The organism is Streptomyces sp. NPDC002206, from assembly GCF_053593595.1.
In genome coordinates this window covers 340,730-397,715 of sequence record NZ_JBSFCW010000002.1, presented here as the reverse complement: position 1 = coordinate 397,715, position 56,986 = coordinate 340,730, and the positions used below count along the sequence as shown (strand labels likewise).

The 56,986-nt window shown below is 70.3% G+C and carries 49 protein-coding genes and 4 pseudogenes (1 of these 53 only partly in view); 19 read left to right on the top strand and 34 right to left on the bottom strand.

The genetic code is table 11. The features are described from left to right. Positions 1-516 precede the first annotated feature (516 nt). Positions 517-1,725, top strand: a complete 1,209-nt coding sequence (locus ACWCP8_RS06700) for a glycosyltransferase family 4 protein (protein ID WP_451114580.1) — start codon at positions 517-519, stop codon at positions 1,723-1,725. Here ACWCP8_RS06700 and ACWCP8_RS06695 read toward each other — a convergent pair. The 7 genes and pseudogenes from ACWCP8_RS06695 to ACWCP8_RS06665 all read right to left on the bottom strand — a co-directional run. Further along, the gene (locus ACWCP8_RS06695; RefSeq protein WP_451114578.1) at positions 1,677-2,036 is read right to left on the bottom strand and encodes a hypothetical protein; all 360 of its coding nucleotides are present in this window, start codon (positions 2,034-2,036) and stop codon (positions 1,677-1,679) included. The genes ACWCP8_RS06700 and ACWCP8_RS06695 overlap by 49 nt on opposite strands. A 76-nt stretch (positions 2,037-2,112) precedes the next feature. Beyond that, positions 2,113-2,964, bottom strand: a complete 852-nt coding sequence (locus ACWCP8_RS06690; RefSeq protein WP_352268636.1) for an RNA polymerase sigma-70 factor — start codon at positions 2,962-2,964, stop codon at positions 2,113-2,115. Continuing rightward, complete coding sequence (locus ACWCP8_RS06685; RefSeq protein WP_352268635.1) at positions 2,961-3,539, bottom strand: carboxymuconolactone decarboxylase family protein; 579 nt, start codon at positions 3,537-3,539, stop codon at positions 2,961-2,963. Before ACWCP8_RS06685 ends, ACWCP8_RS06690 begins: the two co-directional genes overlap by 4 nt. Positions 3,540-3,669: 130 nt before the next feature. Further along, positions 3,670-4,263: pseudogene (locus ACWCP8_RS06680) on the bottom strand (CBS domain-containing protein); the annotation flags it as partial. Positions 4,264-4,376: 113 nt separating this feature from the next. After that, positions 4,377-4,778, bottom strand: coding sequence for a GNAT family N-acetyltransferase (locus ACWCP8_RS06675; RefSeq protein WP_451114576.1), 402 nt, complete (start codon positions 4,776-4,778; stop codon positions 4,377-4,379). Beyond that, positions 4,775-5,923, bottom strand: a complete 1,149-nt coding sequence (locus tag ACWCP8_RS06670; RefSeq protein WP_451114574.1) for an acyltransferase family protein — start codon at positions 5,921-5,923, stop codon at positions 4,775-4,777. Before ACWCP8_RS06670 ends, ACWCP8_RS06675 begins: the two co-directional genes overlap by 4 nt. Before the next feature lie 307 nt (positions 5,924-6,230). Then, a pseudogene (locus ACWCP8_RS06665) lies at positions 6,231-6,458 on the bottom strand (TerD family protein); the annotation flags it as partial. A gap of 131 nt (positions 6,459-6,589) precedes the next feature. Between ACWCP8_RS06665 and ACWCP8_RS06660 the strand changes: the two are divergent. Beyond that, positions 6,590-7,003: a BlaI/MecI/CopY family transcriptional regulator gene (locus ACWCP8_RS06660; RefSeq protein WP_352268631.1), complete on the top strand. Its 414-nt coding sequence runs from the start codon at positions 6,590-6,592 to the stop codon at positions 7,001-7,003. 2 nt (positions 7,004-7,005) lie between these two features. Further along, positions 7,006-7,941: a M56 family metallopeptidase gene (locus ACWCP8_RS06655; protein ID WP_352268630.1), complete on the top strand. Its 936-nt coding sequence runs from the start codon at positions 7,006-7,008 to the stop codon at positions 7,939-7,941. Between the two features lie 11 nt (positions 7,942-7,952). Here the strand turns inward: ACWCP8_RS06655 and ACWCP8_RS06650 are convergent, their stop codons facing one another. Next, a complete protein-coding gene (locus ACWCP8_RS06650) occupies positions 7,953-8,153 on the bottom strand; it encodes a hypothetical protein (protein WP_352268629.1) in 201 nt (66 codons plus the stop codon). Between the two features lie 443 nt (positions 8,154-8,596). Here ACWCP8_RS06650 and ACWCP8_RS06645 point away from each other — a divergent pair, with 443 nt between their 5' ends. Further along, on the top strand, positions 8,597-9,688 hold the full coding sequence (locus ACWCP8_RS06645; protein ID WP_451114571.1) for a PP2C family protein-serine/threonine phosphatase: 1,092 nt from the start codon (positions 8,597-8,599) through the stop codon (positions 9,686-9,688). Positions 9,689-9,870: 182 nt separating this feature from the next. Here ACWCP8_RS06645 and ACWCP8_RS06640 read toward each other — a convergent pair whose 3' ends face one another. Together ACWCP8_RS06640 and ACWCP8_RS06635 are read right to left on the bottom strand one after the other, a co-directional pair. Next, positions 9,871-10,044 carry a hypothetical protein gene (locus ACWCP8_RS06640; protein ID WP_267009726.1) on the bottom strand — a complete coding sequence of 58 codons (174 nt, stop codon included), beginning with the start codon at positions 10,042-10,044 and terminating at the stop codon, positions 9,871-9,873. 400 nt (positions 10,045-10,444) lie between these two features. Next, positions 10,445-11,899, bottom strand: coding sequence for a purine-cytosine permease family protein (locus ACWCP8_RS06635; RefSeq protein ID WP_352268625.1), 1,455 nt, complete (start codon positions 11,897-11,899; stop codon positions 10,445-10,447). A 69-nt stretch (positions 11,900-11,968) separates the two neighbouring features. Here ACWCP8_RS06635 and ACWCP8_RS06630 point away from each other — a divergent pair, with 69 nt between their 5' ends. The 4 genes from ACWCP8_RS06630 to ACWCP8_RS06615 all read left to right on the top strand — a co-directional run bounded on the left by ACWCP8_RS06630 (position 11,969) and on the right by ACWCP8_RS06615 (position 18,081). Then, on the top strand, positions 11,969-12,682 hold the full coding sequence (locus tag ACWCP8_RS06630) for a TetR/AcrR family transcriptional regulator (protein ID WP_352268624.1): 714 nt from the start codon (positions 11,969-11,971) through the stop codon (positions 12,680-12,682). 31 nt (positions 12,683-12,713) lie between these two features. Beyond that, on the top strand, positions 12,714-14,336 hold the full coding sequence (locus tag ACWCP8_RS06625; protein WP_451114567.1) for an amidohydrolase: 1,623 nt from the start codon (positions 12,714-12,716) through the stop codon (positions 14,334-14,336). A 502-nt stretch (positions 14,337-14,838) separates the two neighbouring features. Continuing rightward, complete coding sequence (locus ACWCP8_RS06620) at positions 14,839-17,220, top strand: phosphoketolase family protein (protein WP_352268622.1); 2,382 nt, start codon at positions 14,839-14,841, stop codon at positions 17,218-17,220. 99 nt (positions 17,221-17,319) lie between these two features. Then, the gene (locus ACWCP8_RS06615) at positions 17,320-18,081 is read left to right on the top strand and encodes an aldo/keto reductase (protein WP_451114565.1); all 762 of its coding nucleotides are present in this window, start codon (positions 17,320-17,322) and stop codon (positions 18,079-18,081) included. A gap of 240 nt (positions 18,082-18,321) precedes the next feature. Here ACWCP8_RS06615 and ACWCP8_RS06610 read toward each other — a convergent pair whose 3' ends face one another. From ACWCP8_RS06610 to ACWCP8_RS06530, 17 genes are all read right to left on the bottom strand, one after another. Next, a complete protein-coding gene (locus ACWCP8_RS06610; protein WP_352268619.1) occupies positions 18,322-18,546 on the bottom strand; it encodes a DUF6480 family protein in 225 nt (74 codons plus the stop codon). Positions 18,547-18,689: 143 nt separating this feature from the next. Beyond that, the gene (locus tag ACWCP8_RS06605) at positions 18,690-20,918 is read right to left on the bottom strand and encodes a xanthine dehydrogenase family protein molybdopterin-binding subunit (protein WP_352268618.1); all 2,229 of its coding nucleotides are present in this window, start codon (positions 20,916-20,918) and stop codon (positions 18,690-18,692) included. A gap of 9 nt (positions 20,919-20,927) precedes the next feature. After that, on the bottom strand, positions 20,928-21,911 hold the full coding sequence (locus ACWCP8_RS06600) for an FAD binding domain-containing protein (protein WP_352268617.1): 984 nt from the start codon (positions 21,909-21,911) through the stop codon (positions 20,928-20,930). Continuing rightward, entirely contained in the window at positions 21,908-22,477 is a 570-nt protein-coding gene (locus ACWCP8_RS06595; protein WP_451114562.1) for a 2Fe-2S iron-sulfur cluster-binding protein, read from the bottom strand. The genes ACWCP8_RS06600 and ACWCP8_RS06595 overlap by 4 nt, the downstream gene beginning before the upstream one ends. A 313-nt stretch (positions 22,478-22,790) precedes the next feature. Continuing rightward, positions 22,791-23,780, bottom strand: coding sequence for a sugar kinase (locus ACWCP8_RS06590; protein WP_382834989.1), 990 nt, complete (start codon positions 23,778-23,780; stop codon positions 22,791-22,793). A gap of 10 nt (positions 23,781-23,790) precedes the next feature. Next, on the bottom strand, positions 23,791-24,693 hold the full coding sequence (locus ACWCP8_RS06585; protein ID WP_451114560.1) for an SMP-30/gluconolactonase/LRE family protein: 903 nt from the start codon (positions 24,691-24,693) through the stop codon (positions 23,791-23,793). Then, a complete protein-coding gene (locus ACWCP8_RS06580) occupies positions 24,690-25,325 on the bottom strand; it encodes a bifunctional 4-hydroxy-2-oxoglutarate aldolase/2-dehydro-3-deoxy-phosphogluconate aldolase (protein WP_451114558.1) in 636 nt (211 codons plus the stop codon). The genes ACWCP8_RS06585 and ACWCP8_RS06580 overlap by 4 nt, the downstream gene beginning before the upstream one ends. 27 nt (positions 25,326-25,352) lie before the next feature. Further along, positions 25,353-26,150 (bottom strand): hypothetical protein, encoded by a 798-nt coding sequence (locus ACWCP8_RS06575; RefSeq protein ID WP_451114556.1) that lies wholly within the window; start codon positions 26,148-26,150, stop codon positions 25,353-25,355. After that, entirely contained in the window at positions 26,144-27,289 is a 1,146-nt protein-coding gene (dgoD, locus tag ACWCP8_RS06570) for a galactonate dehydratase (RefSeq protein WP_352268610.1), read from the bottom strand. Before dgoD ends, ACWCP8_RS06575 begins: the two co-directional genes overlap by 7 nt. After that, positions 27,286-28,047 (bottom strand): FadR/GntR family transcriptional regulator, encoded by a 762-nt coding sequence (locus ACWCP8_RS06565; RefSeq protein ID WP_352268608.1) that lies wholly within the window; start codon positions 28,045-28,047, stop codon positions 27,286-27,288. Before ACWCP8_RS06565 ends, dgoD begins: the two co-directional genes overlap by 4 nt. 57 nt (positions 28,048-28,104) lie before the next feature. After that, a complete protein-coding gene (locus ACWCP8_RS06560) occupies positions 28,105-28,863 on the bottom strand; it encodes an SDR family NAD(P)-dependent oxidoreductase (RefSeq protein WP_352268606.1) in 759 nt (252 codons plus the stop codon). 59 nt (positions 28,864-28,922) lie between these two features. After that, a complete protein-coding gene (locus ACWCP8_RS06555; protein ID WP_451114553.1) occupies positions 28,923-31,034 on the bottom strand; it encodes an alpha-galactosidase in 2,112 nt (703 codons plus the stop codon). Continuing rightward, the gene (locus ACWCP8_RS06550; protein WP_356002348.1) at positions 31,031-31,936 is read right to left on the bottom strand and encodes a carbohydrate ABC transporter permease; all 906 of its coding nucleotides are present in this window, start codon (positions 31,934-31,936) and stop codon (positions 31,031-31,033) included. The genes ACWCP8_RS06555 and ACWCP8_RS06550 overlap by 4 nt, the downstream gene beginning before the upstream one ends. Beyond that, positions 31,936-32,790: a carbohydrate ABC transporter permease gene (locus ACWCP8_RS06545; protein WP_356002345.1), complete on the bottom strand. Its 855-nt coding sequence runs from the start codon at positions 32,788-32,790 to the stop codon at positions 31,936-31,938. The genes ACWCP8_RS06550 and ACWCP8_RS06545 overlap by 1 nt, the downstream gene beginning before the upstream one ends. 44 nt (positions 32,791-32,834) lie before the next feature. Then, complete coding sequence (locus tag ACWCP8_RS06540; protein ID WP_451114550.1) at positions 32,835-34,127, bottom strand: ABC transporter substrate-binding protein; 1,293 nt, start codon at positions 34,125-34,127, stop codon at positions 32,835-32,837. Between the two features lie 207 nt (positions 34,128-34,334). Next, on the bottom strand, positions 34,335-36,446 hold the full coding sequence (locus tag ACWCP8_RS06535) for a glycoside hydrolase family 27 protein (protein WP_451114548.1): 2,112 nt from the start codon (positions 36,444-36,446) through the stop codon (positions 34,335-34,337). Between the two features lie 1,071 nt (positions 36,447-37,517). Then, positions 37,518-38,285, bottom strand: a complete 768-nt coding sequence (locus ACWCP8_RS06530) for an NPP1 family protein (RefSeq protein WP_451114546.1) — start codon at positions 38,283-38,285, stop codon at positions 37,518-37,520. A gap of 252 nt (positions 38,286-38,537) precedes the next feature. Here ACWCP8_RS06530 and ACWCP8_RS06525 point away from each other — a divergent pair, with 252 nt between their 5' ends. Beyond that, complete coding sequence (locus ACWCP8_RS06525) at positions 38,538-39,164, top strand: hypothetical protein (RefSeq protein WP_451114544.1); 627 nt, start codon at positions 38,538-38,540, stop codon at positions 39,162-39,164. A 45-nt stretch (positions 39,165-39,209) separates the two neighbouring features. Here ACWCP8_RS06525 and ACWCP8_RS06520 read toward each other — a convergent pair whose 3' ends face one another. Continuing rightward, positions 39,210-39,638: a PPOX class F420-dependent oxidoreductase gene (locus tag ACWCP8_RS06520; protein ID WP_352268595.1), complete on the bottom strand. Its 429-nt coding sequence runs from the start codon at positions 39,636-39,638 to the stop codon at positions 39,210-39,212. Between the two features lie 271 nt (positions 39,639-39,909). Here ACWCP8_RS06520 and ACWCP8_RS06515 point away from each other — a divergent pair, with 271 nt between their 5' ends. Both ACWCP8_RS06515 and ACWCP8_RS06510 read left to right on the top strand, forming a co-directional pair. Further along, a complete protein-coding gene (locus ACWCP8_RS06515) occupies positions 39,910-41,799 on the top strand; it encodes a LamG-like jellyroll fold domain-containing protein (protein WP_451114543.1) in 1,890 nt (629 codons plus the stop codon). Positions 41,800-42,162: 363 nt separating this feature from the next. Beyond that, positions 42,163-43,104, top strand: a complete 942-nt coding sequence (locus ACWCP8_RS06510) for a lysylphosphatidylglycerol synthase transmembrane domain-containing protein (RefSeq protein WP_451114542.1) — start codon at positions 42,163-42,165, stop codon at positions 43,102-43,104. A 121-nt stretch (positions 43,105-43,225) separates the two neighbouring features. Here the strand turns inward: ACWCP8_RS06510 and ACWCP8_RS06505 are convergent, their stop codons facing one another. The 4 genes from ACWCP8_RS06505 to ACWCP8_RS06490 all read right to left on the bottom strand — a co-directional run bounded on the left by ACWCP8_RS06505 (position 43,226) and on the right by ACWCP8_RS06490 (position 47,246). Further along, entirely contained in the window at positions 43,226-44,299 is a 1,074-nt protein-coding gene (locus ACWCP8_RS06505; protein ID WP_451114901.1) for a glycosyltransferase 87 family protein, read from the bottom strand. A gap of 56 nt (positions 44,300-44,355) precedes the next feature. Beyond that, on the bottom strand, positions 44,356-45,714 hold the full coding sequence (gene mptB, locus ACWCP8_RS06500) for a polyprenol phosphomannose-dependent alpha 1,6 mannosyltransferase MptB (protein ID WP_352268590.1): 1,359 nt from the start codon (positions 45,712-45,714) through the stop codon (positions 44,356-44,358). 322 nt (positions 45,715-46,036) lie between these two features. Then, positions 46,037-46,678 carry an HAD family hydrolase gene (locus ACWCP8_RS06495; protein WP_352268691.1) on the bottom strand — a complete coding sequence of 214 codons (642 nt, stop codon included), beginning with the start codon at positions 46,676-46,678 and terminating at the stop codon, positions 46,037-46,039. A gap of 139 nt (positions 46,679-46,817) precedes the next feature. Continuing rightward, positions 46,818-47,246, bottom strand: coding sequence for a Fur family transcriptional regulator (locus ACWCP8_RS06490; RefSeq protein WP_267008551.1), 429 nt, complete (start codon positions 47,244-47,246; stop codon positions 46,818-46,820). A 194-nt stretch (positions 47,247-47,440) separates the two neighbouring features. Between ACWCP8_RS06490 and ACWCP8_RS06485 the strand changes: the two are divergent. From ACWCP8_RS06485 to ACWCP8_RS06455, 7 genes and pseudogenes are all read left to right on the top strand, one after another. Beyond that, positions 47,441-47,860: pseudogene (locus tag ACWCP8_RS06485) on the top strand (Fur family transcriptional regulator). Next, positions 47,830-50,061 (top strand): catalase/peroxidase HPI, encoded by a 2,232-nt coding sequence (gene katG, locus ACWCP8_RS06480; RefSeq protein WP_451114539.1) that lies wholly within the window; start codon positions 47,830-47,832, stop codon positions 50,059-50,061. The pseudogene ACWCP8_RS06485 and the gene katG overlap by 31 nt, the downstream one beginning before the upstream one ends. A 360-nt stretch (positions 50,062-50,421) precedes the next feature. Continuing rightward, positions 50,422-51,834: an MFS transporter gene (locus ACWCP8_RS06475; protein ID WP_451114537.1), complete on the top strand. Its 1,413-nt coding sequence runs from the start codon at positions 50,422-50,424 to the stop codon at positions 51,832-51,834. 298 nt (positions 51,835-52,132) lie between these two features. Further along, a complete protein-coding gene (locus ACWCP8_RS06470; RefSeq protein ID WP_451114899.1) occupies positions 52,133-52,639 on the top strand; it encodes a Dps family protein in 507 nt (168 codons plus the stop codon). A gap of 414 nt (positions 52,640-53,053) precedes the next feature. Beyond that, positions 53,054-53,401: pseudogene (locus tag ACWCP8_RS06465) on the top strand (fibronectin type III-like domain-contianing protein); the annotation flags it as partial. 204 nt (positions 53,402-53,605) lie between these two features. After that, complete coding sequence (locus tag ACWCP8_RS06460; protein ID WP_352268585.1) at positions 53,606-53,830, top strand: hypothetical protein; 225 nt, start codon at positions 53,606-53,608, stop codon at positions 53,828-53,830. Positions 53,831-53,953: 123 nt separating this feature from the next. Then, positions 53,954-54,715, top strand: a complete 762-nt coding sequence (locus ACWCP8_RS06455; protein ID WP_451114535.1) for a hypothetical protein — start codon at positions 53,954-53,956, stop codon at positions 54,713-54,715. Between the two features lie 198 nt (positions 54,716-54,913). Here the strand turns inward: ACWCP8_RS06455 and ACWCP8_RS06450 are convergent, their stop codons facing one another. Continuing rightward, positions 54,914-55,471, bottom strand: coding sequence for a DinB family protein (locus tag ACWCP8_RS06450; RefSeq protein ID WP_451114533.1), 558 nt, complete (start codon positions 55,469-55,471; stop codon positions 54,914-54,916). A 462-nt stretch (positions 55,472-55,933) separates the two neighbouring features. On the opposite strand from ACWCP8_RS06450, the gene ACWCP8_RS06445 reads away from it, so the two are divergent. Continuing rightward, positions 55,934-56,674 (top strand): DUF4230 domain-containing protein, encoded by a 741-nt coding sequence (locus ACWCP8_RS06445; protein ID WP_451114531.1) that lies wholly within the window; start codon positions 55,934-55,936, stop codon positions 56,672-56,674. 193 nt (positions 56,675-56,867) lie between these two features. On the opposite strand, the gene ACWCP8_RS06440 is transcribed toward ACWCP8_RS06445, so the two are convergent. After that, positions 56,868-56,986 carry the end of a VOC family protein gene (locus tag ACWCP8_RS06440; RefSeq protein ID WP_352268581.1) on the bottom strand. Its footprint extends 253 nt past the window's final position, so only the last 119 of its 372 coding nucleotides appear in the window; the start codon falls outside the window, past its right edge; the stop codon is at positions 56,868-56,870.

The following is a 56,986-nucleotide window of genomic DNA, read 5'->3' as shown; positions in this document are numbered from 1 at the left end:
CGGTCCGATGCTCGGACCGGGTCCCGGGTGTGACCGAAGCTACTACATGATGTAGAAGTTGGGGAATAGTCACTCGGGAACGGGAAGCCGCCGCCCACGCAGACAGAGGAGCGCGCACGCAAGGCAGGCATCACCCTCGCGGCTCGAGCCGTGCCGCAGCGGGGGTACGGACGGCCGAACCGGCCGGCCCGGTGAGCCGGCCACCGACCACGCTCACGCCACCGCACCGTCGGCGCGGCCGCACGACGTCACACACCCCGGGCGCCCCGCAATGAAGTTCTACAACGTGTAGTACCTTTGCCGAGTAGCCGCCCCTCGTTCACCGGCTCCGCATCGGCATCCCCTCTCGCCGACGACGCCCCCCGCGGGGCGGTCACTCCCTGCTGCCGCTGGGCCTGGAACTGCGCCGGGCCCACCGTCACGACCGGAGCGCTGCACAGCCGCGCCGGTGACCGCCACGCCGCACGACTTCGCCGCACTGGAACCGGTCGGCAGACAAGGAAAGGAATCGCCCCTGTGAAGATCACCTTCCTGATCCACAACGTCTACGGCATCGGCGGGACCATCCGCACCACCCTCAATCTGGCCGCCGCGCTGGCGAGCCATCACGAGGTGGAAATCGCCTCCATGCTCCGCCACCGCGATAACCCCCGCTTCTCCGTCGACCCGCGCGTGACGGTGGTGCCCCTGGTCGACATCCGCCCGGACTCCGAGGACTCCGCCGACCCACGGCTGCTCCAGCCGGCCGAGATCTTCCCCGCGGCCGAGAAGCGCTACCGCCAGTACAGCCGCCTCACCGACCTGCGGGCCGAGGAGTACCTGCGTACCTGCGACGCGGATGTGATCATCGGTACCCGGCCCGGCGTCAACGTCTACCTCGCCCGCTGTGGCCCGCCCCGCGCGCTGCGCATCGCCCAGGAACACCTCACTCACGACACCCACAGCAAGAAACTGCGCGCCCACCTCGCCCGCCACTACCGCACCCTGGACGCCGTGGTCACCACCACCGAGGCAGACGCCGACGCATACCGGGCGAAGATGCGGCTGCCGGGCGTACCCGTCCTCGCCGTGCCGAACAGCGTGCCCGAAACGGATATCCCGCCCGCCGACGGCACCGCCCAGGTCATCGCCGCAGCCGGCCGCCTGACCCGAGCCAAACGCTTCGACCTGCTGATCGATGCCTTCGCCGATGTCGCCGCCCAGCACCCCGACTGGTCGTTGCGCATTTTCGGCACGGGCACCGACAAGGACCGGCTGCAGCAACTGATCGACGACCACAGCCTGGGGAAGCAGGCGACGCTGATGGGCTCCCGCTCCCCGATCGAACCCGAGTTCGCCCAGGCATCGATCGTCGCGGTCGCCTCCGACGCGGAATCCTTCGGCATGACCATCGTCGAGGCGATGCGTTGCGGCGTTCCCGTCGTCAGCACCGACTGCCCGCTCGGCCCCGGCGAGATCATCCACGACGGCGTGGACGGCCGGCTGGTGCCGGTCGGTGACCGCCAGGCGCTCGCCGATGCGCTGCTCGACCTCATAGCCGACGAAGGCGCACGCCACCGCATGGGCCAGGCCGCCCTCGCCACCGCCCGCCGCTACGACCCCGGCCCCATCGCCCGTACCTACGACGAGCTCTTCGCCGAACTCGCCGCCAGCCGCCGCTCCCGTGCCTGGCAGCGTCAACGGGCCCTGTGGCGCAGCCGTTTGCGCCGCTTGGCGCGCAGATAGCGCCACCAGGTATCGCGAACCCTTCGACTCCGGGTCCCGTCGGGGTCGAGGTCGGCGCTGTGGAAGCGATCGCCGTGGCCGCCGCCGTCGATGACATGGCCCGGGGTGCCGTCGCCGTTGACACACTCGGTCCGGGGCCGTGGCGCAGCGGAATGCCCGGCACGCAGCAAGGGGCGGAATCGCGGAACGGCCACACCCCGCCCCCGGCGGCCGCCCTGCCGGCCCCGCCCGGCCAAGAAGAGCGCCGCGCTCACGCTGCCCGTGCCGTTGAGCAGCCAGGTACGGCCCGCTTCATCGAAGAGGGCAGTCATGCTGACGGCTCGATCGCGTGTGTTCCGGGCTGTTCGAACCGCCCGGAACACACACGACGACAGCGCAGCAGCAGACCTACCTGGCGAGTTCGGCGGGTTCATCAAGCCGCGTCAGTTTCCGCGGGTTTGCCATCGCGTGGATCCGGGTGACTTTCCCGTTTTCCACCACGAGGCTCACCGCGGCCACTCGGCCATCGATCTCGATCCGGCCCGCAGGCGCGCCGTTGAGCCACACGGCCGACACCACCCGGTCCGGGCGAGCGAGCATCTTCGCCACGAGTTCGGCCCCGTGGATCGGAGCCGGAGCGGCGGCCGCAAGCCCGCCACCGTCGGCGATCAGGACCACGTCCGGTGCCATGACGTCCAGCAGTTCCTGCAACTGGCCGGTGCGCAGCGCGGCCAGGAACCGCTCCACCACGGCCTGCTGCTCCGACCGGCTCACCTGCACCCGCGGCCGCCGGGCCGCCACGTGCTCGCGTGCCCTCCGCGCAATCTGCCGCACCGCGGCCGCGGACTTCCCCACGGCCTCGGCGATCTCGCCGTACGGCACCTCGAAGACCTCGCGGAGCACGAACACCGCGCGCTCCGTCGGCCCGAGCGTTTCCAGCACGGTCAGCATGGCGATCGAGACGCTCTCCGCGAGCTCGACGTCCTCGGCGACGTCGGGGCTGGTCAGCAATGGCTCCGGCAGCCACTCGCCGACGTACTCCTCGCGGCTGCGCGACATCGTCCGCAGACGGTTGAGCGCCTGCCGTGTGACGGTTCGGACGAGGTACGCCCGCGGGTCGCGCACCTGCGAACGGTCGACGTCGGCCCACCGCAGCCAGGACTCCTGCAGCACGTCCTCCGCATCGGCCGCCGACCCGAGCATCTCGTAGGCGACCGTGAACAGCAGGCCGCGATGGGCGACGAACGGGTCCTCGGTCATGCCGTCGACGCCACGCCGGAACGCTCAGGACGCACGGCCAGCGGAATCTCGCAGGCATCGGAGTAGCCCTGCGACGTGATCCCGTGCGCCGTATTGCACCTGGTCGCCATGTTGGCGAAGCCGATGAACACGGTGAGTTCGACCAGCGCGGCAGGGCCGAGCCGGTCGAGCAGACGATTCGACAGTTCGTCGCTGACGGTCGGCGGCGTGTTCGTCATGGCCTCGGCATACCCGAGAACGTCGCGCTCCAGCGGCGTGAACACCTCCGACTGCCGCCAGCGCGGCACCTGGCTCGCCTTGGCCAGGTCCAGGTTCTGGTTCAGTGCGTGGAAGTAGTTGACATCGAGGCACCAGCTGCAGCCGACCTGTGCCGCGACGGCCATGTGCGCGAACGTCTTGAGGCTCGCGTCAGCCGCGTCCCATGCGCCCACCTTGGCCGAGAACTCCTGGTTGGCCCCGGCGACCTCGGGGTTGTTCCACAGCACCTCGACGGGCTCGGGCACGGCACCTAGCTGCTTGATCATGTTTTCGCGGAGCTCGGCGGTGAGCTCGGCCTTCGGGACGCGTGGCGTCATGGTGTTCTCCTTCTACGTGTGCCTGTTTGGCCGTTCGGCATGAAGACACCGCCGGACCCGCGCATGTGACAGCGGGACTGAGGAGCAATTCGAGACCCCGGCACCTTCAGCTCCTCACCGGGCGGCCACATCAGGCGCGCCGCCGAGCGAAGGCCTGACGGAACCGTGGTTCCCCGACGTCTGCGCCGCCGAGCAGGTCGTCCAGGCCGACCATGCCGGTGAGGCGGCCGGTGTCGCCGCAGACGACAGCGAGCGAAGCGCGGCGCCTGCGCAGCAGGTCGATTGCGTCGGCGACCGTCGCGTCCGCAGTCAGCTCCGGCACCGGCACCGGCACCGGCACCGGGCGGGCCGGTGCACGGGCGCTTGTGGCGCGCCCCTGGGCGCGGGCGACCATGGCGTCGCGGGCGTGGACGGAGCCGAGGACAGCGCCGTTCTCATGGACCGGGAGACGGGTGCGATCGTGGTCCGTGGCAACGCGCAGGATGTCGTCGATGCCCGCCCATCCGTCGACCGAGGTGATCTCGACGGCCGGGACCTGGAGCTCGCCCACCGGGGTCTGCGGCTCGGTGAGCGAGCGGGTGATCAGCTCCGAGTCGTCCTCGCTGATCAGGCCGAGCCGCTCCGACTTCTCGACGAGATGGGTGAGCTGCTCACGGTTGTGCACCGAGGCCGGCTCGTCCCGCGGAGCCACCCGGCACAGGCGTACCGGCGCGTTGCTCATCCGGATGGTCGGGGACTGTGCCCCGGAGGGTCCGTCGGTCCGGCGGACAAAGCGTTGACTCCTCATTTATCGCTGTGTATCGGGTCAACGGGTGTAGCCGGATCGATGTCCCTCGGTCACTGTCCGTCGCTGGTTCCTGTCGCGCCACTTGGTGAGTTCGCGGACACCATGTGTGGGCAGCGCACCCCACGCGGTGGGAAGGATATGTCCGTCTCCTCGGCCATGGCCAGGAAGAACTTTCGTCCCACCGAGGACTGTCGGGACGTGGACCAGGCATAGCCCGGGCACGGCGCCAGGGCGGTATGCAGTGCTTCCCGTCCCAGACCGTGCCCCTGCCGGCAGCCAACGACGGAGATGCGGTCTATGTAGCCGAGCCGGCACGGGTGGCAGACCTGGTACTCCAGCTGCCCCACCACTCGCTCCCGGTGCTCTCGTACAAGGACGGCCTGGCGGCCCGCCGGTGTGTCTGCGGTGACGCGCTCGAAGTGGACCACCGGCAGCCGCGCTGGACCGCTCACCTCGTTCGCCGGACCTCGGTAATGTCCCTTCTGAAGGCCCACTCCATCTTGGGTTCCATCGCGGGGCGGAAGATCCGCTGCACGGGCGGGGTGCACAGCGCGGTGATGACGGTTGCGGCGATGAGGGTGACGGTGATCTCGCCGAGCGGCTGGTGGAGCCAGTCCTGGTCGTACCAGTGCCAGAAGCGCGAGCCCTTGGCGAGGAAGCCGTGGAGCAGGTAGCCGTACAGCGTCCCGGCGCCGAGAGCGGTGAACCACATTTGGCGCCGGGGTACCCAGGCGAAGAAGCAGGCGACCAGGATCAGAGAGCATCCGAAGAGGGCGAGCGTCATGACGGCGCCGGTCCAGCCCGGCGCCGCCAGTTCCTGGGCGCTGTCGCGGCGGTAGAACCAGGCCGCGTTCATCTGCGGGGCCGCCCAGTACGCGACGGCCAGGGCGCCGGCGAAGACCGGGACGGCCAGGAGACGGACCTCGTGGCGGCGTACCAGCTGGAAGTGGGCCGGCTTCAGGCAGAGGCCGAGTACGAAGAAGGGCAGGAATTGCAGGACGCGCTGCAGGTCGAGGTCGTCACCGATGTCAGGCGAGACCGACGCGAGCACCGCGATGGCGAGCGCGAGCGGCAGCGGCCAGCGCACGAACTTCCACAGCGGGGTCGTGAGCCGCCAGATGACGAGCGCAGCCAGGAACCAGGTCAGATACCAGGGGTCCAGCAGGCTGATCGGATACGACGGGTCGCCGCCCGCCCACCGCTTGAAGAACGTGTACGCGACCTCGAAGACCACGTACGGAACGGCGACGCCGGTCACCAGGCGTTTGATCCGGCCGGGGCTCGCGTCGAAGCCGCGCGAGAAGTAACCGGAGATGACGATGAATGCCGGCATGTGGAAGGTGTAGACGGTGATGTACAGCGCGGCCGCTGCCCGGCTGTCACCGCGCAGCGGCTCCCACGCGTGGCCCATCGCCACCAGCACGATCGCCAGGTACTTGGCGTTGTCGAAGAACGCGTCCCGCTTCTTCGCCGGCGTGGGCGGTGTGGCGGGCGCCCTCCCTGAGGCCTGTCCGCTGTCCGCGCCCTTCGCAAGGGCCTGCCGCTGGGGACGCAGCGACGTCGACGGCTGCTGCGTGGGCCGCATCGTTTCGCTCACGAACGATCCCGCGTACAACATATGGAACCCGCGCAGAGCATCTGCCCTCTTACAAAAAATGTGGGGGTGGCGTCGCTGTGAAACATCTGAGGCACCGTAATCACCAGCCTCGGGCCGCGCAAGCCCGCACCGGTGACAGCGTTGCGCGGGTCACAGGTGACGAGTGATGGCGGGCAGCAGGTCCTGGAAGGTGCGGCCTGCGGCGGGTTCACCCGGGGCGGCCATCTGCCGGCCGCCGGGTTAGACCGCCGCCCCCGTGGGGGGTCTGGATCGAGGCGCGAGCGGCGGGGTACTGAAGGGGGTGTCGTCAGACGTTGACGCCGAAGTCCGCGGCGATACCGGACAGGCCGGAGGCGTACCTCTGGCCGACGGCGCGGAGCTTCCACTCGGCCCCGTGCCGGTACGGCTCGCCGAAGACCATCGCGGTCTCGGTGGAAGCGTCCTCGGACAGGTCGTACCGGGCGAGCTCCTGGCCGCCTGCCTGGTTGACGATGCGGATGAAGGCGTTGCGGACCTGGGCATACGTCCCCCGGCGCGGGGGGTGGACCCGATTCGAAATCTACAACAGTGTAGAAGAAAGCGTGAGGTGCGGCGCCACGCCACTACGATGAAACGTCCGTTGATTGGTGGGGCGGACCGCCAGGCCGGGACGAGGGAGTTGATGCGGTGAACAACGAGCAACGTGTGCCCGGTCGTCGGCGTGGTCAGGGAGAGCTCGAAGTGCAGGTGCTGACGGCCCTGCACGCAGCACCAGGTCCGGTGACCGCCGGCTGGGTACAGGATCGCTTGGGCGGCACGCTCGCGTACACCACGGTGATGACGATCCTGACCAGGCTCCAGGCGAAGCACGCGGTCACCCGGGAGAGGGTGGGCCGGTCGTTCACCTGGACTGCTGCCGCGGACGAGGCCGGCCTGGCCGCACACCGCATGCGGCGGGTACTGGACAACGAGACCAACCGGGAAGCGGTCCTGGCGAGTTTCGTATCCAGCCTGTCCGCACAGGACGAGGAGCTGATCCGGGCGCTGCTCAACGACGCCGACATTGTCGGTATCGCGGACCAGGAGAGCCCGGAGCACTGACCGTGGGCGTCTTCGTCTTCCTGCCTCTCGTCCTGCCCTTGACAGCCTGGCCGATCGCGCGCCTCGCCGAACACCACCTCCATCCGCGCGTGGCCACCAGGCTGTTGTCCGGCGTCGGCGCCGTGCTGGCCCTGTGCAGCACCCTGTGTCTGGGCCTGCTCGCGATCGTCGGCACCGCCCAACTCCCCGGCAACCCACTTCCGGACGGCTGGGCCGACCCCGAGGTGCGGGCGGCGGTCCCGCACGACGAGGTGGTGGGGAAGTGCGCCATCGGCGTGCTCGCCGCCACGGTCGTCGCCTGCTCAGCCCTTGTGCTGCGTCATCGCCGAGTACGTCGACGAACTGCGCGGGCGCTACGGGGGCTCCCGGCCACCCAGATCGCCGTACTGCCGGATACGACGCCGTACGCCCATACGCTGCCCGCAGGCCGGAGCGGTGGTCGGATCCTGGTCTCCACCGGAATGCTGGAGTCCCTCGACTCGCGTGAACGCAGGGCCTTGTTCGCCCACGAGCGGGCCCACCTCTTCGGCCGGCACCATCGTTACCTCCTGGTGGCCGGTCTGGCTGCGCGGGCCAACCCGTTCCTGCGACCGCTGCGTACATCCGTGGCGTACACCGTGGAGCGCTGGGCCGACGAGGACGCCGCGCTGCGGGTCGGGGACCGGAGGGTGACCGCCCGGGCGGTGGGCAAGGCAGCGCTGATCTCGCGCGCGGCACCCGATCCCGTACTGGCGTCCTTCGCGCTGCCGGGCCCCGTGCCACGCCGGGTCGCGGCCCTCCTGGCCCCGGCACCTGCTGCTCGCACTTGGCCACCCACCTTCACCGCGGCGGGCCTTGCAGCCTGGGCTGCCGCGGCCGGAGCGGCGTTGTCGGCGATGTCGTCCGCCAACTCGGTGGTCACGTTGATCGTGATCCTCCACGCGGCAACGCCACTGTAGAAAACCGCTGTTCAGAGGTTGTCCGCCAGGAACGCCAGACCGGCGGCGAACCCGATGAGGGCGAGGCCGACCAGGGCGCAGACGAACAGCAGCAGCCGGCCGAGCAGAATTCCGGCCAATGCCATTCCACGCCCGTCGCCACCGAGTCGGCGTCCGCGGAAGCGACCGATGTGCCCGGAGACGATGGCGATCAGGGCGGACAGCACTGCCATCGAGACGAAGATGCCGGGGTTCAGCCAGGCGATGCCCGTTCGCCTTGTCGGGCCCCGCCGAGGGCGGCTCCTCAGAAGTCGCCCGAGGGGCCGAAGCTCGTCACTGTCGTCGTCCTGGGTGTCGGCGGACGCGACCGTTTCCCCCTCGGGGAGGGTCGACGGGGGAGCCCGGACAATCCCGTCCCGTGCAAGCGGGGTGTCCGTGGACCTGGCCGGGCGCGGTCACGACTCGGCCGCCGGGGCGAGCCGGCCGGGCCGGTGGACTTCTCGTGGAGCGCTTCGGGGCAGTTCACGGTGCGGCAGCACTCGTCGAGGTACGAGCCGTGGGCGCAGCGGGCCAGGTTCGGCCGCAACGCGCTTTACTGCCACTACTCGCCGGCTGGCGGGATGACGACGCGGCCCGGAACATTGGGAGGGGAGAGCCCTGGACAGAGGGGACGCCCATGGTTGCCTGGTACGAGCGCCACAGGTGGGCGCAGCTGCCCCTCGGCGTGAAGTTTCTCCTTGGCCTCGGCTGTTTGATGATTTTGGCGTGCGTAGTCGTCGATCTGGTGTCCGGGCCGGACAGCACCCTTTCCCCGGTCCTGATTTCGGTGCCGGTGCTGGCTGCGGTTGGAGCCCGGAGGGTTTGGGCTCCGCTGGCTGCGGGTGTTGTCGCAATCGTCCTGGTGTTCGTACTCGCCCGGGCGAACCCAAGTGTGCCGACAGTGATCCACGTGAGCTCCGCTGGCTGCGTGGTGCTGGCCGCCGCCGTCACTTCGGGCGTTATCGCCCTGATGCGCAGAGAAGAGCAGGCGGCGGCCCGGCTGCACAACATCACTGAGGCGGTTCAGAGAGCCCTGCTGCGCCCGCTCCCACCCCGGGTCGGCCGTCTGCAGGTGGCGGTGCGCTATGCCGCTGCGGAGCCGGATGCTCGAATCGGCGGAGATCTGTACGACCTGCTGGAGACCAAGTTCGGCGTCCGGGTGCTGTTGGGCGACGTCCGCGGCAAGGGATTCGAAGCAGTGGAGGTCGCCGCCGACATCCTCGGCGTCTTCCGTGACGTGGCCCGGACCGAACCCGGCCTGGACAGCGTGGCCACACGACTCGACGGCGCGATTGCCCGGCGCGGCCGGAGCGAAGAATTCGCCACCGCGATTTTGGTCACCACGGCACCGGAGGAAAACCACGCGGCCGTCATCGTCAACTGCGGCCATCCCCCACCGCTGCTGCGCCACCGCGGGGGGACCGTCACCGAGGTATCGCCGGAGGTAGCCGCGCCACCACTGGGGCTGTGCGAGCTGGCCGGTGACTGTTATCGCTTGCAAAAGGTCCCCTTCCAGCCCGGTGACCTGCTGCTGCTCTTCACCGACGGCACCTCCGAAGCCCGCAATCGGCAGGGCCAGTTCTACCCGGTCGCCGAACGCCTGCGAGGCATCGGCGAAAGCGATCCGGGCGCCCTGCTGGACCGCGTGCTGGACGACCTGCGCTCCTGGACCGGCGGCCGGATCCGCGACGATGTGGCCTTGATGGCCCTGCGCTGCATGCGGTGGTGACGGCCCCGCCGGGCCTTGACTTCTCCAGACCCAGCGCCCCACTCGCGGGACGCTTCGGCGGCCCGGGTGCTCGGGAGTGAGCGAGCCTGGAGGCCCGTGACCGGGCCCCGGCTGCGTGAAACACGAGCAGCCGCCGTTGCACTTGGTTCCGTGCAACGGCGGCGGCGTCGGCAAAGCTGTTACTACAGCTCCCGCTCGATCTGGTTCTCACTGACCTTGTCTTCGCGCATGGTCGCCTCGTTCTGGACGGCGTAGCGCGTCTGCGCCCCGCTGCCCTCGGCACTGCGAATCTCGCCCCGCTGAAGCTCGTCCTGCTGGTCCCGGTACTCCACGTGCTGTCCCTTGCGGTAGGGCATGGGGATCTCCAAGTCTCGTATGGGTCGGTGGGGAGGCCGGCCCGCCCGTTCGGCGGGGCCGCTCCTGGCCCGGCGACTGTCGCCAGGCGCAGTGACAGCCCACCCCCAACTACGCGCACCAGCAACCACTACGGGCCGAATGGGGGACGCCTCGCCCGGCTTCGTTCGAGCACTCCGGGGCAGTTCACGGTTCGACGGGCCTCTTCGAGGTATGAGCCGCGGGCACAGCGGGCCCGGTTGTGCTGCGGGCGTACTCGTGTTCCGGGGCGCGACCCCCGCGCCTGGCGGCGGTGCGGCACACGGCCACCGGCCCCTCCCGCTCCGTCCCGGGTCAGGCGGCCCCGGTGGTGACCGCGCTTCCCCGGTCACTCCCTCGCGACCTGAAGGGCCGTGCGGCGGCTCATGCCCGCTGCGCCATGCCGAGCCGGTCGCGGGAGCGCCGCATCAAGGTCGCGTAGACGGCCGACGCCACGGCGATGCCGACAGGCAGGGCGAGGTCCACACCGCCCAGGGCGCGGGCGAGCGGGCCGGTGTACAGGGTGTTCACGCAGAGGGCGGCCGCGGCTGTGCCCGCGGTGAGTGCCAGGGCACCTGCCCAGTTGACGCCTGCCGTGAACCAGTAGGGACTGCCGGGGGTTTCGTCCGTCAGCGCGAGGCCGTCGTAGCGATTACGGCGCAGCAGGATGTCCGTGGCGTAGACGGCCGTGCTGGGTCCGAGCAGGACGACGGTCAGCTGAAGGACGTTGCCGACGGTGTCGAGGAAGTTGGACACGAGCAGCGCGTACAGGGTCAGTGCGACGCCGAGAACTCCGTCGACGATCACACTGAGGGAACGGCGGATACGGACGCCGACGGACTGGAGCGCGAGGCCGGAGCTGTATGCGGTCATGGCGTTGATGGAGATCGTGCCGAGCACCAGGGCGAGCAGGAACACGGGGGTGAACCAGCTGGGCAGGATCGTCTCCAGCGCGGTCTGAGGGTCGGTCATGTCGACCGCGGTCGCGGCGAACGCGCCCAGTGAGGTGACGACGACGCTGGGCAGGAAGCCGCCGAGCGAGGTCCAGCCCACGATCGCCTTCGGGGAGGTCGTGCGGGGCAGGTAGCGGGAGAAGTCGGCGCTGTTGGTGTATGAGAGCGGGCCCGAGGCGATGAGGGTGATGCCGCCGGCGAGGGCCACCCACAGGGCGCTGCCGGTCAGCGGCTGGGCGGGCTCGTAACCGAAGTCGGTGTGCCCGAGCACGCTGAAGGCCAGGACGGCGAACGCGGCGGAGAGGGCCACGGTGATCGGGAGGTAGAGCTTCATGATCGTGGCGTGCCCGTAGACGCTGATGGCCAGGGTGAGCGCGGCGATGACCACCACGACGGCGATCTTGACACCTGTGTTCGGCACGATGCCGGCCTTCTCGACCAGGGAGAAGGCGGCCAGCGCCGCGGCCGCCAGGTTGAGGGCGATGTAACAGATGCAGATCACCCAGCCGGTGACCGCGATGTTCACACGGTTGCCGCGAACGCCGAACATGGCCCGCATGATCACCTCGCTCGGCGTGCCCGAGGCCGGGCCCGAGACGGCGAGGAGGCCGACGGGCACCCAGAACAGGTTGCCCACCACAATCACGGCGAGCGCCTGCCACAGGCTCAGGCCCATGAGTATCAGGGCGCCACCGACCACCAGGCTCAGGTAGTTGACGTTCGCCGCCGCCCAGACGACGAACAACTCCCGTGCGCGGCCGTGGCGTTCCCGCTCGGGAATGTGGTCGATGCCGTGGACCTCGATACGGCCCGCCCGGTCCGCGGGCGGCGGCGTGTCGTGCACGCCGCGCGTGTGGGGGTGCGGGTCGGGAATCGTGGACGCCATGGAGCCCTCCGGGTGCTGGTCATACCCACCTGCTTGCTTATTGGTCGCACACTCAATAACATCCCGGGTATGCCGTCAAGCGTCCAGCGCAAGCGAATTCGGAAATCACCCGCCGCCCGACGTGCGGAAATCGTCGAAGCGGCCGCCACCATCGCCCTGACCGAAGGGCTGGAGTGCATCACCCTGCGGCGCATCGGCGAGCAGCTCGATGTCCGTCCCGGGCTCATCAGCCACTACTTCCCCTCGGCGGAGGACCTCGTGGCCGAGGCGTTCGGCAGCGCCGCGAGTACCGAGCTCGACACCCTCCTGCCGGCCGAGAGAGCCGACGGAACCCCCACGCAGCACCTCGCGCGGTTCTTCGCACACGCGACGGGAGAGGCGTACGACGACATCAGCCGGCTCTGGATCAACGCACGACACCTCAGCCGTTACCGGCCCGTCCTCCGGGACCGGGTCGGCGAGCAGGAGGCGGCGTGGCGCGGGCGGCTCGAGAGCCTTGTCCGGGAGGGCGTCGAGCGGGAGGAGTTCCACACGGACGACCCATATGTGACGACCATTCAGATTCTTGTGGTGATCGATGGACTCGGCGCCCATGCCAACACCGACACCGACGATCGCCCCGAGGCAGTGACGCGTATGGCCATCACCACGGCGGAACGCGAACTGGGCCTGACGAGCGGCGCTCTCACCCGCCCCCTCGGCCCATCCACCGACACGGACCAGGACCCGGCCTCCGCCGCCGGCACGGATCCGGCCGCCGAGTCGACTGCCACCCCCAACTGACCTTCCCCCACCAGCTCTTCAAGGAGCCGCCGTGCACACCCGTCTCGTCCTGCTCTCCGCCCGTCTGCTCGACCCGGTCACGGGCCGGTTCCTGCCGGAGACCGCCCTGGCCGTGTCCGGAGGGCAGATCTCCGCCCTGGGCGACGACCGCCGGATACGCGCGCTCGCGGACTCCTCGACGACGGTGATCGACGTGAAGGGGGCCGTGGTCACCCCCGGCCTGGTCGACGGGCACCTCCATCCCGTCTCGGGCGCCGAGCTGACCCAGGGACTGGACCTGTCGGGCTGCGCCGACCTGAGCGAGGTGCGCGAGACGCTGGCCCGCGAGGTCCGGACCCTCGCACCCGGGGCGTGGCTGCACGGATGGGGTCTCGACCCGAACATCTTCGGAGGCCGGCCCGTCGAGGCCGCCGCCCTCGCCCCCGTACTCGACGGCGTACCGGCCCTTCTCCAGCTCTTCGATGCCCATTCCATGCTGGCCAGCCCGCGCGCACTCGAACTCGCCGGCGTCGACGGGCCACGCTCCTTCGCCCAGGCCGCCGAGGTCGTCTGCGACGACACCGGACGGCCCACCGGGCTGCTCCTGGAGGACGCCGCCTGCGAGCTCGTCGAGCGTGCGGCCCCGCAGCCCACGCACGCGGAGCGCCGCGCCGGGCTCGCCGCCGCGCTGCGCAGCATGGCCGCCGCCGGACTCACCGGCGGCCACGCCATGGACGCCGGCGGCGAAAGTCTCGCGCTCTACGCCGAACTGGACGCGGCCGGCGAGCTGCCGCTGCGCCTGCGGGTCGCGCCCTGGTGCCAGCCCGGCACCGACGCCGACGCGCTGCGCGCGATCATCGAGCAACAGGGCACCGGCGGCGCGCTCTGGCGGACCGAAGGCGTCAAGCTCTTCATGGACGGCACCATCGACAACGGCACCGCCTGGCTGGAGCGCCCCGACTGCCACGGCGAGTCCACCCACGCCTTCTGGCCCGACCCCGACGCCTACACCCACATCGTCGGCGAGCTCCACCGGGCCGGGGTGCCCACCGCCACCCACGCCATCGGTGACGCGGCCGTGCGGCATGCCCTCGACTCCGTCGAGAAGGCCCTGGCCACCGGGGACCGCGGAGTCCGGCACCGGATCGAGCACATCGAGACAGTTCCCGACGACACACTGCGCCGCTTCGCCGAGCTCGGCGTCGTCGCGTCCATGCAGCCCACCCACTGCTGCGACTTCACCCGGGCCGACCACACCGACAACTGGTCGCGCCGCCTCGGTGAGAAGCGCGCCTCCCGCGCCTGGCGCTGCCGCGATCTGTGGGACTCCGGAGCCACCGTCGTCCTCGGCTCCGACTGGCCCATCGCCCCCTACCCACCGCTGGGCGTCATGGCGGGCGCCCGCCACCGTCGGCCCAGCCGCGATCTCACCCAGCCCCCGCACGGCCCCGAACAGGCGCTCACCGCCCTGGAGGCCCTCCAGGGCATGACCGTGAACGCAGCTCTCACGGCAGGCGAGGAGTACAGGGCCGGCCGGATCGCCGTCGGCCACCGCGCGGATCTCACGGTCTTCGCCGACGACCCGCTCACCACCGCCGCCACCGACCTGCCCCACCTGCCCGTGCTGCTGACGGTCCTCGACGGGCACCCCACCCACCGCGACCCGAGCATGTGACCCGTTCCGTCGGGCGGCCACCGATCGGGCCTTCCCGTCGCGACGGACCTCGTCGCCCATTCGGTCCCGCCAGGAGTGCCGCCGGGCCATGGAATGCGCACGCTGGACACGTCCCGGAAGCCTCGTCGGCACAGCTGACACCTGAGCCGAACCGGGCAGCGCTGACCGCACCGGACCACTCGGCAGGCACCGGCGCTGATGTTCCCGCCTCTTCGGAACGCTTCAACCGGGCGCCCGCGGACCTGCGGCCTTCGCCTCCGACGGCCACAGGTCCGCGGGTTCCCGGAGTGTCGGCGCTCCGGGGCGCACCGCCCAAGGCGCTCGTACCGTGCGAGAAGGAGCTGGCCAACGATGCCTGGACACTCACCCCGCCATCAGGCTCCTGCTGCTCCGGGAGTCCGGCAGTGACTCGGCGTTCACGGTCCGCGGGCTCACGCCTATGACCCGATGAATCGGGTACCGCCGAGAGAACACCCCCTTCACCGCGCAGACGGAGGCATGAATGACCACCGCTCCGGACTCGGTCGGCACGATCACCGACCAGGAGGCAGCCGCTCTCGACGCCCACTGGCGCGCCGCCAACTATCTCTCGGCCGGGCAGATCTACCTCATGGCGAATCCGTTGCTGGCAGAGCCGTTGCGCACCGAGCAGATCAAGCCACGGCTGCTCGGCCACTGGGGCACCTCTCCCGGCCTCAACCTCGTCTACACGCACCTCAACCGGATCATCAAGAACCGCTCCCAGGATGTGCTGTGCATCTGGGGCCCCGGGCACGGCGGCCCCGCGGTGCTGGCCAACTCCTGGCTGGAGGGCACCTACACGGAGACGTACCCGGACATCACCCGGGACACGGAAGGGATGGAGCGGCTGTTCCGGCAGTTCTCCTTCCCCGGCGGCGTGCCCAGCCACGTCGCGCCGGAGACCCCCGGCTCCATCCACGAGGGCGGCGAACTGGGCTACTCGCTCGGGCATGCTTACGGAGCCGCGCTGGACAACCCGGCCCTGCTGGTCGCCTGCGTGATCGGCGACGGCGAGGCGGAGACCGGCCCGCTGGCGGCCTCCTGGCACGGCAACAAGTTCCTCGACCCCGTCCACGACGGCGCGGTGCTGCCCATCCTGCATCTGAACGGCTACAAGATCGCCAACCCCACCGTGCTGGCCCGTATCCCCCAGGACGAACTCGAGCAGCTGATGCGCGGACTGGGGTACGAACCGCTCCACGTCAGCGGCGACGACCCCGCAGCCGTGCACCGTGCCATGGCCGTCGCGATGGACACCGCCGTGGACAAGATCCGCGCCATCCAGCACGCCGCCCGCCACGGCGGAGAGCGCCGTCGGGCTCACTGGCCGGTGATCGTGCTGCGCACGCCGAAGGGCTGGACCGGGCCCGGCGAGGTCGACGGCCTGCCGGTGGAGGGCACATGGCGCGCCCATCAGGTTCCGCTTCCCGGCGTTCGGGAGAACCCCGCTCACCTCGCGCAGCTGGAGGAATGGCTGCGTTCCTACCGGCCCGAGGACCTCTTCGACCCCACCGGGCGTCCCACCGAGCAGGTGTTGGCGTGCGTGCCGGAGGGCGAACGCCGCCTTGGCGCCACCCCGCACGCGAATGGTGGCCGACTGCTGCGCACCCTGCCCGTGCCGCCGCTGGAGGACTATGCGGTGCCCGTCGACAAGCCCGGGACGACCCAGCACGAGCCGACCCGCGTCCTGGGCGGGATGCTGGAGCGCATCATGTCGGATACCGCGCAGCGCCGGGACTTCCGTCTGTTCGGACCCGACGAGACCGCGTCCAACCGACTCCAGGCGGTCTACGGAGCCAGCGGCAAAGCCTGGCAGGAGCAGATGCTGCCCACCGACGAACACCTGGCCCGGGACGGCCGGGTGATGGAGATTCTCTCCGAGCACACCTGCCAGGGCTGGCTGGAGGGATACCTCCTCACCGGCCGCCACGGGCTCTTCTCGTGCTACGAGGCGTTCGTCCACATCGTCGACTCCATGGTCAACCAGCACGTCAAGTGGCTGCACACCTCTCGTCAGCTTCCCTGGCGCGCGCCGATCGCCTCGTTGAACTACCTGCTCACCTCGCATGTGTGGCGCCAGGACCACAACGGCTTCTCACACCAGGACCCCGGATTCGTCGACCACATCCTCAACAAGAGCCCCGAAGTGGTACGCGTCTATCTGCCCCCGGACGCGAACACCCTGCTCTCCATCGCCGACCATGTGCTGCACAGCCGGGACTACGTCAACGTCGTGGTCGCCGGCAAACAACCGTGCTTCGACTGGCTCAGCATGGAACAGGCGCGTGCCCACTGTGCACGCGGCGTCGGCATCTGGGAGTGGGCCGGAACCGAGAACGGCGACCGTGAACCCGACGTCGTCCTGGCCTGTGCCGGTGATGTCCCCACCCAGGAAGTACTGGCCGCGGCCGACCTCCTCCGGCGTCACCTGCCGGGCCTGATGTTCCGCGTGGTCAACGTCGTGGATCTGACGCGGCTGATGCCCACGACGGAACACCCGCACGGGATGCCCGACGTCGAGTTCAACGCGGTCTTCACCACGTCCAAGCCGGTGATCTTCGCCTACCACGGCTACCCGTGGCTGATCCACCGGCTCGCCTACCGCCGGGCCGCCCACCCGCACCTGCATGTGCGGGGCTACAAGGAGTCCGGCACCACCACGACGCCGTTCGACATGGTGGTGCGCAACGACCTGGACCGCTTCCGGCTGGTCATGGACGTCATCGACCGGGTTCCCCACCTCGGCGCCCGGGCCGCCGCCACCCGGGAGGCCATGGCGGACGCCCGCAGTCGCCACCACGACTGGATCCGCGAACACGGCGACGACCTGCCCGAGGTCGCCCACTGGACCTGGTCGTCGTGACCCTCTGACGCGCCCGAACCCGGCAGCGAAAGCCAGGAAAGACTCGAGTTCCTCGCTCGCGCCCTCGGTGATCGCTTCACCTGACTGGCGCGGTCGGGCATGGACTTCGACGCCGACGGCACACCGCTGGACGGGCGCGCCGAGCACGTCCGCCGAGCGGTGGAACGGTCCCTTCGCCATCTGGAGACGGACACCATCGACCTCTACCACCTCCACCGCGTCGATCCCGCCGTCCCGATCGAGGAGACCGTCGGCGCCATGGCCGAGCTGGTCACGGCGGGCAAAGTGCGTCACCTCGGGCTCTCCGAGGCCGCCGCCGCAACGATCCGCTGCGCGCACGCCGTCCACCCGATCACCGCCGTGCAGTCGGAGCTGTCCCTCTTCAGCCGGGATCTCCTGGAGAACGGGATCAAGGAGGTGCTGGACAAGCTGGGAATCGGTCTGGTCGCCTTCTCTCCCCTCGGCCGCCGCTTCCTGTCCGGAGCCATCCGCAGCATCGACGACCTCGACCCCGACGACGCGCGCCGGGGCCTGCCCCGCTTCTCACCCGAGAGCATCGCCGCCAATCTCGCACTCGTGGACCGGGTCGGTGCGATTGCCGAGGCACAGGGGGGCGACTCCGGAACAGATCGCCCTGGCCCGGGTTGCGGCGCAGGGCGCCGTCTCCATCCCCGGGACCAAGCGACGGGCCTATCTGGAGGAGAACGTCGGAGCGGCCGACATCGCCCTGCCCACGGCGGAGCTGAGCGCCCTGGACAGCGCTGTGCCGACCGGGGCCGTCACCGGCGCGCGGGACACTGTCGAAGAGCTCGCACGCACGAACCACTGACCGGAGTGCCGGTGCGCGGCCAGGGCACGTAGAGCCGGCTCGGCCACACGGCCGTACCGTGGCCGGAGCACCGGAGTGATGCCGGAGCGGGGACAGGACCACATCGGGATGTGGCCCGGGCGACGTCGAGCGCCGACATGGCACCGGGCTCTCCGCGCCCGCGAGTACGGCTCGAGACGCAGCCGACGGACGCCACCCGAGTAACCCATGGGCTCAGACCAGTTGGCGCTGTTCCGCCTGGCGTCCCGCCGGTATCCGCTCCTGCGGTGCGGTCACTGCGCCACGATGATCGCGTACACCAGGAAGAACGCGGCGCACAGCACGACGACGATCCCGATGGCAATCAGGGGCCCCTTGGCCCAGCCCCGGGTCACGTCACCACGTGGTCCTGTTTCCGGTCCGGTACTGCTCTCGGCAGGTGGAGTCTCCCCCGGCGGAACCGTCCGCTCGTGCTGGGCGCGGCGGCCGTTGTGCGGATCAGGATTCGCATCACTCATTCGTTCAGAGTGCCCCCTGCCGGACAGGCCGGCGCGCCGGGACACCCAATCGGGGACGCGCCTTGATCCGGTCGGGCCGGCGACGGTCCCGGTATCGCCGGCTCACGCCCACCGGCCGGCGAACCGGCACCGTCGTCACGGATTCAGGCATCCATCAGTGGCAGACCGGGCAGCACCTTCTCGATGGTGATGGGGAAGTCACGCACGCGCACGCCGGTGGCGTTGAACACCGCGTTCGCGACCGACGCACCGGCCCCGCAGATGCCCAGCTCGCCGACGCCCTTCGCGCCCAGGACGTTGGCCTTGTCGTCGTACCCGTCAAGGATGACCGCGTCGACGTCGGGGATGTCGGCGTGGACCGGCACCAGGTATTGCGCGAGGTCCCGGTTGACGAAGGCGCCGGATCGCAGGTCGACCACGGCCTCTTCTTCGAGGGCCGCGCCGGTCCCCCAGATCATGCCGCCGATCAGCTGCGAACGAGCCGTCTTCGCGTTGAGCACGCGGCCCACCGAGAACACGCCGAGCATCCGCCGCAGACGGATCTCGGCGGTGTCCGCGTCGACCCCCACTTCAGCGAAATGGGCCCCGTAGGTGTTGATCGAGTAGTCCGTGTAGTTCGGGTCATCGCCCATGAAGCGGGTACCGCCCTCCGCCTCGACACCTTCCGGATGGTTGCGTGCGACGATCTCGCTCAGCGCCTCGGACGCGCCGCCGACAACCACGTTGCCATCGGAGAACACGGCGTCCGCCGGGTCCAGGCCGTGCAGCGGGGAGCGCGTGTCGCCGCGCGCCGCGGCCAGGACCTGCTCGCGCAGGGTCATACACGCACCATGCACCGCATTGCACGAGCTGGCGGCGCCCCACGAGCCGCCGGACCCCCAGCTGGTGGGAAAGTCGGAACGCCCGAGCTCGATCCGCACCCGATCCGGCGGCAGCCCGAGGCCCTCGGCCGCGACCTGGGTCAGGACGGTGTACGTGCCCGTGCCGAGGTCGGTCATGTCCGTCCGGACGACGGCGGTGCCGTCAGCCTCCAACCGCACCCGCACGGCTGTCGGCCCTTGGAAGTGCCCGCGGATGGCGGCCGACATGCCGTAGCCAATCAGCCAGCGCCCGTCGCGCATGCTCGCCGGGGTGGCGGGGCGGTGCTCCCAGCCGAACCGGCGCGCGCCTTCGCGCAGACAGTCGACCAGGTGCCGGTCGCTGTACGGCACGTCTCGCTCGGGATCGACGGTGGGCTCGTTGAGGATCCGCAGCTCGACGGGGTCCATCCCGAGCGCATGGGCCAGCTCGTCCATCGCCGACTCGACCGCCAGCATGCCCGGCGCTTCGCCCGGCGCGCGTACGTCCGTCCCGGGCGGCAGATCGAGCGGCGCCAGCCGGTGGCTGGTCAACCGGTGGGGGGCAGCGTAGAGGCTGCGGGTCGTGGCGGCGGTCTGCTCGGCATACTCCACGTCGGGGTTGGTGTGCATGGTGACGTCATGGGCGATCGCGGTCAGCTGTCCGTCCTGCTCCGCGCCCAGTCGGACCCGCTGGCTGGATGTGGGGCGGTTGCCGACGAGCTGGAAGATCTGCTGCCTGGTCATCGCGACCTTGACCGGTTGGCGCAACTCGCGAGCGGCGAGCGCGGCCAGGATCGTCTCGGAATGGATGCCGAGCTTGGAGCCGAATCCCCCGCCGACGAAGGGGGTGACGATGTGGACCCGCTCGGGGTCGATCCGAAGCGTGGCGGCGACCGAGGCCCGCGCCGCGTCGACGATCTGACAGCTGACGTAGACGGTCAGGTCCTCGTCGCGCGGTTCCACGAGACACGCGTGCGGTTCCATCGGCATCGAGAGTTCGTACGGCGTCGTGTACTGCTGGTCGACCTTGACCGCCGCGCTGTCGAACCCGGCATCGAAATCGCCGACCGCAGTGTCGGTGGGGAGTCCGGCGTTGACCACCTTCGGGATGTACACCTCGTCTTCCTGCTCGGCAAAGTTGAAACGTCCCCGCCCGGCGGTGTATTCGACTTCGACCAGGTCGGCTGCCGCTCGGGCCTGCTCGAGGGTCGTGGCGACGACGAGTGCCACCGGCTCGCCGTAATAGTGGATGTCGGGGCCGGTCAGCACCGGCTGGGCGCGCCAGTATTCGAACGGAATGGACTCATCACGGACACCCTGCGCGGGAGCGTTGTGATGGGTCATCACCATCTTTACGCCGGGTGCGGATTCGGCGTCTTCGGTGTCGATCCGGGTGATGCGGCCTTTGCCGATCGTCGCGCCGACGATGAACCCGTAGAGAGGTTGGCCGGCCCCCCAATTCTCGTAGGCGTATGTGGCCCGGCCGGCGACCTTCAACGGGCCGTCGACGCGGTTCAGAGCTTGCCCGATCATCTCGTCTCCTCAGCTCGCCCGGGCTGCTTGCGCCAGCGTGCGGCACAGCGTGCGCTTGGCCAGCTCGATCTTGAAGTCGTTGTGCCCCTGCCCCACGGCGTCGCGCATCGCGGCCTCGGCGGCGGCGCGATAGGTGACCATCGTGGCGGGACGACCGGTCAACGCGGCCTCCGCCTCGATGGACCTCCAGGGCTTGTGTGCCACACCGCCGAAAGCCACCCGCGCCTCACTGATCGCTCCCTGATCGGTCGAGACGACAGCCGCCACGGAGACCAGCGCGAACTCGTACGACGCCCGGTCTCGCACCTTGCGGTAGATCTGCCGGCCCGACGGGGGCGGGGGCAGGAACACGCTCGTGATCATCTCGTGAGGACGCAGCACGGTCTCGATGTGCGGCGTATCGCCCGGCAGCCGGTAGAAGTCTGCGATGGCGACGCGGCGTACCGACCCGTCGGCGTCGAGCAGCTCGATCTCCGCCTCCAGCGCAGTCATCGCGACGGCCATGTCCGAGGGGTGGGTGGCGATGCAGGAGTCGCTGACGCCGAGGAGCGCGTGAATCCGGTTGAACCCGCCGATCGCCGAGCATCCGGAGCCGGGATCCCGCTTGTTGCAGCCCGCAGCCGTGTCGTAGAAGTAGGGGCAGCGGGTGCGCTGCAACAGATTTCCCCCGGTGGACGCCTTGTTGCGCAGCTGGCCCGAGGCGCCGGCCACCAGCGCCTCCGACAGCACCGGATAGCGGGTACGGACTCGGGCATCGGCGGCCACATCGGAATTCGCCGCCTGGGCCCCGATGCGCAGTCCGCCGTCCGGGAGCTCCTCGATGTCCCGCAGCGGAAGCCGACTGATGTCGACCAGATGGCTGGGCTTCTCGATGTCGAGCTTCATCAGGTCGAGCAGATTCGTGCCGCCGCTGATGAACTTCGCGCCGGTTCTGGACACCGCAGCGACGGCAGCCTGTGCGTCCGTCGCCCGCTCGTACGTGAAGGACCTCATTCCGGGCCTCCCTCCGCGATGCCGCGAATGGCCGCGACGATGTTGGGATAGGCGGCGCACCGACAGATGTTGCCGCTCATCCGCTCGCGGATCTCCTCATCGGTCAACGCGATCCGCGGCGAGGCCACGTCAGCGGTGGCGTGGCTGGGCCAGCCCGCCTCCACCTCGGCGAGCATGCCGACGGCCGAACAGATCTGGCCGGGAGTGCAGTAGCCACACTGGAAGCCGTCACGCTCGACGAAGGCGCGTTGCATGGGGTGCAGGCCATCGGGATCGCCCAGGCCTTCGATCGTGACGATCTCGTCGTCCTCATGCATCACGGCGAGCGTCAAGCAGGAGTTGACGCGCCGGCCGTTGATCAGCACCGTGCAGGCGCCGCACTGCCCGTGATCACACCCCTTCTTGGTCCCGCTCAGGCGCAGATGCTCGCGCAGCGCGTCGAGCAGCGAGGTCCGTGGATCCACCTCAAGCCGTCGCACCTGATCGTTGACGCTCAACTCGATCGCCGAGAGTTGGGCCATCTCGCCATGGCTCCGCCCCGCGGCGCCCGTATCCGAATCACTCACCACAGCCCGCCTTCCTCGCTGGGTGCGAGTGTCACCCTGGATATGCGTCGCCACTGTGGGGCGCGCTCCTCCTCAAGGTCTCGCAAAAACCGTCGCACCGCTCGTCGGAAGGCGGCCAACCGCGCCCGCAGGTTCTCGGTGCCGCTACTCGCTCGGCCGGGCGCTTCTGCGCGGCAGCCCCGCGAGCATCCGCGCAGGAATCCGGCGAACCGACGCCGGGCGGCGAAGCTGCTCTCGAATCAGCCGGGTGGCGGAGTGCCGTGAAGACCGACCACGGTCGATGAGCCGGTCTTCGGCATCCGCGATGTGCTTCTCAGCGAAGCCGAGAGTCGATGGTGGCGGCGCGCCACGTCTCCTCGTCGGCGTCGAGCAGCGCGGCGATGACGGCGGGGTCGGGCAGGGGGCCGTGATCGGCGGCGACCCGGAGGGCGGAGGCCGCGGTCAGATGGCCCAGGCGCAGGGAGCGCTCCACGGGCAGCTGCCGCAGCAGGCCGCTGAGGAATCCGGCGGCGAAGGCGTCGCCGGCGCCGACCGGCTCGACCACGCGGACGGTCAGGGCGGGCACGCTGTGGGCGTCAGGGCCGACGAAGGCCGTGGCCGCGCGGGCGCCGTCCTTGACGACGAGGATGCCGGGGCCGGGAAGGAGGTCACGGACCGCGCGGGGGTCGGTGAGCGCGTCTCCCCACAGGTCCTGGGCCTCGTCGAGGCCGACGAGCACGATGTCGGCTCGGTCCGCGAGCGGCCGCAGGATGTCGGCGGCGGACCGGCCTGTCCAGAGGGCGGGGCGGTGGTTGACGTCGAAGCTGACGCCATAGGGACGGTCGGGGCGCAGTGCCCGCTCGACGAGGGCGTGGCAGCCGGAGGACAGTGCGGGGGTGATTCCGCTGAGGTGGAGGAGTGCGGCGTCCGCCACGGCGGGGTCGTCGAGGAGTTCGGGGGTGAGGGCCGAGGCGGCGGATCCGCGGCGGTGGTAGTGGACGCGGGTGCCGTTCCCGCCGGGGTCCTTGAGGAGCAGTCCGGTGGGCCGGTCCGGGTCGGTGCGGACGCCACTGATGTCGACGCCGCCCGCGGCGACCCGCTCGCGGACACGCCGGCCGAAGGGATCGTCGCCGAGCGCGGACACCCATCGGGCGGGGATGCCGTGGTCGGCGAGATACAGAGCGACATTCGACTCGGCGCCCGCGATATCGACCCGGAGAAGGTCCGCGGCATCGAGCGGGCCGAGGGGTTCCGGGGCGAGGGCGGCCATGGTCTCGCCGACGCAGACCACGGGGCCGGGACGCAGCGGCCGGGGGGTGCTCATGGTGGGTCTCCTAGCGGGTGTCGGCGAAGACCGCGGTGGTGTCCGCGGTGCCCGCCGGGCGGTACGGCGCGGCCGGCGCCCCGGGGATGTCCACGCGCGAAGCGAAGACGGCGCCGTCGAGCGGACCCGGATCGGGCAGGCCGATACGGGCGCTGGTGACAAGGAGGGTGCGGCCGTCGGGGCCGCCGAGACAGAGTCCGGCGGGCTGGGCGGCGGCCAGTTCCACGATCCGGTCGAGGGTGCCGTCGGGGTGGTAGCGGTGGACCTGTCCGGTGCCCCAGACGGCGGTCCACAGCCCGCCCTCGGCGTCGGCCGTCATGCCGTCGGGGCTGCCGGAACCGAGGGTGACGAAGGGGCAGGGCTCGCCCAGGTCGCCGGTGGCGGGGTCGACGGGGTAGCGCCGGATGATGCCGCGGGCGCTGTCGGCGAGGTACATGACGGTGCCGTCGGCGGTGAACGCCGGGCCGTTCGGGACCGTGATGTCCCGCAGCACGCGGGTGACGCGGCCGTCGCGGTCCACGCGGTAGAGCGAGCCCGCGTCCTCGGTCGCCTCGTAGGCCATGCTGCCGGCCCAGAAGCGGCCGTGCGGGTCGGCGACGCCGTCGTTCATCCGCATCGGCACCGGGGCGTCGCCCTCGGGGCGTGCGATCCAGTCGACGCGTCCGGCGTCGTCGATACGGCAGATGCCGGTACCCGCCGCCGCGATCCAGTGGCCGGGGCGTCCTTCGACCGGGGCCACCGCACCCAGCGGAAAGGGCAGTTGGGCGATCAGCCCGAGCGGTGCGGCGGGGTCGTCGGGGGCGGACAGCAACCGCCCGGAGAGGATGTCGGTCAGGACCGCGCGGCCGTCCGCCCACCGGATGCCCTCGCCGAGTTCGAGGCGGTCGGTCCCGTGGACCGTGGGCGTGGTCACGGGCGGGGCTCCGGGCGGACGACGTCCAGGAACTCCCGTGCGCGCTCGCGAAGGCCGGCGAGGCTGCCTCCGTCGGCCGCGTCCGCGATCAGGGGCGAGCCGACGCCGACGGCCGTGGCCCCGCTCCGCAGATAGTCGGCGGCGGCCGGGGCGTCCACTCCCCCGACGGGCACGAAGGGCAGGTCGGGGAAGGGGCCGCGCAGGTCCCGCAGATATCCGGGGCCTCCGGCGCTTCCGGCGGGGAAGAGCTTGAGGGCGTCGGCCCCGAGGCGCAGCGCCTGGAGGACGTCGGTCGGTGTCATGACGCCCGCGAGCACGGGGAGTCCGAGCTCCTTGCCGGTCGCGATGCCGTCGCTGACCGCCGGTGTGACGAGGAACGCGGCTCCGGCCCGGTGGGCGGCCCGCGCGTCGTCGGCGGTGAGGACGGTGCCCGCGCCGAGGGTGGCGTCCGGGCCGAGCGCGGCGCGGGCCCGGGCGATGACGTCGAGGGCGTCGCGCCCGCTGAGGGACACCTCGACGAGCGTGACGCCCTCCTCCACGAGAGTGAGGACGGTTTTGAGTGCGGCGTCCGGGTCGCTGCCGCGGACGATGGCGAGCAGCCGGTGCGCGCGCAGCGCGGTGAGCAGGTCCATCGGGTATCCCTCTCTGTTGCTGGGGGTTCAGGAGCGGCGGTTCGCGGTGATGGTGAGCCGCCAGGTGACCTCGCCCGACGCGGGCACGACGGCCGTGTCGCCGTCGTGCGCCGCCGTGCGGTCGAAGACGCGGCCGAGCAGGGGCTCGACGCCGACCGAGCGGTACGGCGCGCCTTGGGGAAAGCCACCGAGGTTGCGCCACAGGGCGATGGAAACCGGCTGGCCGGGGGCCTCGACGGACAGGTGGAGTGTGTCCTGGCCGTCGTGTACCGATACGTGCGGGGCGAGGACGACGGCGCCGACGGCGGTCCCGTCGTCCGGTCCGAGCCGGTCCAGCGGGATGCCGTTGACGCGCGGCCAGGCGCCGGTGACCCAGCGCGCGCCCTCGTCCGGATACAGCCGGGTCACGGCGGGGCCCTCGACGCCGATCCGGGCGGTCTGGGACAGGTCCAGCAGGGCGTGCGCGGCCCAGACGAAGCGGTAGCCCGGTTCGGCGGTGAGCGTGTAGTCGGCGATGACCGCCCCCGCGTCCGTACCGAGACGGCGGGTCAGCCGGAACTCGGGGCACTCCACGACGTCGCGGTGTCCGTCCCGCCGCCACGGCCGCGACCAGGCGTCCCCGTGGTCGGGGAGCCCGCGCACCGTGGGCACGCACTCCTCCAGCCCTCCGGCGTCGGCGAACACGTCTCCGGGCACGGCCCGGGAGCGGCGCGGCTCGTCGCGGTGCCAGAGCCATTCGCGGCCGCCGGCCGTCAGCGAGGTCCAGCGTCCGCCGTGCCCGGGGTCGGTGACGACGGACACCGGGAGCCGGGTGCCGCTCACCATTCGGCGAAGGAGCCGTCGGCGTGTCGCCACACGGGGTTGCGCCAGTTGTGGCCCGCGCGGTCGGCCGCGCGGACGGCGTCCTCGTCGACGGTGATGCCGAGGCCGGGCAGTTCGGTGCGGTGCGCCTGGCCGTCGACGAAGCGGAAGGGCTCGGTGTCGACCACGTACGACAGCAGGTCGGCGTCCTTGTTGTAGTGGATGCCGCGGCTCTGCTCCTGGATCAGGAAGTTGGGCGTGGCGAAGGCGACCTGGAGGCTGGCGGCCAGCGCGATGGGCCCGAGCGGGCAGTGCGGTGCCAGGTGGGCCCCGAAGGTCTCGGCGAGCGAGGCGATCCGGGTGACCTCGGATATCCCGCCGGCGTGCGACAGGTCCGGCTGGGCCACGGCGATGCCCGCGGTCAGTGCCGGGAGGAATTCGGCGCGTCCGTAGAGCCTTTCACCGGTGGCGAGCGGGACGGACGACGCGGCGACCAGCCCCGCAAGCAGGTGCGCCTGGTCGGGCAGCACGGGTTCCTCGACGAACAGCGGGTGCAGCGGCTCGATCTCGTGCAGGACACGGCGTGCGTTGGCGGCACTGAACCGGCCGTGGAAGTCGACAGCGACGTCCCGGTGCGGGCCGAGTGCCTCGCGGGCCGCCGCCACTCGCTCGACGACGGCGGCCGTCTCGGCGGGGCTGGTGAGTGGCGGGGTGCGCCCGGCGGCGTTCATCTTGACGGCGGTGAAGCCTGCCTCGACCTGGGCGGTGATCTCGTCCTTGAGCCGAGCGGGTTCGTCGCCGCCCACCCAGGCGTACACCCGGACCGTGTCGCGGACAGGCCCGCCGAGCAGGGTGTGCACCGGCACGCCCAGGGTGCGGCCGGCGATGTCCCACAGGGCCTGGTCGAGGCCGGCCACGGCGCTGGAGAGCACGGGCCCGCCCCGGTAGAAACCGCCCTTGCTCAGCACCTGCCAGTGGTCCTGGATGCGCAGCGGATCCTGGCCGACGAGATGTTCGGCCAGGACCTCGACGGCGGCTCGCACCACCTCGGCCCGGCCCTCGACCACCGGTTCGCCCCAGCCGACCACACCCTCGTCGGTCTCGATCCGGCAGAACAGCCAGCGGGGCGGGATGAGGAAGGTCTCGACACGCGTGATCTTCACTTTGCCTGGCCGTCTTTCGCTTCGGCGGAGCCGTCCGCGCTCTCGGCCCCGTGCGGGCCGCTGACCTTGTCCAGGTCCCGCATCGCCTGGTCGAGCAGGGCGCGCATGGCGTGCTCGGCGGCGTCCGGATCCCGGTCCCGTACGGCGTCGAGAACGGCCCGGTGGCTGGGCACGGGGTCCTCGCTGTGCGGGGCGCTGTGCACGATCTGGTCGCGCTGGGCCAGGCCCGACTCGATGACCATCTCCATGCGTTCCAGCAGTTCGTTGTGGGTGGCCGCCAGCAGCGCCCGGTGGAAGGCGAGGTCGGACTCGACGGCGTGGCTCGCGCTGCCCTCCTCGCCCATGGCGGCCAGCGCCGCCTCCAGCGCTTCGAGGTCGGCGTCGGCACGGCGGGTCGCGGCCAGCCGGACGGCGGCCGGTTCGATGATGCCGCGAACCTCTCCGAGGTTACGCAGCAGCGCGAGGTCGGCGCGGGTGCCGTTGCTCTCGGAGAACTGCCACCGCAGGACATCTGCGTCGAGCAGATTCCAGTTGGCGCGCGGCCGCACGAAGGTGCCGCGCTTCTGCCGGGCGTCCACCATGCCCTTGGCCGCGAGGACCTTCAGCGATTCGCGCAGGGCCGTCAGGCTGACGTCCAGCTCGCTCTGCAGGGCCGCCATGTCGAGCGTCGCTCCCTCGGGGATCTCGCCGCTGAGCACCCGGCGGGCGAGGGTCTCCACGGTCTGGCCGTGCACTCCGCGGCGCGCGTATGGCGTCATGTGTTTGCCTTTCTTGCTGGTCGGTCGGGGGCTGGGGTGGCGGGCCGGGCGGGCCCGTCAGGCGGACGCTTTGACGACGCTCCAGCCGCCGTCCACGAGCAGGCTCGATCCGGTGATGTACGAGGCTTCGTCGGCGGCGAGGAAAGCCACGGCTGCGGCGACCTCCTCGGGGGTGCCGAAGCGGCGGGCCGCGGTCTCCTCGACGCTCAGCTCACGCTCGCGCTGCGGCACCCTGTCCCACGCGGCGGTGAGGACGGGCCCCGGCAGCACGGCGTTGACCCGTACCTGCGGGCCGTACTCGACCGCGAGCTGTCCGCACAGCGAGAGCAGTGCGCCCTTGCTCGCCGCGTACGCCGGGTGGCCGGGGATGCCGCGGTGGGCGTGCACGGAGGAGGTGAGCACCACGGCCCCCCGATGGTCGCGCAGATCGGGCAGCGCCGCCTTGAAGCCGAGGAAGGCCCCGGTGAGGTTGACGGACAGCTGCCGTTCCCAGGAGGCGAGCGTCATCTCGTGGGCGGGCAGCACCTGCACCGTAAAGGCGTTGCTGACCAGGACGTTGACGGGCCCGAAGGTGTGGGCGGCGTCCATCACCCGCTGCCAGTCCGTCTCCCGAGCGACATCGGTGGCGACGAAGACGGCCTTCGCGCCGTCCTTGCGGAGCCGCGCCGTCGTGTCCTCGCCGCGTTCGGCGTCGATGTCGGCGAGGACGACGGCTGCGCCCTCGGCGGCGAGGCGCGCCGCGGTGGCCGCACCGATGCCCGAGGCGGCGCCGGTGACTACGGCGACGCGGTTGGTGAAGCGGGCCGCTGGGTTCATGGGACGGTTCGTCTCCTGTCGCGAGGGTGGTGGTGGAAGTGCAGATTCTGTCGCTGCTGTCACTGCCGGGCCAGGACGACCAGTTCCGCGTCGTGCCCGGCGGTCCAGGCGAACGGCAGTCCCGAGTGGAGCAGATGGGCGCCGCTGTAGCGGGTGCCGGAGTCCTGGTCCGTGTAGACCGCGTCCGGCGACAGGCCGCGCAGCCGCAGCCGGGCGGCCCTGCCGGGCACCAGGGGTGCGCCGTCCAGGGCCCCGGTGCTCCAGGCCGTCACCACCAGGCGTCCGCCGCCGGGTTCCTCGTACTGGATGCCGCAGGTGGGGTCGGCCGGGCTGCCCAGCAGGTGCACCTCGCCGTGGTGGACGACGTCGCGGACGTCCTTGTAGCGGTCGATCCACCCGGTCGCCTCGGCACACTGCTCCGGGGTCCACTCGCGGATGTCGGCACCTATGCCCAGCACGCCGGCGATGGAGTTGACGAACCGGAAGGCGAGCGAGCGGGGCCGGGGGTCGAAGACGCCGGCGGCGTCGGTGACCCAGGAGCTCATGGTGTGCGGGGCGTGGGCATGGAGGTAGCCGTACTGGATGCGCAGCCGGTCCAGCGGCGCGGTGTTGTCGCTCGGCCACACGACGTCCGTGCGGGCGAGGGTGGCGTGCTCGACGCGTGCGCCGCCGCCGGCGCAGCCCTCCACGGTGACGTGGGGGTGGGCGGTACGCAGGTGGTCCAGGACCCGCAGGTAGCCGGCCACGTGGGCGGCGTCCAGATCCAGCTGCTCCGGGTCGTCGACCACGGGGCCGTCGGGGCGGCCACGCTCGGTGGGTGGCCGGTTCATGTCCCACTTCAGATAGCTGATGGCGTGGTCGCCGAGGAGCCGGTCAAGAGTGGCGATGACGAAGTCCTGCACGTCCGTGCGGCCGAGGTCGAGCAGGAGTTGATTGCGTACGAGCGTGGCGGGGCGGCCGTCGAGACGGTAGACCCACTCGGGGTGCTCGGCGTACAGCTTGGACCGGGGGCTGATGCCCTCGGGTTCGACCCACAGCCCGAAGTCCATGCCGAGTGCGCGGACCTCGTCGACGAACCGGTCGAAACCGCCGGGGAACTCGGCCGGGTCCGGCTCCCAGTCGCCGAGGCCGCCGGTGTCGTCGTGGCGTCCGGTGAACCAACCGTCATCGACGACGAACAATTCGGCGCCGAGGTCCGCGGCAGCCTTGGCGAGTTCCAGCTGCGCTGCGGCGTCGACGTCGAAGCCGGTCGCCTCCCAGGAGTTGTAGAGCACCTGGCGGGGCCGGTTCATACGGTCGCCGGTCAGCCGCCGCTCGTAGCGGTGCCACACACGGGCCAGCCCGTCGAGGCCGTCCGCGCTGAAGGCGCAGGCCAGCCGGGGCGTGGTGAGGGTGGCGCCAGGGGCGAGGTGGACGGCGCCCTCGTGCGGCACCCGGCCGGCGCGGACCCGCACCGAACCGCCGGGTTCGGCATCGGCGCTGATCCGCCAGTTCCCGGACCACTCCAGGGCGATGCCGTAGGTGGGGGTGGCTCCCTCGGCCGGGGCGGCCGCGTCCTGGATCGCGAGCCAGGGGGCGTACGCGTGACCGGCGGAGCCCTGGGTGCTCTCCATCTCGAAGCGGCCGCGCTCCAGATCCAGGTGCTTCAGCTGGAACTCCTGCGACCACTGGCCGGCCAGGTAGGTCAGCCTGGCGCCGCCTTGGGCGGGCACGTTGACGGCGGCTGAGTCGAAGCGCTCGAGGCGCAGCTCCCGCTCGCCGGTGCAGGTCAGCTCCGTCCAGCGCAGGATGACGTCGGTGCCCGGGACGGTCTCGTAGCACAGCGTCGTGCGCAGACCGAGGACCTCGTCGGCGAAGTCCAGGCGCAGCGCGCGGTCTCCGTCCGCAGTGGCGCCGGTGAACCGCCACCAGCTGCCGCGGTCGCCGCCCGCTTGCCGGGCGATCAGGTCTGCGCCGGTGAACGGCCGCAGCCCGTACGGGATGTACTCGGCGGGCGCCGCGTCGGCGGGGGTGATGAAGTGGGTCCGCTGCGACCAGTCCATCGGCGACGGACCCTGTTCCGCGCCGTGCGGCCCCCACGCGGCGAGTTCGGCCCAGCGGCCGTCCCCGCCGAGGGTGACGGCATAGGTGGTCGTGTCGGTGCGCAGCAGCCACTGCTCGTGCCCGGTCACTTGACGGCCCCCAGGTTGAGTCCGGCCACGAAGTGGCGTTGGAAGCGGAGGAAGACGGCCACGGTCGGGGCGGCGGCGATCACCGATCCGGCGGCGATGACGTTCCACATGGACACGTACTGGCCCTGCAGCCCGATGAGGGACGCGGTGATGGGCATCTGGGTGTCCGTGCGGAGCACGGTGATGGCCCACAGCAGGTCGTTGAAGATCCAGGTGAACGACAGGGCGCTCAGCGCGGCGAGCGCCGGGCGGGCCAGCGGCAGGATGATCCGCCAGTAGATCTGCCAGGGGCTCGCGCCGTCGATGACCGCGGCCTGCTGGATCTCTCCGGGGATCGATCGCATGAAGCCGTGCAGGACGAAGACGTAGAAGCCGACGCCGAAGCCGACCTGCACCCCGATCAGCGCGTACAGCTGGTCGTAGATGCCGAGCACCTCGCTGAGTTTGGAGACGGGGATCAGCAGGATCTGCGGGGGCAGCAGGTTGCCGCCGAGCATCAGCAGCAGCAGGACGCGGCGCAGCGGCAGGTCATAGCGGCTGAGTGCGAACGCCGCCGTGGAGGCGAGGCCCAGCGAGAGCAGCACGGTGGGGATGGAGACCAGCATGCTGTTGATGAGGGCCTGCTGCTGGCCTCCGTCCACCCACGCCTGACGGAAGCCGTCGAAGGTGAAGGAGTGCGGCCAACTGCCCACCCCGTGCGCGGCGATGTCGTCGAAGGTGCGGGTGCTGGTGACCAGGACGAGGACGATCGGCAGCAGCCACAGAGCGGACAGCAGGCCCGCGGAGACGTGGAAGCCGGTGGTGCGCCAGGCGCGGCCGCGGCCGACGCGGGCCGGCGGCGCCGGCACGGGGGACGGGCCCGGATGGTCCTTGACGGGTGCGGGAACGTGGGTCGCGGTCATCAGTCGGCCTCCCGGAAGGCGCGCACGAGGTAGCTGGCGATGACACCGAAGGCCAGCAGGAAGATGACGACGGCGAGCGCGGAGCCGTAGCCCAGCCGCAGGGACTGGAACGCGGTGGAGTACATGTAGGTGCTCAGCAGTTCGGAGGAGTGGTACGGGCCGCCACGGGTGAGCGCCCACACGACGTCGAACGAGCGCAGCGAGTCGATGACGATGACCGACAGGACGACCGCGTTGACGCTCTTGAGCTGCGGCAGCGTGATGTGCCGGAACTGCTGGAGGCGGTTCGCGCCGTCGACCTTGGCCGCCTCGTACAGTGCGGGGTCGATGCCCTTGAGGCCGGCGAGGTAGAGCACCATGACGTAACCGACCTGGCGCCACAGCGCGGGCACGATCACCGCGTAGAAGGCGGTGTCCTGGTCGGCGAGCCAGGCGTGCCGCCAGTTCCCGAGGCCGATGGCCGACAGCACATTGTTGATCAGGCCGTCCGGCTGGTACATGGCCTGCCACACCAGCGCGGTGGCGACCAGTGAGAAGACCACCGGCAGGAACAGCGCCGCCCGGTAGAACCCGACGCCGCGCCGCTCCTGCTGGAGCAGCAGCGCGGCACCGAGTCCGAGGGCGGCGGACAGCCCGCCGAAGAGCACCAGCCACAGCACCGTGTTCAAGGCGGCCGTGCGGAAGACCGAATCGTGCACCATCTCGCTGAAGTTGCCGAGTCCGACGAAGGTCGGCGCCGAAAGGCCGTCCCACGAGGTGAGCGAGAGGTAGAAGCCCTGCATGGCGGGCCAGAAGACCCAGAAGGCCTCGGCGAGCAGCGGCAGGAGGACGAAGGCCAGGACCACGGGGGGCACCCGCGTGGCCCTGGACCTTCGTGCGGAGCCGATCAGCGCCATGTTCACTGGCTCCAGATCTTCTGGGCGCTGCGCTGCCAGGTGGTGAGGATGGGGCCGACCTGCTTGGGCTTGGCCAGGTAGTGGACCAGTGCCGTGTCGGCGGTCGGCTGGAGGGCGTCACTGGAGTCGCGGTTGAAGAACTGGGTGAGGTCGGCGGCGCCCTCGATGAGCTTGCGGCCCTTGAGGACCAGGGGTGTGCCGCTGTCCTTGGCGTCGGGGTGGGTCGGCAGCGTGGTGCCCGAGGAGCTCTTGAGGTAGAGCTCCTGCGCCTCGGCGGTGGCCAGGTAGCGCATCAATTCCTTGGCGCCGTCGGTGCGCTTGGTGCGGGCGCTGGCGAAGTAGCCGTCGGTGGGGGCCTCCTCGGCCACCGGGATCTTCGGGTCGATGATGGGGAACTGGAAGAAGTCCAGGTCGCCGAGGGCGTCCTTGGGCGCGGCGTCGGCGAAGAAGGTGCCGATCAGCATCATGCCCGTACGGCCCTGCAGCAGCGCGGTGGTGGCGTCCTGGAAGGGGATCGCCGTGCCGTTGGGGTCGAAGAAGGGGCGGGCCTCGTCCCAGCGGTCGAAGACCTTGCGGACCTCCGGGTCGTCGAAGCGGTGCTTGCCCGCGAGGAGTTCGCGGTGGTACGTCGCGCCGTTGACGCGGATGTTGAGGTAGTCGAACCATGCGGAGGCCACCCACGGGGTGTCGCCGCCGGCGCCGAGGCCGATCGGGGCGACGCCCTTGCTCTTGAGCTTGTCGCACAGGTCGAGGAACTCGTCCCAGGTCTTGGGCTCCTGCACGCCCCACTTGGCGAAGTTGGACTTCCGGTAGAACATGCCCCACCAGTAGTAGCTGGTGGGCACGAAGACCTTCTTGCCGCTGGAGGCGGAGGTGCACAGCCTCTTCAGCGCGTCGGAGTACCCGGCGAGCTCCGGCTTCTCCCAGATGTCGCTGATGTCGAGGAGGAGGTCCTTCTTCGCGTAGGACTCGGCGACCGACCCGGGGTACCAGGTGTAGACGTCCGGCGGAGTGGCCGAGGTGAGGTAGGTCGGCAGCTGCGTGCGGAAGGTCTCCGAGGCGACGGTGTTGAGCTGTGCCTTCGCGTCCCCGCGCTTGTCGAATGCGGCGACGATCGCCTTCATGGCCGTCTTGGCCTGCGGGGAGGAGAGGTTGGACTGCAGGGTCACCGGGCCGCCGGACTTTCCTCCGGTGGCGGACGGGCTCTGGGTGACGCAGCTGCTGAGCAGCGCGCCGGCGCCGACGGCGCCTGATCCTACGAGGAATCTGCGGCGGGTGGCGTTGAAGGCGGTCATTAGTGCACTCCCTATGTGCCCACGGAACGGAGTTGAGGCCCCCTGACGGCCCGGCTCTGGGTGCGGCAGACACAGCCTGTCGCAGAGGTCGGAGCGCCGTCAAGATTAATTACTAATTTATTCTTCAGTGGGTATGCCCCTGGGCCTTGTACGGCCCGGAGGCACACCCACACCAGGTGGAGCAGGGTGAAGCAGGGGAAGCGGAGCTCAGAGCTCGCTCTGGTGGACGCGGCCGTCCACCCCGCGGAATGCGGCCAGTACGTCGCCGTCCGGCCCGGCGACGGCACCGAGCGCGCCGTCGAAGACACCACTCACGAAGCCGTTGTGGGGGGTCCAGCCGGCCCAGCCGTCCGCCACGGTCCAACTGCGCTGCCAGAGCGTGTAGTCACCGGCCCGCGCGTACAGGTGCACCGTGCCGCCGGAGGCGACCAGTGTCGGACTGCCGCTGGTCGTGCCGCCCAGCGCGGTCCACGACGACCAGGTCCCGGAGGTGTCCCTGGTCCGCCACCACACCGCGTCGTCAGCGGTGCGTACGGCCACGTGGAGCCGCCCGGCGTCGTCGATGACCGCCGACGGCCGCCCGGAGAACGGCCGGTCCTGCGGCGCCCCCAGCGACGTCCAGCCGGAAGCGGGGCCGCGCGACCACACGCTGCCGTCCGCGCCGCGCGCGAACAGCGTCCAGTCGTCCGGGGCGGCGAAGGCCGCCGTCGGCGCGTCCGTCAGCGTCCCGCCCAGGCTCTGCCAGCGCCCCCAGCGTCCGTCGGCGTACACCCGCCGGTAGGCGGTGTCGTCCGTGCCTCGGACGAAGACGTCGATCCGGCTGCCGGACGAGGCGTACGCGGCGGGCTGACCGAGGATGCGGCCTTGCGTGGGGCCGCCCAGGTCGGTGGTGCGCGCCCCGGACCAGTCGCCGCCGCGCGCGGTCTGCGCGCGCAGGGCGCCGTCCGTACCGCGTGTGAACACTGTCAGCCGGTCACCGTCGCGCACCAGCGCCGGGCTCGCCGAGGACCGTCCGGGCAGCAGTGCCCCGGGGGCGTCGTCCGTGCCCGTCAGCTTGAGGAAGGCGGTGCCGTGCGCCGGGACCCGCACCGTGTACGAGCCGGTGTGCGTGCCCCGCGCCGTACGGGCCCGCAGGTCACGCACCGCGACCGGGCCGCTGAGCCCGGCGTCGGAGAACCGCACGGTACGGTCCTGCGCCTGGTCGGAGCGGTTGAGCACGACGACCGCGCGCTTGCCCGCGCCCTTCAGCACCTTGCTGTACACGTCGCCCACCGAGTCGGTCGCCACGCGCACGCCCTGAATGCCGAGCGGATCCTGGTCCACAGCGATGATCTCGGGGTTGCGCAGGGTGTCGATCATGGACTGCGGCAGGGTGCGCGGGTCGCTGCCCAGCACCAGCGGCGAGGCCATCTCGGCCCACATCACGAACTGCGTGGTGGACTCCTCCTCCGACAGCTCGTATCCGCCCTCGGCGAGCTTGCGCATGGGGATGAGGTAGTCGGGGTCGTTGTAGTGGCCCGGCCCCTGGGCCTCGGGGTGCCAGGCGTTGGCATCCATGTTGCGCAGGATGTTGGGCCACTCCCCCGCCGTCGGGGTGCCCCAGGCGATGTCGGTGCCGGTGCGCCAGGAATCGGCGGTCGTCGGCCCGTAGACGAAGGCGTTGTGCGCGTCCTGCTCGGGGGTGTGCGGCAGACCCCAGTCATCGGTGAGCGGGTTGCACAGGTTGAGCAGCATCCGCCGCCCGGACTTGGCCACGGCGTCGCTGAACTCCTTGAACGCCGGGCCGGGATCGAGCTTTTCGCCGATCCCGCACAGGAAGTCCACCTTGATCGCGTCGACCTTCCACCCGGCGAACTGCCGGGCGTCCTGCTCGTAGTGACCGCGGCTGCCCAGCCCACAGCTCTTGCCGCCGTCGTAGGTGCCGGCGTCGGTGTAGATACCGGCTTTCAGGCCCCTCTGGTGAAGGTAGGTCACCAGCGCCGGAATCCCCGAGGGGAAACGGGTGGGGTTGGCCACGAGCCGCCCGGTCGCCGCGTCGCGCGGCTCGTCGGCCTGCCAGCCGCCGTCCAGCCAGACGATGTTGTAGCCGCTGTCGCGCAGCCCGCTGCCGACCAGATGGTCGGCGACCTTTCTGACCTGGTCCTCCGTCGGAGCGCCGAGCCCGTAGTACGTGTTCCATCCCATGTACGGCGTGGGGGCGAGGCCGCTGTCGTAGTACTGCGGCGCGCCCTGGTCGTCCGCGGCGTGCGCCGCGGGAACTGCCGTCCCGACCAGCACCACGGCGCCGAGCACGACCGCGGTACGCCGCACTCGCGCCATCCCTGCACGATGCGAAGTCACTTAAATCTCCCGAGAGTTGGGTTCCACGAGGTAACCCCGCCCGCCGATTGCGGCGGGCGGCGGTGCCACGGCGGAAACTGTGGTCGGGCCCCCGAAACCTGTCAACATTAATTGCTAATTAACTTAAAAACGGATTCTCGGAGGGCGTTCTGTCCACCAGCCACGCGCCGTGGGCCCACCTGACGACCCGTACTCGGCACACATCCACCAAGGTCCGGACCCACTCGTCCACATGTCCCGGACGACCGTCCAGCAGGTCGACTGACCAGCACGAACGAATACAGAACCCACGGTTCCGGCTCCGGCTCACCTCGGTCGCCCGGGGCGGGACCGCTCGGTTGCCTTTCGCCGACCGGCCGCACCTCTTCGTCGGCCGCCGGGGACGGCCGCGGCGATCGCCGAGGTCCTGGCGAATCCCGTGCCCCACATCGCCCGCGCCTCCGAGCCCACCCGGCAGGTCTCCCAGGATCCACGAGCCGCACTTCGTGCCGACTCTTGACAGACCTTCACCGGATTACAGCCTATGGCAACGTTGTCAGGCGGCCTCGTCCAGGCCGCCTGCTCTTGAGGGATTCACCTGAAACGGATCACGTCACTCATGCCTGACGCGTAAATAACACCAGGTCAGGGTGATTGTGGGCAGGGCGGGGTGCCCGGCGGTCGCGGAGGGCCGCAGGGTATCCGGGCTGCTTGTCAGGTTGCGGCCTCCCTCGGGTTGAGGGTGACGGTGTAGCCGAGCTGGTTGAGCTGGGTGATCGCTCGGCGGGTGGCGCGTTCGGGGTCGCGCTCCCCGGGACGAGCCATGCGGCCGGGTCCGCAATCTCCACCGGCGGCGCAACCCGCTCCCGGGGCGAACTCGCCGCGTACCGCCCGGTCGAGGTGTCGTCGGTCGGTCACCAGCACGACCGGTGGTGACCGGGAGCCCTGCCTCCGCCGCCGCATGACTCGCTCGACCAGTCGGCGGCGGCGCGGGGCATCCGTCGGGCCGGCGGGTCAGGAGGCGGGTCTGCGGCTGCCCGTGCCGCACCCGCCCCCATCCCCGCCCACCCGTCAGGCGTTGGGGTCGAATGAGATGTTGGCCGGCTTGGCCCTTTCGAGGTGGTAGTTGAAATTGCCGTCCTTGAGGCCGAAGACGGCGCTACCGAAGTCGGCCTGGCTCAGCTTGTCCCGCAGGCCCGCGGGGAAGCCGTTCCAGCCGACCAGGCTGGGGAACTGCCACGTGTGGTAGTGATTCTCCGGCGGCTCGTCACCAGAACTCGCAGGGCGGAAACAGTGCGTGCTCACGCCGTCCTTGTGGTAGACGATCTTGGGATGCGTTCCGTCCCACTGGATCTGGTCACGACCGTAGACGTTGAAGTTGCCGTGGGCGGAGGTGGATACGTAGCGGACCTCGTTGTTCTGCACCCATACCACGACGTGCTCCCAGTCGTGCCTGTGCCCGCCGAGCCCGCTGCCGGCCACGGCCTGGTCCTTCTCGAAATAGAGCCCGTACATGATGGCGCACCAGCCGTTGTTGCACTTGTAGCGGGCGTATCCGTTGGTGTTGTCGAGGTCCCAGGAGTCACGGCACTGACCGTTGACGGCCCCGGTGGTGTTGAGGCCGGGGGCTATGGACCCGTCGGGGCCGATGGCGGGAGTGGCGTAGCAGCCGTCCGTGTCGTAGTCGTACGCGGGTTGGAACGTCTGCTCCAGTCCGTCCGCGTTCGCGGGCAGGGCAGTGGGCGGGGCAGCGAGAGCGCTGCCGGGTACAGCGATGACCAGCGCGATGGCGCTGCCGACGACGAGCGAGACCTTGCGGGTCCGTGCTCTGTTCTTCACTGCGTCCTCCTGGTCGACGCGTGGCGGGGGCACGCGACTGTGATTGGCATGCCCATCACAACCAGGTTGAATCGCGCGGCGACCGGGCCGAACGCCGCCAGGTGACGAAGCGATGAAAGGTCGGCCAATACACAGGGAGTGAGCCGGCCAAGAGGTGCCTGGCCGGCACGGTGCCCGGGCAGGCAGGGCCGGTCTCATCGACCATCAGCACCGCGTCGGCGTCACGTATGTGTGATCGATAGGGTGACGGCCATGCGGATGAAGATCGTTGTGACTGTCGGTGTGGCGGGCTTGCTGGCCACGGGATGCGCGAATGGAAGTTCCGGCTCGGACAAGGGTGCACAGTCGGCACCAGCCCCTACCGTGCTGCCGCAGAAGCTGACCGAGCCGCACACGGAGCCGGAGATGGAGCCGCAGCCCTCCCCGGCCGACGACGCCCCGTTCGACGAGAATCTGGCGTACGAACTGCGTCTCAAAACCCTCAAAATGGCTCAGGCCACAGGCAAGACCACTGCCGAGTGCCCCAAGGGCCTGGAATCGAAGAGCGGTACGCGGGCGAGCTGCACAACCACCTACGAGGGCCTGAAGGTGGTGTGGAATGTGACCATCGGCAAGAAGTCCGGCTGGTCGGACAATGTTGTGGAATTCGACGCGGTCCCGGACATGGGCATCCTCACCAGCGACGGCGTCGCACGCCTGCTGTACGGCAACTACCGCGACAGCATCGACCACGCGCGCTGCAATGACATCCCCAAGGCCGTACTGGTACCTCTGGACGTGAAGACCAAGTACTCCTGCGAGGTCGTCTTCAAGGGCAGGACCCCGGGCGGCCCGGCCGATCCGGTGCGCGCCACGGAGGCCGGACCGCGGGTCCACTGACCACGACACGCCGCTGCCCTTGATGCCCACCCCACGAGCGGCCCTTCAGTCGATGATGCCCGACATGGCGAGCACCTTGTCGATCCGTACCCGGACGAGCAGCTGGCCGGGGACGCCGTTGCGGGCGCCGTACTCCTCCGCGCGGTCGGCGCCCACATAACGGGCCGCGATCCGGGTGGCCCACTCCCGGAGCTGCGGGAGGGCGTCGCTGAGCTCCGCGCGACCTTGCAGTACCGCGTACCCGAACGGCGGCCGCTCATCGTCCACGCACAGCGCAACCCGGCCGTCCCGGGCGAGGTTGCGACCCTTGACCGTGTCCTGACCGGTGTTGAACACCAGCTCATCGCCGTCGAGCAGGAACCAGACGGGGGCGATGTGCGGGCTGCCGTCCGCGCGGACGGTGGAGAGCTTGCCGGTCCGGGTGCCGGACATGACGAATGCGCGCCACTCGGCGTCGCTCATCTTCTGTGCCATGGCCGCATGCTGCCTGATGGAAAGCCGGCTGACGGCAACTGACGCGCGGACTGGCCCTTTCCCTCCAAGCGGCCCAGCCACCGATCCACTTTCGATACACGCTCGGGAGATCACCGACCGCCGCGACGACGCGCAAAGTCACCGGCACCGCGCGCCTGGCCGCCCGAAGGCGCCCGCCATCCGGCCCTTGTGGTTCGGACCACCGTCACCGTCCGGCTATCGGCGATCAGCATCATCCCTGCTGTCATACGGGGTACTTCAGGGAGATCGCATGAACAGAACCAGTCATCCCGGACCGGGTCGCCGCAGCCTGCTGCAGGCGGCGCTGGCCGTACCGGCGGTCGGAGCGGCCGGCACGGTGCTGGGCACGCAGTCCGCGCAGGCCGCCACGGCGCAGCCATCGACGGCCGGCTCCGGCAGCCACCGTTTCGACGCGGAGAGCCCGCGCTTCGCACTGGCGGTCCTGCCGGACACCCAGTACCTCTTCGACGCGGACAGCGCGGACCCGGAGCCGCTGAAGGAGACGTTCCACTACCTGGTGGCCCAGCGCCAGGAGGCGAACATCGCCTTTATGACGCACCTGGGCGACGTCACCGAGCACGGTAGCGAGGAGGAGATCGGTCTCGCGGCGGACACCTTCCGGACCATCCACGGCAAGGTGCCCTACAGCGTCCTCGCCGGCAACCACGACATCAACTCGGGCACCGACGACCAACGCGGTGACACCGCCTATCTCCGGGCGTTCGGGCCGCAGCGCTTCACCTCCATGCCGACCTTCGGCGGCGCATCGCCCGACGGCTACAACAGCTACCACGTGCTGCAGGCGGCCGGGCGCGAGTGGCTGGTACTCGCCCTCGACTGGCGCGCCTCCGAGAAGGGGCTGGCCTGGGCGCAGGGCGTCCTCGACGCCCACCCGACCCTGCCGGCCATCCTCACGACCCATGACATCGCCTGGGCCGAGGACAACGGCCAGGCGCACCTGTCCGACAACGGGCAGCGGCTCTGGGACCGCATCATCCGCGGCAACGACCAGATCTTCATGGCACTCGGCGGCCACTACTGGCCTCCGGGGCGCACCGTGCTCACCAACGACGCCGGCCATGACGTGCATGTGCACATCACCAACTACCAGGACCGCTACTACGGCGGTGCAGGCATGGTCCGGCTCTACTCCTTCGACCTGGTCCGCAACGTCGTCGACGTCGAGACGTTCTCCCCGTGGTTCCTCGCCCGCGACCCGGAGAAGCGCACGCCGCTGGAGGCGGAGACCATCGAACTGACCGGTCCGGTGGACCGGTTCTCGCTGGACATCGACTTCGCGGAGCGTTTCCAGGGATTCGCCCCGGTGGTTCCCCCGGCGCCGCGACCGGCCTCCCGGGTGATGCCGCGGGGCACAGTCGCCTACTGGCGGTTCGACTCCTCCGGTCTCGCGGGTGCCGGCCATGCCGGTTCCGCGGTGGCCGCGGGCACCGTGGCACGCGACCTGTCCGGGCACGGAAACGACCTCCGGGTCCAACTGCTCCACGACAGCACCTCGAAGGCCCTCACCTGGTCGGGCGACCACCATACCGAGCAGTCGGCCCACGCCAGCCTCCGCTTCGACGGCGGCAAGTCGCCGGACCGGGGCGCGATCCTCACCACGGCCGCCCAGGCGCCGCTGAACAGCTTGACGTTCACCTCGGGCTTCACCATCGAGACCTTCATCAAGCTGCCGGAGCCGTTCGAAGGCGACCACGCCTGGATGGGCATCCTCAGCTGGGAGGGTCGCAACGGCGACGCCGGAAAAACCACCGGCTGGTCGACGGAGGAGCCCACCTGCAGTCTCAATGTCACGCCTGAGCGCTTCCTGCAGTTCGTGCTCTACCCGCACGTCCAGGACGCCGACCCGACTTCATGGAGCCACGCGTTGCCCGTGGGCCGCTGGACCCACATCGCGGTCGTCAACAACGGTCACCGCACGGTGATGTACGTCGACGGGTCGAAGATCGCCCGCAACCCGTCCCAGCCGGCCACCGGCATCGCGACGCTCGGAAAGCCGTTCGTCATCGGCGGCACCCAGTTCGCCGAGCAGTTCGGCCAGAGCTTCTACGGCTGGATCGGCGACACCCGCATCGTGGACCGGGCGCTGACGCCGAAGGACTTCATGGCCCCGTTCGCGTAACCGGCCGCAGCGGCGGCCGGATGGCCGCCTGAGTCCGGTGCCCGGCCCGGGAGCCACGCGGTTGTCGCTCCCGGGCCGTGTTGCGTCCTCCGGCCGGTGGGCCGAGGTCACCTTCGGCCGGGGCATCCGACAGCGGACAGAGCACAGCAGCATGGTCCGCGGCCCCACCTGCAGTCCCGCGGACACCGGGCGGGCCGGAGACGACCGGAGCCGATGCCGCCTGCGCGGTGCCGGCTCCCCTTCCGGCCACCACCCCGCCCGCCGGGCGTCGGCCACACGACGCCGGGACGTCGCGCAGGCCGGGGACGCTGTCGGCGAGCCCGCTCTCGACGGGCGCACGACGACCAGGGACGACCGAGACCGATGGCCCTACCCCGCATGCCGTTCCTGCGCCGGATCGCCTGCCTGGTCCCGATCACTGTCATCGGCGTCTGGGTGGTCCTGAACTGGCCGGTCATCGCCTCCGGCGGCCGCGGACTCCTCACCGCCAACCGCTACTGGCTGCTGGCCGCGCTGGCAGTCACCGGGCTGGGCTGGGTCGCGGTGTCCTTCGCGCGCCAGGGCGCGGTGCTCGAATCGCTCCCCGCCGGACGGCTGTTCGCCACCCAGTTCGCCTCAGGTGCCGCCAACCACCTCCTGCCGGCCGGATTGGGCGCGGGCGCGGTCAATCTGCGCTTCCTCAGGGGCTGCGGGATCCCGCTGACCCAGTCCTCGGCCGCACTCGCGTTGTACCTGCTGGCGGAGGCAGCGGGCCGGGTCGTGCTCCTGCTCACGCTGCTGACCGCCTACCCCGACGCGCTCCGACTGGACGGCCTCGTCCCGAAAGCGGTTGCCCTCCCGCTCGTCTGGGCAGCGGGCGGGCTGGTCTGCACGGCAGTGCTCGCGGTGGTCGCCATACGCCCGCTCCGCAGGGTCGTCGGTGCCTTTCTGGGCACCGCTCTGACCGACGCACGTGCGCTGCATGCCAGGCCCGCCCGGGCGCTGGCCCTGTGGGGCGGCTCATTGGCCTTCCCGGTCCTGCAGGCCGCCGGACTGGTCGCGGTCGCGCTGGCCGTCGGCGTACCGATACCCGTGATCCATGTCGCGATCGCGTACCTCGCCGCCAGCATGGCGGCCGCCGCCGTCCCGACGCCCGGTGGCATCGGCTCCGTCGACGCGGCGCTGGTCGTCGCTCTCGTCGCCGCCGGGGCTTCGGTCACCGCCGCCGGCTCCGTGGTCCTGGGCTACCGCATCATCACGGTATGGCTGCCGCTGATCCCAGGGGCGCTGGTACTCGGCGCCCTGGTGCGCTCGAAGGTGGTCTGAAAGCCGGCCGTGCGACGGTTGTGTCTCACGACAGGCGGGTCGACCACACGGTCACCGCCAGCGCATCGATGGGCCGCCGAGGAGCACGTGCGGCCCGAGGGCGAGCCGGCGCCCGGCCGGCTCAGGGCGCTGTCTCCAGACCCGGTTCGTCCGCGCGCCGAGCACAGCTACGCGACGGAAGCCGGGAGGACGCCTGCGGCCACAGCCCCAGCAGCCCCAGGCAGATCCAGACGTACGTGCTCCCGCCGAGGAAACCGTCCACGCCGGACGGGTCATCACGCCATAGCCATACGACACTGCTGCACAGCACCACGTACAGGGCTGCGGCAACGGCACGACGGCCGGTTCTGGCGAGCAACGCGATGGCGGGCACCGCCCACACCAGGTGGTGCACCCAGGTAACCGGACTGACCAGGCATGCCGCGAGGCCGGTGAGCGCCATGCCGGCCTCGTCGTCACCGACCGCGGTCGCCCGGCGCACCCGGTACGCCCAGAGGACGAGCACCGCGAGCACGGCCAGCACCCACACCGGGCGGGGCGCGCCCAACCGGGCCAGCGCGCCCTGGAGCGACTGGTTGGACACGTAGTCCAAAGCACCGACCCGGTGCGTGTCCCACAGCGCCCGGGTCCAGAACACCCATGACGCGCGCGGCGCCACCAGCACACCGATCACGGTTGCTGCCACCGCCGTACCCGTGGCGACCGCAGCAGCCCGGCGGCGGCCGGTGAGCAGCAGGTACCCGATGAAGATGCCCGGCGTGAGCTTGAACGCCGCCGCCAGGCCGATGCCGACGCCCGCGAAACGGCCGCGCCCGCCGTCCGCGTACACCAGCGCCATCAGCAGCAGATTCACCTGACCCAGGCTGAAGGTGTCCCGCACCGGCTCCAACATCACGAAAAGGCACCCGGTCACCGCCAACCCTCCTCGGCCCAAGGGCAGTGCGCGCAGTGGACCGCGCAACAGCAGCACCGACGCAGCCGCACTGAGCAGCACGCAGCCCACCACCGCGCCGGTGCGCCCGACCAGGAGCATGGGCAGCATGCAGACGGCGGCGAAGGGCGGGTAGGTGAAGCCGTATCCGGTCCCGGGCAGCAGGTAGTCGTAGATCCGGCCGCCGTGCCGGATCCAGTCGTCGACGGTCCCGTAGTAGACGTAGAGGTCGAACCAGCCCCGGTAGTACGGCACCGTCACCATGAAGAGCACGGCGCCGACGACCGGGACCACGGTGCGGAGCAGCTGCCGCGGCTGGCTCACGGCAACGTGCCCGGGGCGTCGGCGGCCTGCGGCCGGGCCGCTGCCCGCCAGGTCAGCAGGGCCAGCGCCGCCAGTCCGCCGCCGCTCACCGCAAGCATCAACTGCCGTAGGTCCGGGGCGAAACCATCCGGGAGAACGGCGAGGGCGAGCACACAGCTGCCGGCGGCTGCCCAGCGTCGCACCCGGCCGCGCGGTGCGGCGGCCGCGATGGGAAACAGCGCCCAGAGCACGTACCAGGGACGGATCGCGGGGCCGAGCAGGGCGACAGCGGCCAGGCCGAGCCCGAGGGCGTACACCGGGCCGAGGCCGTTGCGACGGCGCCAGACCAGGAGCAGTACAACGGCGATCGCGGCGACACCGAGGAAGCGCCAGGCGGGCACGGCGCCAGTGAGGCGGCCCAGAGTACCGGTGAGGGACCAGTTGTGGGCGGAGACGGGGGTGCCGAGGGCGCCGATCCACCCGTAGCCGGTGCCGGTGGCGGCGGTGGCGACCATCGTGGTCGCCACCGCGACGGCGAGGGTGGCAAGTCCGGTCCTGACCAGCCGGGCACGCCCGTGCAACCTGTTCGACCAGATCGACGCGACCGCGAACAGCCCCAGCACGGCAGGCACCTTCACCAGCGCGGCCAGCGTGACCAGCACCGCGGCCGCCACCGGCCACCGTCCGGACGCCGCAGCCAGGCCCGCGACGAGCAGCCCCAGCATCACCGCGTCGTTGTGCGCGCCCGCGACGAGGTGCAGCAGGAGCAGCGGGTTGAGCGCGCCCAGCCAGAGCGCGGCCGACCGGTCGGTGCCACAGCGCTCGGCGAGTACGAGCAGGAAGGCGATCATCAGGGCGACGCCGAACAGCGCCACCAGCCGCATGCCGACGATCCCAAGCGGTACCGCCGCCCTGGCCACGACCAGGAAGACCGGGCCGTACGGCGTCGGCGTGTGCTGCCAGATCGGCGGCACCTCGGCGGCCAGCGGCCCGCCGAGCCGGTCGGCACCGTGCGCGTACACGTCCATGTGCGCGGCGGCCATCGTGCCCTGTACCAGATAGCTGTACACGTCCCGGCTGAACAGCGGCGGACCCAGCACCAGCGGCACCGCCCAGATCCCCAGCGTCACCAACAGGAACCGCTCCCCCGGTGGTTCGGGCCCACGCACCGCCCGCCCCAGCCACCACCACGCGGCGACCAGCAGCACCAGTCCGAAGTACGCACCGGCCAGGCCCAGTCGCCCGCCGTACGGCCCCACCGCGTCCCGCACCGGCAACGCCCCTGCAGTCAGCCCGCCCACCGCGACCGCGAGCGAGCCCGCGAACCCGAGCCACCGGCAGCGGCGCGGGTCGGCGATCGCGTCCGGTACCAGCATGCGCGCACGGTAGCCCTGCCCGGGCCACCGGCAGCCGACCGCCAGGCGGACGGAATCCGGATGGCCGGTGAAAACCCCGGTGTCCAAGGCCCTCGACGGCGACGGCACCACCGAGCGGCTCCACCGCGTCCGGAGATTCAGCCGCGCCGGGAGCACGAGGCGGCCCGCCGCCTCGGCGAGCTGCTCTCGAGTCATATCGGGGGCGGGCGGCGCTGCGGCAGTGGGGATGCGTGTACGTACCGCACCTGCTGTGCGGCTACGCCTCGGATACGCGGATGCCCCCACCTGGACGCAAGCTCTCAGGTGGGGCCATCCGGCTGTGTCACTCGTGGACGATGGCGGTCAGGTCTGTGAGTGAGTTGATGGACCAGTCCGCGGCTGCAATGACGTCCGGGTCGGCACCCCACCAATTCCCCCACGGTCCACGGCGAATGTGGGCGACGCGCAGCCCGGCCGCCTTGGCGGGGAACACGTCGTTCGCAGGGTGGTCACCGACGTACACCGTCTCGTGAGCAGCAGCACCGGACTCCTGCAGAACCCGCTGGAAGAATGCCGGATCAGGCTTCGCGACCCCCCACTCCGCCGAGGTGACGACGAGGTCTGCGGGCAGGTCCAGGGCACGCAGCAAGATGCCGGCCTTCTCGGTCTGGTTCCCGACGACGAGGACGCGGACGCCGAGCTTGCGAAGTCCCGCGAGGACCGGCCGAACATCCGGGTAGAGGTCCGTCTCGTCGAGGTGCTCGCCCCGGCCGGCGGCTTCGCGCGCACGGTACTCGGCGCCGACGTCGATGTCGGGGCGGAGGATCCTCAACGCGTCCGTGTTGTCGCGGCCTTGGGTGACGACGGCCCCGACGAGAGCGCTGACGGTGTGCCGTGGGACGTCGAGCCACTCCGCCCAGGACTGCCAGTACCGGTCGTCCCTGGTGAGGGTTTCGCCGATGTCGAAGACGATGGTCTCAATCACCATGCCGACCTTACGCGGAGTGCATTGTCAGTCCTCGCTCGACGAGACGGGAGGCAGCCCCGGCTTCTTGCCCACCGGCAGCAACGGCACAGTCCGGCTCCCTGCCACATCCGTCGACTCACCGCGCCCCATCACAAGATCAATGATCAGACACGGCCTGGGCGCACGACGGGCACAACCCGCGGTAGGTGACCTCGACCTTGGACACCGTGAAGCCGAACCGCTCCTCCGCCGGGAGGTCGGTCAGCGGATTGCCGGTCGGGTGGACATCGCGGATGATGCCGCAACTGGAGCACACCAGGTGCTGGTGCGGGTGCTGTGCATTGGGGTCGTAACGCTTTGCGCGGCCGTCAGTGGAGAACTCCACGACCTCACCGAGAGCGACCAGCTCGCCCAGGGCGTTGTAGACGGTCGCCCGGGAGATCTCGGGCAGTCGCTGTACCGCACGGGCGTGCACCTCGTCGGCCGTGAGATGCACATGCTCACCATCAAGGACCTCCGCAACGACACGCCGCTGGGAGGTCATCCGCCAGTCACGCCCTCGCAGTCGCTCCAGCAGGTCACTCATATCGGTTCACCTATTCAGGTTCGGTTGGATACCCGAAGTTGCCGACGCACGTCCGGGTTCCTGCTGGATATGGGTTTGGCGCGCTTCTTGACTTGGATTCTGTCCATTGTAGGATCGGTTTCGTTGATAGCCAAGGGACAGGAAGACTCCAGAACCGCAGGAGAAAAGAGCCGTGCCGGACCACCCCCGAGGAGCTGCGCAGTGCCAGCCTGTGGGTCACAGCCGCCCGCGTCGCGCTGCTTGAGGCCGTCCAGGACGGTGACCACCTCGGTGTCGAGACGATCACCGCCAGGGTGCGCGATCGCGTGGGCCGTATCTCCCTTCACGTCTGTGAGACCCTCCGCGCGCTCACTTCGGCGCGACTCGTACGCCGCATCGAACCGGCCGGAAGCCCGGCCCGGTTCGAGGGACGCATCGTGTCGACGTCGACTGCGCGGTCGGCGAGGCCCCCTGCTCCTGTCGCGTCCGATGGCCAAGCCTTCTCGATCGACAAGGCCGACGCCGACTACCGGGGCCCCTGCCCAACTGTTCCGCCGTCCACAGTTCCTGAGCACCGTGATCCGCCTGGTCCGGAAGGATTCCCATGTCTGAGAACCATGATGCAATCGTCGTAGACGCGAAGGCGGAGGGCGGAGGTGGCTGCCCGGTGGCGCACGGGCGCGCCCCGCACCCGACCCAAGGCGGCGGAAACCGCCAGTGGTGGCCGGAGCGGCTCAACCTGAAGATCCTTGCCAAGAACCCCGGCGTGGCCAACCCCCTCGGCGAGGAGTTCGACTACGCCGAGGCGTTCAAAACTCTTGACCTCCCGGCAGTGAAGCGGGACATCGCAGAGGTGCTGACGACCTCGCAGGACTGGTGGCCCGCCGACTTCGGCCACTACGGCCCGTTCATGATCCGGATGGCGTGGCACAGCGCGGGCACCTACCGGATCAGCGACGGCCGCGGCGGCGCCGGGGCCGGCCAGCAGCGCTTCGCCCCTCTCAACAGCTGGCCGGACAACGGGAACCTCGACAAGGCCCGCCGCCTGCTCTGGCCGGTCAAGAAGAAGTACGGCCAGGACCTCTCGTGGGCCGACCTCATGATCCTCGCCGGCAACGTCGCCCTCGAGACGATGGGCTTCAAGACCTTCGGCTTCGGCGGCGGTCGTGCGGATGTCTGGGAACCCGACGAGGACGTGTACTGGGGTCCTGAGACCACCTGGCTCGGCGACGAGCGCTACACCGGGGACCGTGAGCTGGAGAACCCTCTCGGTGCAGTCCAGATGGGCCTCATCTACGTCAACCCGGAGGGGCCGAACGGAAATCCGGACCCGCTCGCCGCGGCCCGCGACATCCGTGAGACGTTCCGCCGGATGGCGATGAACGACGAGGAGACGGTTGCCCTGATCGCGGGCGGCCACACCTTCGGCAAGACCCACGGCGCCGGCCCGGCGGACAGCGTCGGCCCCGACCCCGAGGCCGCCTCGCTCGAGGAGCAGGGTCTCGGCTGGAGGAACTCCTTCGGCACCGGTAAGGGCGGTGACACGATCACCAGCGGTCTCGAGGGTACATGGACGAACACCCCGGTGACCTGGGACATCAGCTTCTTCGAGATCCTGTTCGGCCACGAATGGGAGCTGTTCAAGAGCCCCGCCGGCGCCCACCAGTGGAGGCCGAAGAACGGCGCCGGGGCGGGCACCGTCCCCGACGCCCACGACCCTTCGAAGAGCCACGCCCCGACGATGCTGACGACCGACCTCTCGCTCCGCTTCGACCCGGCCTACGAACAGATCTCGCGACGCTTCCTCGAGAACCCCGACGAGTTCGCGGACGCCTTCGCCCGGGCGTGGTTCAAGCTGACCCACCGCGACATGGGTCCGATCGTGCGCTACCTCGGCCCGGAGGTCCCCGCCGAGGTGCTGTTGTGGCAGGACCCGCTCCCCGAGGTGACACACCAGCTCATCGACGCCGAGGACATCGCCACCCTCAAGGGGCGGATCCTCGCCTCGGACCTGTCGGTGTCCCAGCTCGTGTCCACCGCATGGGCTTCTGCCTCCTCCTTCCGCGGCAGCGACAAGCGCGGCGGCGCCAACGGCGCGCGCATCCGTCTCCAGCCGCAGAGCGCTTGGGAGGTCAACGACCCCGACCAGCTGGCGACGGTGCTGCGCACCCTCGAGGGGATTCAGGAGTCCTTCAACTCGGCCCGGAGCGGCGGCAAGCAGGTCTCGCTGGCCGACCTGATCGTGCTCGCCGGTGGTGCGGGCGTCGAGCAGGCCGCCAAGGACGCCGGCTTCGAGGTCCAGGTCCCCTTCACGCCGGGGCGCGTGGACGCGTCGCAGGAGCAGACCGACCTGGAGTCGTTCGCCGCCCTCGAGCCGACCGCCGACGGATTCCGGAACTACCTCGGCAAGAGCAACCGGCTGCCGGCCGAGTACCTGCTGCTCGACAAGGCGAACCTGCTGACGCTGAGCGCCCCCGAGTTGACGGTCCTGGTCGGTGGCCTCCGCGTCCTGGGCGCGAACCACCAGCAGTCGCCGCTCGGCGTCCTCACCACGACCCCCGGGTCCTTGACCAACGACTTCTTCGTCAACCTGCTCGACCTGGGCACCACGTGGAAGGCGACGTCCGAGGACGCGAATACGTTCGAGGGCCGCGACGCCGCCACGGGCGAGGTCAAGTGGACCGGCAGCCGCGCCGACCTCGTCTTCGGGTCGAACTCCGAGCTGCGCGCGCTCGCGGAGGTCTACGCGAGCGATGGCGCGAAGGAGAAGTTCGTGAAGGACTTCGTCGCGGCGTGGGACAAGGTGATGAACCTCGACCGGTTCGACCTCGTCTGATCATGACGTCCAGGTCGGCCCCCACCGGCCGACCTGGACGTGCTCGGTCCGAAGCCCGGCTCCACCGGGTGAACCGCCGGTGCGCGGTGGGCCCGGACAGGCCGCAGACCGGCGGCAGTTCCGGCCGGATGCCGTCCGTCGTGGCCACCAACACGATCGCCGCCGGCGCTTCGCGATCACCGCTCCGCCGTCGGCCCCCGCGCTGCGGACGCGCGGAGGGCTACCTTCACACGGGTGACGTCGCGATTCAGCAACCGGGGTCCTGAAGCGCGCCGTTGAGACGCAGTGCACCGCGAGAGCTCGGCGCGCCACTGCTGCTCAAGCCGCGGGAGGCGTTCGTGCCAGGAATACCCTGTCGCCATGGTGCACGCCCGCAGTCCGGAAGCCGATGGACCGGATGGCCCTGCGGCTTCGGGCCGGTCCCTGGCCCCGCTTCTCGCAGTCTGTGCGGGCTACTTCATGGTCATCCTGGACGTGACGGTCATCAACGTCGCCGTTCCGGTGGTGGGACGGGAACTGTCGGCCTCGCTCACCGGGATCCAGTGGATCACGGACGGCTACACCTTGGTCTTCGCCGGCCTGTTGCTCACCGGCGGCGCGCTGGGCGACCGACTCGGAAACCGCCGGATCTTCTGTACCGGGGTGGTGGTGTTCACCGCCGCCTCGGCCGGCTGCGGGCTGGCCCAGAGTGCCGGGACCCTGGTCGCCGCCCGACTGTTGGAAGGACTCGGCGCGGCACTGATCGTGCCCGGCTCCCTCGCCCTTCTCCAAGAGGCGTACCCCTCACCCGCCGAGCGCTCCCGGGCCTTCGGTATTTGGGGTTCCGTGGCGGGCATCGCCGCCTGCGCAGGCCCCCTCCTGGGCGGCCTTCTGGTCACCACCTTGGGCTGGCGCTGGGTGTTCTTCATCAACCTGCCGGTCGGATGCGCCTGCCTGTTGCTGACGCTGCGCCGCGTGCCCGCTTCGGCCCGGCGCCCGGACCGCCCCGTGGACTGGCCGGCCCAGTGCACGATCATCGCGACGGTGGCCCTGCTCACCGCCGTCCTGAACGAGGCCGGACGACGTGGCTGGGCAGACCCGCTGATCCTCACCGGGGCCGGCCTGTGCCTGCTGGCAGCCGCCGCGTTCGTCCTGCGCGAGCGTCTGGCCCGCACACCCGTGGTGCCCCTGTGGTTGCTGCGCTCCCGCGCGATGAGCGGGGGTGCGGCCATCGGTCTGCTGTTCAACTTCGCCTTCTACAGCATGATCTTCACCGCCAGTCTGTACTTCCAGCACCAGCGCGGCCTGACCGCGCTGCGCACCGGGATCGCCCTCTTCCCGGCGGTGGCCATGACCATGTTTGCCTCGGTCCTGTCCGGGCGACTGGCAGGCACCACCGGACACCGCCCGCTTGTGGTCACGGGCATGCTCCTGGGAGCGGCGGGCCTGGCCGGCTGGGCCGCCGCCGGACCGAACCCGGACTACCTACTGCTCGTGGCGCCGATGATGGCGGCGGGCTTCGGCACGTCCTTCGCCCTCACCGGATCAACCGCCACCGCGATGTCAGCCGCCCCCGACAAGTACTCCGGCACCGCCTCCGCCTTGTTCAACACCACCCGCCAGGTCGGCAGCGCAGCAGGCGTCGCGCTGGGAGGCTCGCTACTGGCCGGCGCAGCCGACTTCACCACCGGGCTGCGGACCAGCATGGCCATCGGCGCGGCCGCGTACCTGGCGGCCGCCGCCCTCGCGCTCTTCTGCATCCCACAGAAGGCACCCCGCCACGTCGCCGGCTGAAGACCTGCCAACCCGTCGCCGACGCTCCGGGAATCCGCGAAAGCCGGAGCGACCTGTAGCTTGCCCGTGAACGCCGAACAACAAAGCCGTCCGTGATCCACTGGATCCCGGTGAGCTAGGCCGACAGCCGACAAGCCGGGGAGTTGTCGCCGCGGACGGGCGACAGCCTCGGGCGGAGGCGATCCACGTCCTCGGGTGCAGACGCCAGACCCTGACCTCACCCCGAGAGAGGCCGAGCCTTACGGCTTGGAAGACAATCTGTCCTTGAACCTTGTCCTCCGCTACGGAAGCGACGACAGTGGTGCGCTGCGGACGCACCCGCCGGGTGGCCGGGAGCCGCGGAGGACGCAGTCGGCCGCGGTTTCTTCGTCGCCTTCGGCTTGGGACGGACGGCTGGCCCGGAACCCTGGTGGAACTGCAACTCCAGGGGAAGCAGGCCCACTGGAACGTGGTCGGCCACAACTTCCGGGACCTCCACCTGCAACTGGATGAGATCGTCGACGACTCGCGGGAGGCCGCCGACACCATCGCCGAACGCATGCGGGCGCTCGCGACCTTCCCGGACGGCCGCTCCGACAGCGTGGCAGCGACCACCACCCTTCCCGCGTTCCCGGAGGGCGAGCAGAATGTGAGCACCGTCGTCGACCTCGTCACTGCACGCCTGCGCGCCACCGTCGATACGCTGCGCACCCTTCACGACCAGGTCGACAGCGAAGATCCCTCCACCGCCGACCTACTGCACGCGATCATCGACTCGCTGGAAAAGCATGCCTGGATGGTCAGCGCGGAAAATCGATCCGTCTGACACCGTTTCCCTGGAGCTGCCCGGAGAAGGCCCCATGCGTGTTGCAGAAGGCTGTGATGTTGCAGGCCGGGCTCGGCTTCGAGTGTTCTGATCAGGCGCCCAGGGCGAGGTTGTGCATGTCTGCGACGATCCGGACGCAGGCTGCAGCGGCACCGGACGAACAGCGGCGTCAACGTGCGAGGGGCAGAACGGCCGCGCATCCGCGACTTCATGTCCGGGCTCTGGACCGGCTGTTGGCCCGTGCAGGGCCTGGACAGCCGCATCAGTTGACGCGACGCGCTCCGACGCCGTCGGCCTCGAAGTCATAGATGTTCTGATTGATCCGAAGACCGTCGACAGCGCCAACCCACGCGTCGTCGCGGCCCTTGCCTACCGCGGCGAAGTGGATGGTCGGTCTACCGACGCTGCCGCTGCGTCGCGGTGGCGGAGTTCGATGCGGACGCGCCGCGCGGAGCCGCGGACCCGCTCCTGTGCACGGTAGAGGTGCACAACACAGGCGACCGGTCCGTGCGCGAGACAGTGCAGTCGTTGCCGCGTGTGCGGGAACTGCACGGCTTCGCCCGGATCGAGCTGGTGCCCGGCGAGCGGGCCGAGGTCTCCTTCCCGGTGGGGGCGCGGACCCTGGCATCGGTCACCCGCGCGTGGGAGCGCGCGGTGGAGCCGGGAGAGTTCGCGATCGAGACGGGCCCGTCCTCGGACCGGACCCGTGGCGCCCGGCTCACCGTGACCGCCCCGATGAGCGGCAGGGAGACGAAGACCTGAGCCCGGACGCTCAATTCCGCCCCCCTTCCCCGGAAAGGGGGCGGAATTGCGCCCGGTCGCGGTCAGTCACTGACAGTTGCTCAGACCGGGCGGCAGAAGCAGCTAACCAGACCACCCGGTTCCGAACAAAACACCGATCGGCCAGACGGGTGTACGGCCCGTAAGTGCGGTGCAACAACGGGCATTTGGAGACACCCTGAAGCCATGGTGACACCCCACTGGACCATTCAGGCCCCCACCCCTTCCGGAGGCAGACTTGTGACGATGCACGTCAACGGCTGCGAACGGCAGCTGGGGACCGCTCACAGCGATCACGACCTTGTCGTGCTTCTGTCCGCCGCCGGACTGGCTGACCCGGAGCGGGTTCTCGACGATCCCAGCGTGATCGAGTGGCAGGGCGCCCGCGCACACGTATACCAGGCCGGCTGACCGACAGCGCACGGCAGACGGCCCCTGCTCGGCCAGTAATGGGGATGCTGTCACGGGGGCCACCCCGGTAGGTTAGGAATCTTCGGGCAGCACAATCTCCCGGAGTCCTCGAAGGCGAACGCCATGATGAACCTCGACCGGCCCCGCGCACGACTTCGTCTCGACACAGCGCTGTCCGGCCTGGCCTCCACCTTCCGCGGCATGATCGCCCGGCCCGACGAGCACAACTGTGAGTGCCACTGGGGCAGCGCTGAAGATCTCGCGCAGCTCAAGGTGGCGGACACGGAGCTGGATCCCGACCTCCTGCAGCGCACATGGCAGGCCGTCGACTGGAGCGATCACGCATCCGTACTGCGCCGGATCCTGCCCCAGTTCGCCACGGCCCTCGTCACCGGTCTCATCGAGTCCCACTTCCGCATGGAGGAGGTCGGGCGATCTTTCGCTCGCGGCCACTGGCAGCAGTGGCCACCGGAGCAGGCTGCGGCAGTCAATGAATTCCTGCAGGCATGGTGGGTGGACACCCTCACCGATCCGGATCCCGGCGTACCCGCGTACGAGGTCCTCGTACTGTGTGCTGAGGCATCGGGCACCCTGAGCCCGTGGCTCCGTACCTGGGAAGTGCTGACTGGCCCCGTGGCCGACCAGCACCTGGCCGAAGCGGTGGGACATTGGGGGGACGACCTGCTCGGTGACCGACTTCCCTGGCACGCTTGGGAGGACGAGGAAGAGATGCGCGTCGAACTGACTCTCTGGCTTGTCCACCATGCACCAGCCCGGCTCCGTGGCCCGGGCGTATCCGAGGAACTGCTGCACCGGGTGCGGTTGCTGGGGGTCACCGGTCTTGATCGCTGGGAGGACCCGCATTGGCCCGGCCACCGCTGCTGATGCGCCAGATCACTCGCACCCCGTGTGCGTAGCGAGGCGCGTACACTCGGGCACGCCGTGCCACAACATCGGCGACCGAGCCGGTCAACTGGCAGGCTCGGCGGTCGGCTTGATGGACGATGAAGAGACTTTCCCGGCCCCGACGCATGAATCCTGGGTATCGACGGACTCCAGGCGGTCGACGGAGATGCCCCGCCCTCACACGCCCATCGCGCCATCGATGCGCTCACGGAGCAGATCGGCGTGTCCGTTGTGCCGGGCGTATTCCTCGACCATATGGATGAGCACCCAGCGCAGCGACACCATCCCGCGCCACTCGTCCTCGCCCACAATGTCCAGGTGGGGCGCGTCGGTCACGAAGGCGTCCGCGAACGCCACCTCGGCGCGCCATGCCTCCCAGGCCTTGGCCACAATGGCGGGATCGGACACCGCGCCGTCGAAGTCGCCGTCGGGCTCGGCCGACGAGGAGAAGCGCGGTGGTGCGTCCTGGCCGGCGAGGACCTGACGGAACCATCGACGTTCCACGTCGGCCAGATGGCGGACGAGGCCGAGCAGCGAGAGAGTGGAGGGCTCGACGGAGCGCCGGGACAGCTCCGCGTCCAGACCAGCGCACTTCAGTAGCAGCGTCGCGCGCTGAGCCATGAGGAATCCGAGGAGCATGCCGCGTTCTTCGCCGGTCGAAGGAGCACCGAGCCGGGGGTCTTCGTCGGGTCCGACGAACATGGCGGCTCTTCTCTGTGGGCTGGTCGTACTCATGCTGTCTCTCCTTCAAGGCTTGACTGTGATGGTGGTGACGGCAATGTGCGAGTGGCGCGGGCACCGGCGCTTTGGAAGGTACAGGCGGTGACGGCCGGAGCGGTGGGCAGCAGGAGAACAACCCGCAGCGGACGAGCACGACACTCATCACCGCACTGCTGAGAAGGACGGCGTCCCACAGACCCCGTCGACGGGGTCTGTGGGACCGTCGCGGCCGCCGGACCCGCCGGGGTGGCGGCTATCAGGCATGCCGAGGCGGCCCGCAGCAGAGCGTCCGGGCCGGTCGGGCTGCGCCAACTCCCGCCCGAACCAGCAATCAGGTGTGGGCACTTCCCGAATGATCAGCGGCCCGAGCCGGGACAGTTGAGCCGTCGGCACCGGCGTCTGCTTCGGGATACCGGATCTGACTGATTGTGACCGGTCAACCTGATTGGAAGGTGGCGATCGGGTCACACGGATGCCATGACGTCCACTGACGCAAGAAAGGCCGGCAAGCAACTCGGGAGTTCCGAACGCCTTGAATCGCCCGGGAAGTCGGGAGAGAGTGAACCCCGCCCCGGCCGCCCCCGGTGGTGGGTGAAAGCGGTCGTGCTCGGCGCGGCCGCACTCGCTCTGCTGCTCGTGGGCACCCGCCTCAGCGTGCTTCCCGGCATCGGCGACCTCTTCGGCGAAAAGACACAGGACCGCTCGGGACCAGCAGTGCTGAAGTCGATTCAGGACATGAGCTCGTACGAGGCGGCCTCCGGCAACTTCCAGGTCGTCGTGGATCTGGAGAAGGATGCGAAGTTCCTGCCGGATGCCATCCGCGGCACCCGCACCCTGTATGTCGGTGCCGGCACCGTCGGTGCGTCCGTCGACCTCGGGAAGGTGGCGAGTGACGGTGTGGTGATCAACAAGGAGCGCACCACCGCCGAAATCCGGCTTCCGCATGCCGTACTGGGCAAACCGGCACTCGACCCGGACCGCTCCTACGCCGTCTCCAAGCAACGCGGGTTCCTCGATCGAATCGGCGACTTCTTCTCGGACAACCCCGGCAGTGAGCAGGCGGTCAACAAACTCGCCGCCCGGCACATCGGCGAGGCTGCCAAGGACAGCGGCCTGACCGGCCGCGCCGAGAAGAACACCACGAACATGCTCAAGGGCCTGCTCGGCTCGCTGGGGTTCGACCGGGTCACCGTGCATTACGGCCCGGCATCCCAGTAGTTCAGCGGCATCGCATCCGAGTTGCGCCCGGCACGGGCGCGCCGAGAAGGCAACGAGCTCCGAGCCGCCGGTATTTGCGGCGTCGGGGCATCCGGCACACGATCCCGGAGAACACCGACACAGCCGGGCCGCCCGCCTGCGCAATGGCTCACGCGGCGGACGGTCACCCGGCTTCGATGACGATCGTTACGTCCTAGCCGATGAGGGTCTCCTTCGGGCGGACTACGCAGAACTCGTTCCCCTCCGGATCGGCCAGCACGGTCCACGACTCGCTGCCGCTCTGCCCGACGTCCGCCCTGCGGGCGCCGAGTG

What these genes read in the sequence shown, in the direction of transcription:
- ACWCP8_RS06695 (WP_451114578.1), bottom strand. Translation starts at nt 2,036, where the DNA reads ATGACTGCCCTCTTCGATGAAGCGGGCCGTACCTGGCTGCTCAACGGC.
- ACWCP8_RS06690 (WP_352268636.1), bottom strand. Translation starts at nt 2,964, where the DNA reads ATGACCGAGGACCCGTTCGTCGCCCATCGCGGCCTGCTGTTCACGGTC.
- ACWCP8_RS06685 (WP_352268635.1), bottom strand. Translation starts at nt 3,539, where the DNA reads ATGACGCCACGCGTCCCGAAGGCCGAGCTCACCGCCGAGCTCCGCGAA.
- ACWCP8_RS06650 (WP_352268629.1), bottom strand. Translation starts at nt 8,153, where the DNA reads ATGGCAGTGCTGTCCGCCCTGATCGCCATCGTCTCCGGGCACATCGGT.
- ACWCP8_RS06645 (WP_451114571.1), top strand. Translation starts at nt 8,597, where the DNA reads ATGGTTGCCTGGTACGAGCGCCACAGGTGGGCGCAGCTGCCCCTCGGC.
- ACWCP8_RS06640 (WP_267009726.1), bottom strand. Translation starts at nt 10,044, where the DNA reads ATGCCCTACCGCAAGGGACAGCACGTGGAGTACCGGGACCAGCAGGAC.
- ACWCP8_RS06635 (WP_352268625.1), bottom strand. Translation starts at nt 11,899, where the DNA reads ATGGCGTCCACGATTCCCGACCCGCACCCCCACACGCGCGGCGTGCAC.
- ACWCP8_RS06630 (WP_352268624.1), top strand. Translation starts at nt 11,969, where the DNA reads ATGCCGTCAAGCGTCCAGCGCAAGCGAATTCGGAAATCACCCGCCGCC.
- ACWCP8_RS06620 (WP_352268622.1), top strand. Translation starts at nt 14,839, where the DNA reads ATGACCACCGCTCCGGACTCGGTCGGCACGATCACCGACCAGGAGGCA.
- ACWCP8_RS06615 (WP_451114565.1), top strand. Translation starts at nt 17,320, where the DNA reads ATGGACTTCGACGCCGACGGCACACCGCTGGACGGGCGCGCCGAGCAC.
- ACWCP8_RS06610 (WP_352268619.1), bottom strand. Translation starts at nt 18,546, where the DNA reads ATGAGTGATGCGAATCCTGATCCGCACAACGGCCGCCGCGCCCAGCAC.
- ACWCP8_RS06605 (WP_352268618.1), bottom strand. Translation starts at nt 20,918, where the DNA reads ATGATCGGGCAAGCTCTGAACCGCGTCGACGGCCCGTTGAAGGTCGCC.
- ACWCP8_RS06600 (WP_352268617.1), bottom strand. Translation starts at nt 21,911, where the DNA reads ATGAGGTCCTTCACGTACGAGCGGGCGACGGACGCACAGGCTGCCGTC.
- ACWCP8_RS06590 (WP_382834989.1), bottom strand. Translation starts at nt 23,780, where the DNA reads ATGAGCACCCCCCGGCCGCTGCGTCCCGGCCCCGTGGTCTGCGTCGGC.
- ACWCP8_RS06580 (WP_451114558.1), bottom strand. Translation starts at nt 25,325, where the DNA reads ATGGACCTGCTCACCGCGCTGCGCGCGCACCGGCTGCTCGCCATCGTC.
- ACWCP8_RS06575 (WP_451114556.1), bottom strand. Translation starts at nt 26,150, where the DNA reads ATGGTGAGCGGCACCCGGCTCCCGGTGTCCGTCGTCACCGACCCCGGG.
- ACWCP8_RS06565 (WP_352268608.1), bottom strand. Translation starts at nt 28,047, where the DNA reads ATGACGCCATACGCGCGCCGCGGAGTGCACGGCCAGACCGTGGAGACC.
- ACWCP8_RS06560 (WP_352268606.1), bottom strand. Translation starts at nt 28,863, where the DNA reads ATGAACCCAGCGGCCCGCTTCACCAACCGCGTCGCCGTAGTCACCGGC.
- ACWCP8_RS06550 (WP_356002348.1), bottom strand. Translation starts at nt 31,936, where the DNA reads ATGACCGCGACCCACGTTCCCGCACCCGTCAAGGACCATCCGGGCCCG.
- ACWCP8_RS06540 (WP_451114550.1), bottom strand. Translation starts at nt 34,127, where the DNA reads ATGACCGCCTTCAACGCCACCCGCCGCAGATTCCTCGTAGGATCAGGC.
- ACWCP8_RS06535 (WP_451114548.1), bottom strand. Translation starts at nt 36,446, where the DNA reads ATGGCGCGAGTGCGGCGTACCGCGGTCGTGCTCGGCGCCGTGGTGCTG.
- ACWCP8_RS06525 (WP_451114544.1), top strand. Translation starts at nt 38,538, where the DNA reads ATGCGGATGAAGATCGTTGTGACTGTCGGTGTGGCGGGCTTGCTGGCC.
- ACWCP8_RS06520 (WP_352268595.1), bottom strand. Translation starts at nt 39,638, where the DNA reads ATGGCACAGAAGATGAGCGACGCCGAGTGGCGCGCATTCGTCATGTCC.
- ACWCP8_RS06515 (WP_451114543.1), top strand. Translation starts at nt 39,910, where the DNA reads ATGAACAGAACCAGTCATCCCGGACCGGGTCGCCGCAGCCTGCTGCAG.
- ACWCP8_RS06510 (WP_451114542.1), top strand. Translation starts at nt 42,163, where the DNA reads ATGGCCCTACCCCGCATGCCGTTCCTGCGCCGGATCGCCTGCCTGGTC.
- ACWCP8_RS06505 (WP_451114901.1), bottom strand. Translation starts at nt 44,299, where the DNA reads ATGGTGACGGTGCCGTACTACCGGGGCTGGTTCGACCTCTACGTCTAC.
- mptB (WP_352268590.1), bottom strand. Translation starts at nt 45,714, where the DNA reads ATGCTGGTACCGGACGCGATCGCCGACCCGCGCCGCTGCCGGTGGCTC.
- ACWCP8_RS06490 (WP_267008551.1), bottom strand. Translation starts at nt 47,246, where the DNA reads ATGAGTGACCTGCTGGAGCGACTGCGAGGGCGTGACTGGCGGATGACC.
- katG (WP_451114539.1), top strand. Translation starts at nt 47,830, where the DNA reads ATGTCTGAGAACCATGATGCAATCGTCGTAGACGCGAAGGCGGAGGGC.
- ACWCP8_RS06475 (WP_451114537.1), top strand. Translation starts at nt 50,422, where the DNA reads ATGGTGCACGCCCGCAGTCCGGAAGCCGATGGACCGGATGGCCCTGCG.
- ACWCP8_RS06460 (WP_352268585.1), top strand. Translation starts at nt 53,606, where the DNA reads ATGGTGACACCCCACTGGACCATTCAGGCCCCCACCCCTTCCGGAGGC.
- ACWCP8_RS06455 (WP_451114535.1), top strand. Translation starts at nt 53,954, where the DNA reads ATGATGAACCTCGACCGGCCCCGCGCACGACTTCGTCTCGACACAGCG.
- ACWCP8_RS06450 (WP_451114533.1), bottom strand. Translation starts at nt 55,471, where the DNA reads ATGAGTACGACCAGCCCACAGAGAAGAGCCGCCATGTTCGTCGGACCC.
- ACWCP8_RS06445 (WP_451114531.1), top strand. Translation starts at nt 55,934, where the DNA reads ATGACGTCCACTGACGCAAGAAAGGCCGGCAAGCAACTCGGGAGTTCC.